This window comes from Kitasatospora sp. Ki12 (genome assembly GCF_054601375.1).
In genome coordinates this window covers 634,386-690,408 of record NZ_BAAIHT010000003.1, presented here as the reverse complement: position 1 = coordinate 690,408, position 56,023 = coordinate 634,386, and the positions used below count along the sequence as shown (strand labels likewise).

The following is a 56,023-nucleotide window of genomic DNA, read 5'->3' as shown; positions in this document are numbered from 1 at the left end:
TGGCACGTCCGCACGGCCCGTCGAGCCGGTCAACCCGCCGTCCTGTACGCCGCGTTGGCCCTGTCCGCCCCCGGTGAGTTCTCGCTCGGCGTGACGGCCGGATGGGATCCGCGCGTTGCCTGGCTGATGCCAGCCGTGCTGTCGCTCTGGGCCGCATGGTCGGCGCGTAACGCGCGAGACTGGGCGGACCTTGTGCAGACGCACAACGAGGCCGGTGACGTCGACCGCGCGAAGGTGGCGAAGCGTCAGCGCGGCAGCGCAGTCCGCGGCGCAGTTCTCGCACTCATCGTCGCAACGGCCGCGCAGATCACGGAACACGTGCTGACGACCGGCGCGACGGGCGCGAGAGCGTGGGTTGTGATCGTCGTCTCCGCCGTTCCGCCGCTCGTTGCCGCTCACGTCCTTCACCTCGACCCGCCAGGAGAGGACGTGGAAGAGCAGCCGGCGACGGTGCTCTCTGAGTCGGCTGCGGAACCCGCGCCAGCATTCAAGGCGGAAGTCAACAAGCGTCAGGTGACCGTTCGGACCGCACGCGCAGACAAGCCCATGAAGCCGACGCCGGACGCGTGGCTGCCGATCGCTGACGCCGCCAAACTGCTCGGCGTCCACGAGAGCACGCTCTATCGACGTCGGAACAGCCCGAAGTCGCGGATCCGCACCCGCGAGGAAGGCGGCCGGCAGCTTGTGCTGTGGGCCTCCCTGGACCCCGCGCTGAACGCCGCGTGACCCATGCCCCCGTCCGGTAATCCGGACGCTGTTGGTAAATGCGGGGCCTGCGTGACGTCGGCCTGTTTGACCCCGTTGGGGTTGGGCAGGCCGACGTTGTGTTTGGGGAGGGTTGCGGGTGTCGTTGCGCGGGGTGGGGCTGGGCGAGGTGCCAGAGGAGACCGCGAGGTTGGCGCGGGCGGTGTTTCCGAGGGGCTGCCTGGCGATGCGGGTACGGGACGAGTTGGGCCCGATGGTGAACGATGCCGACTTCACCGGCCTGTACTCGGCCCGGGGCCGTCCAGCGGTGTCGCCGGCACGACTGGCCGTGGTCTCGTTGCTGCAGTTCACGGAGGGGCTCACCGATCGCCAAGCGGCACACGCGGTGCGTTCGCGCCTGGACTGGAAGTACGCGCTCGGGCTTGAGCTGGCGGACACCGGGTTCGACTTCTCCGTGCTGAGCGACTTCCGGGCCCGGTTGGCGGGAGCCGGCGCGGGACAGCGGGTGTTCGACGCGATCCTGGAGGCCGTCAGGACGGCCGGGCTGCTCAGGAGCGGCGGACGTCAGCGCACGGACTCCACTCACGTGCTCGCGGTGACGCGGGACCTGACCCGCCTGGAGTTCGTGGTCGAGACGATGCGGGCCGCGTTGAACGCGATCGCTCCCGTTGCAGGTGAGTGGCTGTCCGGCCTGGGCAGGCACGAGTGGTTCGACCGGTACTGCGCGCGGCCGGAGGAGACCCGCTTCCCGACCCGGTGGGCGGCCCGCGTCGCGCGCGGGGACCAGGTCGGCACGGACGGCATGGCCCTCTGGGAGGCCATGACATCACCTGGAGCACCACTGAGCCTGCGGGACTTGCCGGCGGTGGAGATCCTGCGGCAGGTATGGGTCCAGCAGTTCCACCTGGTCGAGGGCGAAGTGCGGTGGCGCGAGCCGAAGAACGTCCCGCCCGGCCTTATCCGCTTACGCACTCCGTATGAGCCCGAGGCCCGCACCGGGACCAAAGGAGAAGTTGCCTGGAGTGGCTACAAGGCCCATCTGACCGAGACGTGCGAGCCGAACGCGCCACACGTGATCACCAATGTGGTCACTACGCCCGCCCCGGTGTCCGACATCGCCGTGACCGAGGCCATTCACCGCGCGCTGGCCGCGCGCGATCTCCTGCCGGACGTGCATCTCGTCGACTCTGCCTACCTCGACGCCGGACAGATCGAACTGGCCCGGCGGGATCACGGGATCGAACTGCTGGGTCCGCTCAGACGCGACACCGGCCGCCAGAAGACCGCCGGGACCGGCTTCGACAACACGCGCTTCACCGTCGACTGGGACAACCGGCAGGTCACCTGCCCCAACGGGCAGAGAACCGGGAACTGGCGGGAGACCACCAGCCAACACGGTGCACCGGTCGTCCGAGCCAAGTTCGCGGCCGGCAAATGCGCTCCCTGCCCGACCCGCAAGGACTGCACCAGCTCACCAAATGGCCGCTACATCACCCTGCGGCCACGCGCCGAACACGAACTCCTCCAACGCGCCCGAATCGAGCAGGAAACCGCCGAGTGGGCACGGCGCTACCGCCACCGCGCCGGTGTCGAAGGCACCATCGCCCAAGCCGTCCACGCCCTCGACATGCGCAGATCCCGCTACCGCGGACTGGCCAGGACCCGCCTCCAACACCTCTTCACCGGCGCCGCGATCAACCTCGCCCGCATCGACGCCTGGCTCACCGGCCGCCCCCTTGCCCCAACCCGCACCACGTCCTACGCGGCACTCCGCCCCACTGGATGAATCCAGTGGGGCGGAGTTAACCAACAGCGTCCGGTAATCCGGGCGGGGGCTGCGTCGGCTGCTGTGAGGCAGAATCGGCCTCCGGGGGCCCGCAATTTCGGCGGGCCATCAAGACGTCAGGAGTTGCTTTCGCACAGTGCAATTGCTTGAACTTGGACGTGTGGCCACACACCGCTGCGGACGCTGACGGCCCAGGTATTTTTCTTATCAGTTGATGGGGCATTCACTGTTACCCATTCTCGGGCAACGCCACTTTCGTTGTAGCTCGTGATTGGTATCGCGTAGCCACCACCGATTAAGTGAGTGTTAGTTGGGCATGTCGCCGTCGCGTCGTTATCGGTCACAGGTCCGGCCACTACCGTGGATGTTGCAGCCTCAGCCGCAGGAGCCGTCACAAGTCCGAACGGCATAAGGGTCAGCAGAGCACCCGTCATGACTACCCAGGTGCGAGTGCTCTTCCTGGTCGGTCGAGTCATGGGGTCAACCTTCCTGAGGACATCCCCCTCACTCGGACCAACGTAGGCCCGGCAGCGTGTGCTCGCATGTCGGGCCGATTGTCTTTACCGATGTTTCAGCAAGTGCGATCACTGCTGTTGCAGCACAACATCGGAGGCATGGCAGGAATCATCATCCTCTTCGAGCTAGACCAGGTCGAGGCAGAGAGCCCGGAGGGCGAAGAGCTGGCCGTGCTCCTGGTGCACGCCGCCGGCCAGGACCCAGAGGTCCCCGAGGACCCGCTTCCGAGGACGCTCTGCGGGGAGGACACCCGGCCCATGGAGCACTCCCACTACCAGCCAGGGAAGCCAGGGGATCCCTGGTACCCCGTCTACCTCCGCGACAGGCGCTGCCAGGAGTGCGAGGACGTCTTGAGACGGCTGTAGGGGCGGCAGGTAGCGCGCTGTCCACTTGGGCCGTATGGCGGAGGCGCGCGACGCAATGGTGAGCGGCTCTTTTCAGGCGACCTGGTCGGCGTCTTGCCGGCCGGGCTTTCGCATGTTCGGCCACTTGTGCCGTACGGCACAAGATGCCTATGATCAACACAAACCCCGGAGGTGCGCTAACACCCCCGGGGCGGGTGCTCGTCAGTGCGCTAACACTGGCGAGTTGGGCACTAGGAGTGGGGACTCCGAATGCGTATTCATCGTATCGCGCGGCACTCGCGCGGCTACACCGTCCTGGACAATGGGCACGTCATCCGAAAGCACAGTCTCTCGTGGACGGCTCGCGGCCTGCTCGCGTACCTCCTGAGCCTCCCCGACGCGTCCCGGGAGGACGTCCGGACGCTGGCTGCGAAGAGCCGCGAAGGCCGTACAGCCGTCGCCCGCGCGCTGACCGAGCTGGAGACCGCCGGCCACTACGTTCGCCGCACCGACCGCGATCCGCTGACGGGCCAGGTGCGGACCCATGTGGATGTCCACGAGGTTCCGGTGATCGACAAGGCGGCGAACACCTGGCCGCCGCTTCCCGCGTCCCCGGCCGCCGGTTGCCCTGGAGCTGGACTGCCGGACGGCGGGAAGGGGGGAACGCCCTCCCGGGTAACCACGGTGGAACGGAAGGAAGTTGAAGTACCGTCCATCCCTCCGGTCGTCGCCTACGCCGACGAGCTGGACGTGATGGAACCGCCGACCGCGGACGAGGCCGCGGAGGTCCACGCGGCGTTCTCCACCCTCCTGGGAGGGTCGGACGGGGAATCGCCCGCTGAACCTCTGAACGAGCCGCAGGCGCTCACGCAGAGCTTCGACGGACCTTGTCCGACGGTCCCGCGCCCCCGCATGTCGGAGGGCATGACGCTGCTCCTGGAGCTGGGGCGTCGTGAGCCGCGGATGGTGCTCGCGGGCAAGCCGTTGGCTGACCAGAGCGCCATGGTGGAGGGGTTGCTCGCTGGCGGGTGGCAAGCGGAGGATCTGCTGAGGATTCTCTCGGCGGCACTCCCGGAGAAGATCACGAAGTCTGTCGCCGCGATTCTCTCCGCCCGGCTCTCGAAGGTCCCGCCGGTGCCGGCGCTGAGGGCGGCTGTGTTGGCTCCGACCGTTTCGCTTCCGCCCGCGCACGAGTGCCAGGGGCAGGACGGGATGTGCGGACGGCCGGTTCCTCGTCCGGAGCAGCTGTGCACGGGATGCCGCTAGGCGTACGCTCCTGGAAGGCCTGTCAAGACCCTCGGGAGCACGCCCATGAGCGACGATGCTGCAGAACTGACAACTGGTGAGCGGATCCGTCTCCACCGCGAACGCGCCGGAATGAGTCGGCTGGTCCTGGCCGGACTCGTCGGCCGGTCGGAGGGGTGGCTGAAGAAGATCGAACAGGGCGAACGCGACCTCAAGCACATGGACATGCTTGTTCGACTTGCTCAGGTTCTTCGCTTGAGTGATGTCGGCATGCTGTCGGGAACGCCCGGCGTCGTGCCGGTCGGATCTTGGGGGAAGTTGTCGCATGCCGCCGTGCCGGCCCTCCGGGACGCGGTCCACGCCAGTATCTATCGCCGACCGGTTGACCTGCCGACAACCACGGAGGAACTGGCAGGGCGCGTCCGGCAGACGTGGGCTGTCTGGCATGCATCTCCTCATCAGCGCACTGAGGTTGGCGCACTGCTGCCCGGACTGATCTTGGCGTGCCACACGCTCGTTCGCGGCGTGGAGGGCAACGAGCGTCGGGCTGCCTACCGGGTCATGGCCGAGACGTACGCGCTCGCTCAGCAGTACGCGGCCCACACGACGGAGCCGGAACTCTACTGGCTGACCGTGGACCGGGCCCGGATGGCTGCTGAAGAGGCCGACGAGCCTGTCATGCTGGCCGTTGCAGCATGGATCGTGGGCAACGGCCTCCGTGATAGCGGCCACGCTGACGAGGCGTTGCGGCTGGCATCGGAAGCCGCGGACTCACTGCGCCCCCGGATGGAGGAAGGGTCAGCCCTCCTCCGAAGCACATTCGGTGCCCTCTGCCTCCACGCGGCCGTGACGTGTGCCAAGGAAGGCCGCGAAGGCGAAACCTGGCGGTGGTGGGACGAGGCGGACCGAACCGCGCGGCAACTCGGGAATTACGCGCACCCGTTCACGGTGTTCGGAGAGGGCAATGTGGCGGTCCACGGCGTAACGCTGGGCGCCGAGCTGCGGACTCCCGGGGCGGCGCTTCGCCGGCTCGCGGAGGTTCGACCGGAGACGATCCCGTCAACGGAGCGGCGCTCCCGCCTATTCGTTGACGCTGCCCGAAGCGAGTTCGCGCGGAAGGAACACGCGGGCGCGCTGCACTACATCAAGCGTGCGTTCGAGACGAGTCCGGAAGCGGTGCGCTACGTCCCGCCGGCGCGCGGACTCGTCGTAGAGCTGACACGCGTTGCGAAGGGGCCGCTGCGCGGTGACGCTGTTGCGCTGGCTGAAGAGGTCGGAGTAGCTGCCTGAAGATCGTTAACAAGGTGCCCCAATCTGGGGCACCTCCCTCCGTGACGGGCCCGTAACGTTTCGTGACGCTACGGGCCCCGACCGACAGGGAGCGATGATGGCTGTACGAAGCATGCCCGGGGCGGCCGACGCGCCGCCGGACACCCCGACGACCGGGGAGACCACCGCCCCGCCCAGCGCGCGGCGCGCTCTGAGGCCGCCGAGCAAGCGCGCGAGCCCGACCCTGATCCGCACGTGTCGGGCGGAGTACCGGGCGGCGCAGGCGGAGGAGGCGCGCCAGCCGACGAGCCTCTTCAAGTACGCGCCGCTGGACTGGGAGGACGCCTTCGGGGGTCCCTGTGACGCTGCGTGAGGGCGCTGCCCGCAGACCTGAACAGCCCCTGAACGGCTACGCGGTGACGCTGAGTGACCTGGCCCGGCGGTTGCCCCCGGTGCCGGCCCCGGACGCCAAGGACTGCCCCGGGTGTGAGTGGCTCGACGGCCTGGCGGACGGCGCGTTCAACGACCCGGAGGGGTGCGACCGCTCCGCCTTGACGGACGTCCGCGTCCTCCGCGCCCGGCACGAGGCGGCGGGGGAGTGCCTGGCGGTGTCGCGTGACTAATGACCTGGAGTTCAAGCCGCCGACATGGTGGGCGTTCCTCGGTGGTGCGGTGCCGTACGGCGACGACGATGCCGGCGAAACGGACGCCACGGTGACGGACCTTCGGACGTGGATGAAGGCACGTCCGCGGTCGCCGAGGCGGGCCAGCGGGCCGCCGCCCGTCCTCTCCCCGGAGGACTTCAACGACACCCCGCTGACGCCGGAGCAGCGCGAGCGCCGTGCCGACCTGCTGGCCAGGCTCCGCGAGATCAACCACCCCTGGCGCTGACGTGGACCCATACGCCGCACCCGTGTTCGGCATCGGCGGCCTCTGGGCCGGTCAACGTCGAGCGTGGGACGGTCTGCCGGCCCCGGTGCCGTGGTGGGCACAGCATCGACCCGACTGGGCCACAACAGAAATCGACTGCATGAGGATCCGACGACGTGCCTCAGGCCAGGAATCAAGCGATCAAGACCGCGGACACCGCGCCGGGGATCGAAGCGGTGAACACGCTGCTGTCCGACCCGGAAGTGTGGATTGACGGCCGCACGCTGGGCTGCCATTGCCCGCAGCGGAACAGTGGCGGGTGCGTGGCGCTACTCGACCTGCCGGCACTTCAGTGCCTGTGGACGGACCCGATGGGCCGACGGGGAATCCTGATCGGCAAGCGCCACGTGTCCGACCCGATCACGGGCGCGATCCGCTACACCGTCGTGGCGTCGCGCGCGCTGGCGGACGGCAGGGCGTGGGCGATTCGGTGCGCCGGCCCGCCGAAGGTCGAGAACCACTACGAACAGACCCGCCTGGGGCGCCCTCCCCGACAACCGTTGAACCGGGCTGGCCCGGAACGTATCGCTCCGTAACACCCCTCAGAGCCCCGCCCGGCATCCAGCCGGGCGGGCCCACGCGCACTACCAACCTGGAAGAGAGCAGAGCTTGACCACGATCCTGAGTTCGACGCTGATGGTACCCACCGACGTAGAGCTTGAGCTCACCGACAAGTGCAACATGGAGTGCGGACACTGCCTGTCTAGCTCCAGCCCGTCCGTTCCCCACGGCACCATGACCCTGGACGAGTGGACGCAGGTGATCACCGAGTGCGCCGCGCTCGGCGTTAAGCGGGTCCAGCTCATCGGCGGCGAACCCACGACGTTCCCCGGCTGGGACAAGCTGCTGAACCACGCCCTGGCCGTTGGACTCAAGGTGGAGGTGTTCTCCAACCTCTACCACGTGACTGCGAAGGGCTGGACGGTACTCTCCCAGCCCGGCGTATCGCTGGGTACGTCGTACTACTCCATCAACGCGGGGCAGCACGACCGGGTGACCAACAAGCCGGGGAGCCACGAGCGGACCCGGGCGAACATCGTGAAGGCCGTTGAACGCGGCATCCCGATCCGGGCCGGGGTCGTCCGCTGCCACGACGGACAGCGGGAGGAAGAGGCCGTTGCGGAGTTGAAGGCGCTGGGCGTCGAGCGGGTCACCCTGGACTGGGCCCGTGCGGTCGGACGGGCAGCCGGCGGGGACGAGCCGACCATGGACGCCTTGTGCGGGAAATGCGCGCTGGGGAAGCTCGCCATCCTGCCGGACGGCGCGGTGGCCCCTTGCGTGCTCGGCCGGTTTTTGCCGACGGGCAACGTCAAGGATCCGGGAGGGCTCCGGGCAGTCCTGGCCGGTCCCCAGTGGGCGAAGACCGCTGCCAGTATTCCGCGGCGACGGCAGGTGTGCGGCCCCAACGACGGAGGCTCGTGTGCCCCGACCGGATGCGCGCCCCAGGAGTTCGGGTCGCACAACCTGGGCGGGTGCCCACCGGACGACTCCAGCGACTGTAACCCGGCCAACACCGAAGCCTGCGCACCCAAGTACTTCGCGCCGCCCGCGGAGTTGGAACTTTGCGTCCCGAAGGTCACCGCCGCGAGCCCGACCCCGGTGATGCTGGGCGGGTGCCCGCCGAACGACTCCAACGACTGCTCGCCCGCCAACTCCGAAGCGTGCGCGCCGAAGTACTGAGAGGCTGAGATATGACACGCATTCAGTGGGAGGGGTGGGCGGCCGATCTCGCTGCCCGGACGACGGACCCTGATTCTCGATGGCGAATCCCCGTCGCCAGTATCCCCCGGCACGAGTTGGTGCCCCGGTGGTGGGAGCCTGCTGACGACGGAGGCTGGACGCTCCGGATCGGGGAGGAGGATCCGGACCGGTGGCTCGCCGTTGCCTACGGGAACGAGTCCATGGTCACCAGCGTGGGTGGGCTCCATGCAGACCACGCGAGGCCGGAGGACCGGCCGACCGGACTGCCCACGTCGTCCGCCACGCTCACGGCGCTCGTCGTCAAGATGCTCAGGCATGGTCGGATCAACGCGACCCATGATCTGCTGGACGTCGGCACCGGAGCCGGCGGGTTGACCGCAATCGCGGCCAGGCGGATGGGCTCCGAGCACGTGACGAGCGTGGACATCGACACCTACCTGACCGACGCCGCGAAGGATCGTCTGGACGGCATGGGGCTGCACCCGACCTTCATCGCGCAAGACGCGGTCAACACCCTCCCGGGCGACTACGACCGGATCGTCGCCACGGTGTCCGCCCGCCCGGTCCCGATGGCGTGGCTCCAAGCGCTCCGACGCGGGGGGCGGCTCGTCACCACGATCGCAGACACAGCGCTGATCCTGACCGCCTGGAAGACCCCGGACGGCGGGGCCGAAGGCGCGATCGAACGGGACTGGGCGGGATTCATGACCACCCGGCACGGGCCCGCATACCCGTCGTGGCTGGACAAGGTGTTCCAGGCCGCCCGCGAAGAAGACGGCGAGAACGTCAGCAAGACCTTCCGCTACCCGGTCACCGACGTTCGGAACTCCTGGGAAATCTGGTCGATGCTCACGATCAACACCCCGGGTATTCAGATCGACTACGAGCAGACCACCGACCGTCGTACGACCTATCTCGCCCACCCGGACGGATCGTGGGCCCGCGCGGAAGCGGTGAGGTACGAGCCGCCGACCGTCCACCAATCCGGCCCCCGCCGGCTCTGGTCGGACCTCGAATCAATCCGGAACTGGCGCGAAGTCGAAGGCGGGTTGCCGCTGTACGGATGCAAGGCCGTGATCACCCCGGAAGGCGTGATCCACCTGTCCCGCGGACGGTGGTCCGCCACGATCGACCAACCCTGAGCGCTACGAGCCCCGCCCGGGTTCGCCTGAGCGGGGCTCCGCAGCCGCACCCCTGAACGCCCCTTCCCCGCGTCGCCATGGAGGCGCGGGGAAGGGGACAGAGCAGAGCCCCCGGAGACACTTGGCGGTGTCACTCCGGGGGCTTTGTGCTGCGCGGGGGCGCGTCGCCAGCGAGCGGACCCGGAGAGATGGCACTCAGCGACTTTCAGGCCGGAGCTAGATCTATCGCCTGGCATACGTGCGGCGACTTCTAACGAATGGGATCCCGTATTTATCGTGCGCTTCATATCCCAGATATAGCGGGACCTCGCTGTCCGATTCCACCTCAAGCATCTTAGCGTTGGGGTCATCTCCGGGTGCGTACTCGTCAGAAGGGTGCTCGGAGAACGCGGCCAGGTTATGCCATTGGGCAGGGGGGTCTTTTACTGAGATCCACCATATTCCGCCCCAGTTTGCGGCATATAGCGTGGAGGCAAACTGCTGACTATTTGGATAGGGAGGGCCCGTCTCGTGTCGTACAGATTCCGTCAGGTCGGGGTCGTTAAAGTTGGCTGCTGCGGTCATGTCGTAAGCCTGGGTTTCGCGCGCTATTCGTATGACAGCGAGTCGACGCGCGGCAAGATCTTCATCTGTGACCGCCATCCCCTTGAATCTCCCAAACACCTCCAGGTAGGCGCCTTCTTCGCTCTCCGAGAGGTAGCACGTGCCTCCTGGGGGAACATCTTCCGGTATCTCGGACAGGTCGAATCGGCAGTCGCCAGCACGACAGAACCATACGGCCCGCCCTGGTCTGCCATTGACGAATTTCTGATAAAGTCGCCAGAAGCGATCAGTGGACTGAACGGTTATCGACCTGGCCCCTTCCTTCTTTCTCATTGCGTCAAGCTCCTCGCGGCAATTGCTGCAGACTTCCTAATGCGGTCGTTGAAATCCGCCTCCGCTATCACGTGGCGTGGTTCATTGCCATCGAGTTCGGGTTGCGGGGTGCAAGCCCAAGAGATTACGTATTCCGGCCTGTAGTCGAAGCGGCCGAGGGTGCTATGAAATATCTTCAGGACATCCTGCACTACTTTTTCTAGAAGTGGACCGCGCACATCCTGGAACTGCCACACCGGAAAGAATGTGTCAAACTTTCCTTCGAGGGCGAGTAGCTCGCCTCTTTCGATTAGAAATTCGAGATCGGACTTCGATGAATTGCTCTCCCTTGAGATGTGGTCGAGGCGATAGCAGTCTCCGAGGGCTAGGTGCCATCGAATATTGCTGATGGCCTCATCGGCTGCATCCCGCGCAAAATCCTCTATTGCCTCATCTTCGACTTGAAAAAAGTCTGGGTGCAATTGGAATTGCTGCGAGACGATCTCGCGGAAGTGGTGGGTGAGGATCATTAGAGCATCTGCCATATTTCCACGCTACGACCGCTCGTAGTGGGCTGCGACCGGTGGAAGAGTGGCCGACGCAACTCGACGGGCTCTGATGTTTTGGTTGTGGCGGTTGGTCACTGCAACGCATGAGTGGACTGGGCTTCGCCGCAGGCTGACTCGGTGGAGGAGGCGAGATGGGCCTGCGCTTGCGCGATGCCCCTGACGCGAAGGAGCCAGCCTGGCGGACACGCCCGTTTGATGGCGAGTAACTGCCCCTCGGCGTGGCTAGCGGCCGCTCGGACGGCTCGTGCCGGCCGTGTCGGCGGTGACGGTCGGCAGGTACCGCTCGGCGAAGACGCGTCCAGCTCGGCCATCCCCGGCGGGTCGGCGAAGTACCCGCTGCCCAGCTGGTCGCGGACCGCCTCCGTGACATCGAGGCAAAGAGACCGCCACCCCGTCGACCGGGGGCCGCCCCGCCCGATCTCCCGCGGCTGGATGGCTGCATCCATGAGCGTTCGTGGTCGCGGTATCCAGCAGGCCCCGGAGGCGTTTGGCAGTGCCATTCCGGGGCCCTGGACTGTCATCTGCGTGCGATGTCATGAGCGCTCTCGGGCGCACGGATGATAGGCACGTTTGCCGTCTCAGACGTCTTCGAGCGGGACGTTCGAGTCCGTCAGCCGGTTCACATTCACCTCGCGCTTTGACCGGATCAGTTCGCGGATCGGGTCGGTGACGTCCCAGACGTTCATGTTCATCCCCGCCAGAACCCGGCCGTCCTTGAGCCAGAACGCGATGAACTCGTTGGCCTTCACGTCCCCTCGGAACACGACCCGGTCGTAGCCGTCGGCCTCGACGTAGCCGAGGTATTCCATGCTCAGCTTGTCCCGCGAGGCCACCGGCTCGTTAGGATGCCGGGGTGTCCACTCGGCATCGGTGAAGAAGTACGGGACGCGGTCGTACACCGCGTCCGGCTGCCCGAGCATCGCCCGGGCGGCGGTCTGCGGCTGGTTGACGGCGTTGGCCCAGTGCTCGACCCGGATGTGCCGCTCGAACAGCGGGTGGTAGGCGTTGGCGACGTCGCCGGCGGCGTAGACGTCCGGGTCCGAGGTGCGCAGGTGGCGGTCGGTCTTGACGCCGTTGTCGATCTCCAGCCCGGCCGCCTCGGCGAGTCCGGTGGCGGGGGCGATGCCGATGCCGACGACGACCGCGTCCGCCGCGACCGTCGTCCCGTCGGCGAGCCTCACCCCGGTCACCGTGCCGCCGTCGCCGGTCAGTTCGGCCACCTTGACGCCGAAGCGCAGGTCGACGCCGTGCTCCCGGTGCAGGTCGGCGAAGACCTGGGCGACCTCCCGGCCGAGCACCCGCAGCAGCGGCAGTTCGAGCGTCTCCAGCACCGTCACCTCGGCGCCCGCCGTGCGGGCCGCGGCCGCCACCTCCAGGCCGATCCAGCCGGCGCCGACCACCGCGATCCGGGCGCCCGGCCGCAGCACCGCCTTGATCCGGTCGCTGTCCTCGACCCGGCGCAGGTAGAGCACGCCGTCCTGGTCCGCGCCCGGCACCGGCAGGCGGCGCGGCACCGAGCCGGTGGTCAGCAGCAGCTTGGCGTACGCGACCCGGCCGTCGTCGGTGAGCGTCACGGTGTGCCCGGCCGGGTCGATCGACTCCACCGCCGTGCCCAGCCGCAGCGTGACGTCGTGCTCGGCGTACCACTGCGGCGGGTGGACGTGGATCTTCTCCCGGGGCGTCTTGCCCAGCAGGTAGCCCTTGGACAGCGGCGGCCGCTCGTACGGGCGCTCGTGCTCGTCGCCGATCAGGACGATGCCGCCCCGGTACCCGGCCTCGCGCAGCGCCTCGGCCGCCTTCGCGCCGCCCAGCGAGGCCCCGACGATCACGATCGGGCGGTCCCGCCCGCCGTCCGCTCCGGTGGTGCCGCTGTCCGTGCCCGCCATGGCTCAACTCCTCGTTCTCCGGCCGTGGATCAGGGGTCAGCCTGCCGCCGCCCGGGTGGTGTGTCGAGGCCGTGCCGGGCGCGCCGCGCCACGCTCGCCCATACGGGTGAACGAGGGGCTGAGGGGGAGTGCCGCCCGCCGGGCCGGTGTTCACGGGGTCATGGCATCCCTGACCAGCGCGGTGTCGGTGAACTGCTCGAAGCGGACGATCCGGCCGCCGCGCACCGTGAAGTGGTGGGCGACGCGGACCGCGAGCGGCTTTCCGGTGGCCTTGTGGACGGCCGTGTAGCGGGCCAGGACCACCACGTCCTCGCCGTCCACCACGTACGTGTCGTCGTGGGCCGTCCAGTCGTCCCAGTCGGCGGCCAGCCGCTCCATCACGTGGGAGGTGACGCCCTTCGGGGTGCGGTAGGTGCCGGCCAGCGGGAAGCCGGCCATCTCCGTCCACTCGACGTCCTCGGCGAGGGTGGCGCGCAGCGCGGCCAGATCGCCCCGGGCGGAGGCCAGGTACTGGCGGCGGACCACGTCGGCGGGCGCGGTGGACTCGGCGAAGCCGGCCACGTCCCTGGGGATCTCGATCATCGTCCGGTCACCCCCACGCCATCTCGCCCATGACGACCTTGGTGCCGATGTCCACCGCGATCCGCAGCCCCAGGTCCGGGAAACGCCGCTCCAGCGCCTCCTTGGCGGCCGCCGCGTCCGCGGCCCGGCCGATCTCCGTCTCGAAGGCGCGCAGGTAGGCGCGGGTGTGGTCGACGGCGTTCAGGTCGGTCGGCGCCCCCGCGACCCGGTGGCCGGCCGCCACCCAGGCCGGGTGGAGCGCCTCGATGCCGTCCAGCAGGTCGATCCAGGCGGCCCGTTGGGCGGGGGCCGGGGTGTCCGCCGTCCACACGTGCAGGCCCTCGAAGAGCAGCACCCCGCCGAGCACGGCCCGGTGGTGGTGCTGCCACAGGTAGTGCCGGTCCGGCAGGTGGAAGTCGGCGCCGCGCACCTCGAACCGGTGGCCCTCGAAGACGATCTCGTCCCCCGCCAGCACCTCGGGCCGCACCAGCCGGGTCGGCAGCTCCGGGCCCAGGTGGGACCAGGCGCGCAGCTTGGCCTCGTACGTCTCCTGGATGTGCTCGACGGTCGAGGCGGTGGCCAGGAACCGGGCCTGCGGGAAGGCGTCCTGGACCTCCTGGGCGCCGAAGTAGAAGTCCGGGTCGCCGTGGCTGACGAACACGGTGGTCAGCCGCTTGCCGCTCTCCTTGATCCGCTCGACCAGACGGCGGCCGTCGGAGCGGGTGAACCCGGCGTCCACCAGCAGGGCGTCCTGCGGGCCGGTGACCAGGACGGAGGTCTTGTTGAGCGAGCTGTCGGGGCCGTCGACGATCTCGAAGTCGAGAGCACTCATGCGCCCACCTCACTTCGTTCGGCGGGCGCTTCGCGCAACACGCACCTCTCGATGGTTCGCTCACTTCGCTCGCTCACGTTCTGGATTCCTTCCTCGGGCCGGGCACGCCACGCCGCCAGGATCGGCGCTGGGCGTCCCGGGCGCATCCGGAGCCCGGGCGCAGCCGGAGGAGGGGCGCATCCGGAGCCCGGGCGCAGCCGGAGGAGGGGCGCAGCCGGAGGAGGGGCGCGCTACGCGCGGGTCCAGAGCGTGAGGTCGCTGCTGGTCGCCACCGCGAGGGTCCGGCCGGTGGGGGAGAAGCCCGCGGCGCGCAGGGTGGACCAACTGGAGTCGAAGAGCTGCCACCAGGTCTCGCCGTGCTCGCCCTGCCACGGCCCCCGGCCGGTCGCGAGCAGCACCCGGTGGTGCGGCCACTCCGGGGCGGCGACCTCGACGTGCCAGCCGCCGTCGGCACCGGTGTGCAGGCCGCCGCCCCACAGGCCGGCCACCGGGATCCGTACGTCCGTGACCTGGCCGAGGCCCGGGCAGCAGAGGTCCGGCCCGTGCGGGTCCTCCTCCGGATCGTGGTCGCGCGCCAGCTTGAGGCCCGTCACCGCGTCGAACAGGCCGTGGCCACTGCTCGACACGGTCAGCACCAGGTCGTGCCCGCTCTCCGGGTGCACGGCGAAGCCGATGCCGAGCAGCCCGCCGACCGCGATCATCCCCCGGCCGACCGGCCGCCACGGCTCCGGCGGGGCGGTCACCGGGGCGGCCAGGATCCGGTCGCGGAGGTGCTGCTGGTACGGGGTCAGGGCCATGAGGACGATCATCCCACCCGGCCGCAGGCGGTGCGTCGGGCCTCTTGCGACCGGCGCCCGCGGCCCGCGTCCGTGCCTACCGCGGCGGCCCCAGCCGCAGCACCGCCAGCGCCCCCAGCGCGGTGGCCGCGGCGAGCGGCACCCACAGCGCGCCGGGACCGGCGGCGAGCAGCGCCGTCAGCACGGCCGGCGCGGCCGCCCGTCCCACGCCCGTCGACAGCTCCCAGCGCGCCAGCGCCCGCCCGAGCAGGTGCGCCGGGGCGATCGCCGCCACCAGCGCCGTACCCGAGCCCGTGTAGAGGATCTCGCCCAGCGTGTACAGCACCGAGACCACCACGATGCCCACCGTCCCCGGCGTGCCGCCCAGCGCGCCGGACCCCCAGAACCCCAGGTACGAGACCGCCAGCAGCGCCCCCGAGGCCGCCAGCACGACCCGCCGCGGACGGTCCGCCAACCGCAGCACCAGCGCCAGCTGCAGGCCCATCACCAGCACCGTGTTGCCGACGAACAGGCCCGACGACCAGGCCGGGGACGCGTGCAGCCGCAGCACCAGCAGCGCGGGGAGCGCCACCTCCAGCACGTCGAAGCAGAACGCGTACGGCAGGTTGGCGAAGCTCAGCAGGGTGATCCGGCGCAGCGGCGCCCGCTGCTCCCGGGGGTTCTCGTGGGCGGACTCCGGCGGCGCCTGCGGCGTGGCCCGCACCCGCAGCGAGCCCACCAGCGCCGCCGCGACCAGGCAGGCCGCGCCGGTCACCCCGGCCAGCAGTCGGATCGCCCCCGCGCCGCCGCTCACCGCCACCGTGGCGAGCAGCGCGCCCAGGCCCAGGCCCGCGTTGCGCACCGCCCGTCCGGCGGCGAGCGCCGCGTCCCGCAGCCGTCCCTCGGTGAGCGTGCTCACCACGGCGGCGTGCGTGGCCGGCCAGGACTGGCTGCCCACCCCGAACAGCACCGCCGCCGCCGTGAACCCCGCCAGGCCGTCCGCGGACAGCAGGGCCAGCGAACCCGCCGCCCGCAGCAGCAGGGTGACGGCCGCGGGCAGGGTGCGGGCGCCACGGTCGATCCAACGGCCGGTCAGCGGCACCACCAGCAGACCCGCGACCATCCCCGCCGACAGCGCCAGCCCCACCGCCCCCGCCCCCAGGTGCAGCATCGCGACCCCGTACAGCAGCAGGAACGGCCCCAGCATGCCGCCGCCCACCGCGTCCACCGCCAGCGCGACGGCGTACCGGGGCCCGCCGGCCGCGGTCAGCAGGCCCAGCAGCGCGGACGGACCGCCCCGGCCGGGGCGGTCGGTGCGACCGGTGTGACTGGTTCGGCCGGTGTGACCGGTTCGGCCGGCGGCGACGTCGTGGTCGGACTTCTCCTTGATCAGGCTCATGGCCGGTACCGTCCGCCCGGACCGGGCAGCCCGGCACGCGGATTGACGGTTCCCGTCAATCGGTCGCGGGCGCCGGCGGAGCGGATGACAGGATCTCGCCCGTGAGTGTGACCATCGACATCACCGGCCTGCCCGACGAGCGGCTGCTCTTCACGCCCTCCCCGCTCGCCGAACCACCTCCTGGTCGTGTACGCGGCCGGCTGGCGGCCCGTCCTCCAGTACCCGGTCGCCGAGGCCGGCCTGCCCGAGCCCGTCTCGCTCGCCGTCGTCCAGCAACGCCTGGAAGCCCTCGCCCACCCCGTCCGGCTGCGCCTCGCCCGCACCACGGCCCGCGGCCCGCACACCACCGGCGAACTCGCCTCCGCCTGGCAGCTCGGCACACCCGAGGTCTCCCGCCACCCGGCCGTGCTGCGCAAGGCCGGGCTGCTGACGACGCGGCGGCGCGGGCGGTACATGCTCTACCAGCTCGACCTGGCGGGCAGCGCCCGGCTCGGCTCGGACTTCCTGGAGGCGGTGCTGCGGTGACGGGGCGCCAGGGGCGCCGGGGGGCGGCCGGGGCCGCCGGGAACAGGAGGCGGGCGGAACGCGTTCGTCCGGGCATGACCGACGACGCCAACGCCAACGCCACCGCCTCGCCCTCGCCCTCGGCCTCCACCTCGGCCTCCGCTGAGGTGCTGCGCTACGCCGCCTTCGCCACCCGCCCCGAGGGCGGCAACCCGGCCGGCGTGGTGCTCGACGCCACCGGCCTGACCGACCGGCAGATGCTCGCCGTCGCCGCCGAGGTCGGCTACTCCGAGACCGCGTTCCTGACCGCCGGGCCGGCCGAAGGCGCCTACCGGGTACGGTACTTCAGCCCGCTCGCCGAGGTCCCGTTCTGCGGGCACGCGACGGTCGCCTCCGCCGTCGCCCTCGCCGAGCACACCGCCCCCGGCCGGTACGTCTTCGCGACCGCGGCCGGGGACGTCCCGGTCGAGGTCGAGCGCGGAGCCGACGGGCTGCTGCGGGCCACCCTCACCAGCGTCGAGCCCAAGGTGGAGTCCGTCCCCGAGGCGGACGTCGCGCAGGCGCTCGACCTGCTCCGCTGGTCCGCCGCCGACCTGGACCCGGCCCTGCCGCCCCGCATCGGCTACGCCGGTGCCCGGCACCTCGTCCTCGCCGTCGGCACCCGCGAGCGGCTGGCCCGCCTCGACTACGACTTCGACGGCCTGGCGGACTTCATGCGCGCCCGCGACCTGACCACCCTCCAGCTCGTCTGGCGCGAGGCCCCCGAGGTCTTCCACGTCCGCGACCCGTTCCCCGTCGGCGGCGTGGTCGAGGACCCGGCCACCGGCGCCGCCGCGGCCGCCTTCGGCGCGTACCTGCGGGAGCTGGGCGCCGTCGCGGCCCCGACGGTGCTGACGCTGCACCAGGGCGAGGACCTGGGCCGCCCCGGCGTGCTGCGGGTCGAACTGCGGGCGGAGGACGCGCGGGTGCGCGTCTCCGGCACGGCGGTCGCGATCGGGTGAACCCGGGGCCGCCGCCAGGGCGAGGGCCGTGGCAGGACGCCCTCGCCCTACGGCACGACGCCCTCGCCCTGCGGCAGGACCCGCTCGCCCTCGCCCCGCGGCTCCTCGAACTGGGCCAGGTAGCGGCCGAACAGCTCCTCGCCGACCGTGACGGCGTTGGCGCCCTCCCGCCCGTTGCGGACGGCGAGCCGGCGCTCCAGCGTCGCCCGGTCGGCCTTCAGGTGGACCAGTTCCCACCGGCAACCGTGGCTCTCCACCAGCGCCTTGTAGTCGTCCCTGGCCGCCCGGCTCCAGAAGCTGTAGTCCACCACCACGTTCCGCCCGGACCGCATCAACTCGACCAGTTCCAGGCGCTGTTCGGCACGCACCTCGTCCTTCAGCCGGTCGAACGCGGCCTCCGACAGCACCACCCCGGCGTCCCGCCCCCCGAGCCGCCGCCAGACCGCCTCGTCGATCGACAGCCGCACGTAGCCGCGCCGAACCAGCTCCAAGGCGTACGTGGTCTTGCCCGCCCCGGGCAGCCCGCACATCAGCACCACCGTGCCGCTCGATCGCTCCGTCACACCCCGCAGGCTAGCGCCGGGCCCAACGCGGCACCTACCCGTCCTCCCGGCCCTCCAGGAGGTGTTCCAGGAACCGGCCGTGCCGGACGAGCGTGCGGCTCTCGCTCTCCGGGGCCGGGGTGTCCGTCCGCAGCACCCGGGTCCGCTGCTCCGCCCGGTCGGAGAGATCGGAGAGACCGGAGACCATGACCCCGACAGCGTCGGCGATACCGGTCATCGAGGACGCCGACCTGCCCGGCTCGACCCGCTCCACGCGGACGGCCTCCTTCGTGGGTACGGGCGTGGGCGCCGGCGCTGGCGCGGTCTCGGTCGTCGGCACCTGGGTGCGCTTCGCCCGCGCGGGCTTCCGCCCGGCCCGCGCCACCCCGGACTCCTCCCGCAGCCGGCCGACCTCCGCCTCCAACGCCGCCAGCCGTGCCCGCAGTTCGTCCAGCTCGCCCATCTTCTCCACCGCCCAGAACCCTCCCCGGCCGCCCTGCACGGCCCTTGACGTGCGGCTTCAGCCTAGCCGGGTCCCGCCCACCCCTCACGGCCGCTCGCCGCCACCGCCCTCGGCCGCACCCGTCGACCGGGCCCAGTCGGCCAGCGCCGCGAAGTCCTCCGCCGTCAGCCCGACCTTCGGATCGACCCGGTGCAGAAGCGCCGGCCCCCGGTGACGCTCCTCCACCCAGGCGCGGTCCGCGTCCGTGATCAGATCGTCGACCCAGGCGAACGGCCGGCCCCGCGCCCACGCCACGACCTCCGGCGTCTTCCAGAACACCCCGCCCCCGGGGTCCGGCCGCGGATCGGACCACGCGATCACCGGCAGCGGGGGCAACCCCAGAATCGGCGCCAGGAACTCGTTCGCGTCCTCCTCCCAGGTCGTCGCCCACACCAGATCGAACGGCAACGCCGCGAGCGCCGCCCCGTGCGCCGGGTTGAGCCAGACCCGCAACGGCTTCGGCCGCTTGTTCGGAAGCCCCCAGGCCCGCAACCGCCGCCGCTCCGCCGCCTCCCAGCGCGGAGTCATCAGCCGGTGCGTCTCGTACCCCGCAGGCCGCCGGTACGGCTTCGCCGCATCCGGGTTCAGCGGCCCATCCACATCCACCAGCAACACCGGCCGCACCAGGCACCCCCAAGATCGTCCCCGCACGCTACCGGCCCCACCCACCCGCGCCCACCGGATTTCCGCCGCCGCCACCCTCCACACCGACGCGGTACCGGACGTCCGACCCAACCGGTGTGATCCGGTCAGTAGTTCTGGTTCTCGCTCTCCGTGGTGAGCCACTGGAGGTGTTCGTGGAACTGCCGCCCGGCGGTCTGGAAGAGGCCATGCTCGCCGGTCTGCAGGCTCTCGACGCCGAACTCCGTGCTCAGGTGCTGATCCACCACCCTGATGAGCTTGAAGGGGCCGGTCGCGGCGGGGCCGACCATGTGGAGTTCGGCGGCGTCGAGGCCGGAGACGTCGGCGGACACCTGGGCGATCATCTTCTCCATCACGGCGGAGTTCTTCTGCACGGCGATGAAGTGGTTGCCGTAGCCCCCGGTGTCCAGCAGGTACCGGGCCGCGATCCGGATCTGCTCGCCGGTGGGGGCACCGGTGACGGGTTCGGCCCCGGCGTGTTCGAGGGTGCCGCTCAGGCTCTGGGCGTCGCGGATGAGCGGGCCGAGCACGGGGACGTCGTTCGCCCGGAGCCGGGGCTGCGTCCGCTGCAGGTCGATGTCGCCGGAGCCCAGGTCGACGTCGGCGTACACCCCGCCGTGCTCCTTCAGGATGCAGTAGCGGGCGATGTCCGAGGCCAGCGGGTACGCCTTGGGCGTGCCCGTGGTGGCCGTGCTGTAGACCTCCCGCACCCGGTCGTCCAGCACCTCCTCGATGGAGCGGAACTTCAGCTTCCCGGTGAACTTGACGCGCAGGGTGTGAGCGGCGGTCCAGGTGCTGTTGCGGTCCGTCCACAGGTTGATGGTCCAGCCGGAGTTCTTGGCCTTCGCCGCCCAGCTGACGACCTGGTTGAACGCGGCCTCGCTGATCGGCCCGCCGATCCAGATGAAGTGGACCTCTTGCGGGATCGTCGGACGGTCCTCGGGGTGGTTGCCGCCGATCGCCCGCCGCAGGTCGTCGAGGTAGGCGGGTGCGGGGTCGACGGCCGACAGCCGCCGCATGAGCAGTTCCACGGCCTCGTGGTTGCCCTGCGCGAGCGAGGTCAGGGCGTACTCGAAGACCTCCCCCTCCTGGTCGGAGTCCAAGGCCTGCCGCCCGGCGCCGTCCTCGCCCTCGCGGGTCAGGTTCAGCGGAGCCCGCTGCACCGCGGCGCCGTGCCGGGCCGCGCAGCCGGGGCCGTGCTCGTGGCGTTCCTGCTCCAGCATCCGGGCCACCGCGGCGTTGCCCATCGACCGTTGGAGGGCCGTCACCTCGCCCGGGCTCCTGGGGCGGCCGGGGGCCGGTGCCGTCGCCGTTGCCCTTGCCGCCGACGCGGTCGTCGTGGCGGGCCGGCGGCGCGCCGCCGCGGGCGCCGTCCGCTGCGCCCCGGTGACGTGTTCGCGCATCGCGTGCTTCCCCTCGATTCCCGTGTACCGGTGTGCCCGTGTGCCCGTGTGCCCGTCCGCCTCCGGGCAGTAGAGCAGGCCCGGCCCCGGGCCGCCAGGGCCGTACGGCTGCCGCGAGGGGCACTACCGCTTGCCCGACCGGGCACGTCCGGGGGCGGCCGCCCTGCCGCCTCGAGGGCCGGGCTCGTCGCCGAGGCCGGTGACCCGCATGGTGATGCTCAGCCGGCCGGTGGTGAGCCCGCAGGCGGGGTCGGCCGTGCCCGGACGGACCTTGGGCACCCCGTGGTGGACGTAGCGGGAAGGGCCGCCGAGGCGGTACGGCTGCCAGTGCCAGCCGATGCGGTCCGTACGGACATGACGCCGCCGCGGCAGTTTTGTGTGCCGGATCGGGACCGGGCCGGTGGCCCAGGCGCGGCAGGCGGCGACGAGCGCGCGCTGCTCGTCGGGGGTGAGCCAGTCCGGCACGTGCACCGCGCCGGGCGCGACCTCCGTGGTGGGGCGGGGAATCAGCGCGTTCACCCACTCACCCCGCTCCGGGAGGTGAGCCGGCCGTCGGCCACGTCCCAGGTGCCGCCGTCCGTGGTGGCGCCGCGCAGCCTGTCCAGGGTCCCGGGGCCGGCCACCGCGGGCAGTCGGGGGTCGGCGAGGGAGGCGAAGGCGACCGTGCGGGCCGGGTCGAAGTCGGTGGACCGGCGCAGCCGGTGGGCGAGTCGGGCGAAGCCGGGGACGGCGGCCGCGACCACCCAGGCGTCGGGGGACTGGGCGGTCAGCCGGCGGGCGGGGCGCAGCCAGGAGGCCGCGTCCTCCGGCCAGTCCACCTCGGTGAGGACCTCGCCGCCGTGATCCCGCCACGCCTCGGCGAACGCGCGGGCGGCGGCACGGGAGGCGTCGTCGCGGCTGTGGCCGATCGCGACGGTCTCGACGCGGGTCCGGGAGTCGGTCAACAGGCCGATGAGGGCGTGGAGTTCGGCGCCGGTGTGCGGAGCGGGGGCGGTGGGTGGGTCCGTACGGGTCGTGCGGGTCATGGTGTTTTCCTGGGAGGAGCGGTCACGAGGCGTCGTGGAAGACGAGGCCGAGGGCGTGCCTGCGGCCGGAGCGCACGGTGCTCACCCCGTGCCGCATCGGGGCGGCCGACCAGCCCCGCTTGGTGGGGACGGGCCGCTCGCGGGTGGTGAACACCAGGGCGTGTCCCTGCGGGAGGGTGGTGGACGAGCCGCGGGACTGGGCGCGGGCGCGCTGCTCGGTCATCAGGAATTCGCCGCCGGTGAAGTCGGTGCCCGGCGCGTGGAGCCCGATCACGACCTGGAGCGGGAAGACCAGCTCGCCGAACACGTCGCGGTGCAGCGCGTTCCAGTCACCGGGACCGTAACGCAGCAGGATCTGCGCGGACTTGACCTGCCCGGCGGCCCGGCACAGCTCCACCCACGCGTCCAGCTCGTCGGGCCACGGCGCGGGCGCCCCCAGCTTGGCGGCCCAGCCGCGCGCGACGGGCAGCAGCCGGCGGTAGAAGGCGGCCCGCAGGTCCCGCACCGGGGACGGCAGGTCGTGCGTGAAGTAGCGGTACTGGCCGGAGCCGAAGCGGTGGCGGGCCATGTCCACCGTCGTGCGGAAGCGGTCGGGCTCGTCGTAGAGCGTGCTGATCGCCCGGCACTCGGCGGGGGTGAGGAGCGGGCCGGTGAGGGCGTGGCCGTAGGCGTCGAGGTCGGCGGCCAGCGCCGCCCAGTCGGTGCGGTCGAGCCGGCCGACGGCGGGGCCGGGCGGCCGGGCGGTGTCGGTGGGCGACGTTTCGCCGACCAGCGGCAGTTCGCCCGGTGGGCGGTCCGTCGTCGTGTGGACGGTCATCGGTCCGGTGTCCTTTCGGCCTGTTGCCGGCGGCCTCGTGCCGCCCTTCACCAGGGTGTGCACCTCCGACGATGCCGTCCGCCGAGGACGGACGCCGGCGGCATTCGGACACGGCGTTGAGGGGGCGCCCGGCCGCCCCCTCGGGCTCACCGTCGGAGGACGCGGCGCAGCCAGCGGGTGCGGGCCTCGTGGGCGTCGCCGGTGAGGGCCGCCTGCGGGGCGAGGGTGTCGAAGCCGTGGCAGGCGCCGGGCCACACGTGCAGTTCGGCCTCGCCGCCCGCCTGCCAGATCGCGTTGGCGTAGCCGACGGCCTCGTCCCGGAACGTCTCGGCGGAGCCCACGTCGACGTACGCCGGCGGCAGCCCGGACAGGTCGGTGGCGCGGGCCGGGGCGGCGTACGGGGAGAGGTCGGCGGCGCCGTACCGGTCGCCGAGCAGGGCCTGCCAGGCGGTGGCGTTGGAGGTGCGGTCCCAGGTGTCGTGGCCGGCCAGCTGGTGGCTGGAGAAGGTGTCGCCGCGGTCGTCGAGCATGGGGCTCAGCAGCAGCTGTCCGATCGCCGTGGGCCCGCCGCGGTCGCGGGCCAGCAGGGCCAGGGCGGCGGCCAGCCCGCCGCCGGCGCTCTTCCCGCCGATGACCACGCGCCGGGGGTCCACGCCCAGCGCCCCCGCCTGTTCGGCCACCCGGACGAGACCGGCGTAGCAGTCCTCCACGGCACCGGGGAAGCGGGTGCCGGGTGCCAGCCGGTACTCGACGGAGACGACCGCCAACCCCAGCGGCAGCGCCCACCCGCGCAGCAGCCGGGGCAGGACGGACCACGCGTTGCCCGTCACCATCCCGCCGCCGTGCAGGTAGTAGAGCAGCGGCAGTTCCGGGCCGGCCCCGGCGGGCCGCGCGCTGACCAGCGTCACCTCGCCCGCGCCGTCGGCCCGCGGCACCCGCAGCTCCTCCACCGCGAACCGGCCGCCGTCGCGCAGCCGGTCGAGCGACGGGCGGGGCCGGGCCGCCGCGTCCCGCTCCTGCCACGCCGTCAGGCCCTCCGGGGTGAGTACCTCCCGTGCCCGCCCGCCGGCGGCCGCCAACGCGGCCCGCAGCTGCGGATCCAGCGGAGGTACCCGTCGGTCCGCCGTCCCACTCACCACTGCGCCCCCTTCGCCGAAGGACGCCCGGCAGCGCCCCGTCCGCCCCAGCCTGCCACCCGAATGCCTGCCATCCGAACCGGCGGAGGGTCTCATACCCGAGTCGTACCCGCCGTCCCGGGACCGGCCGGTGTCGGATCCACGGCGCACGCCCCGCCCGCCGGGTGGTGTGCGGGGCGCACCGGATCGCGGCCCCGCGGGCGCGGGATCCCGGCGCGGTCGAATACCGTCGCAAAGCAGGCCGATTGTGCCGCGATGGTGATCATTTAGGAGTACATGGAGAATCTCCGAATATTTCCCTGACCCCTCATCAGGTGTAAGATGCTGAACCCGCGGCTCCACGCCGGGAGCAATATCAAATGGGGGCAGGCATGGCTGCTGGATGGGAAGCCGATCCTTCCGCTTCGCTGGAGAGGCGCCTGGGGAAATCCGCGAAAGAGCTCGGGACGTCCGAAGGCCGGGACGAATGCCCGGACATCTGGCAGCTTTCGAACGGCGATATCGCCGTGATCGGCCGGGACCTCACCGAGGACTACAGCGGCCGGCTCCCGGACGGCGTCGCCCTGGGCCCGGGGGAGCGGCTCGTCGTCATCCCCGGCCTGATGCTGAGCGTGGCGAAAGCGGACATCGCGGATGCCTGATCGGCGGGCCCCCGAGCTGCGGTCCGAGTGGGGCGAGGTCCTCGCCCGCCACGACTACAAGCGGGACTTCCGTGAGCGGGACGCGCGGGTCCGCGGCCGGGACTCCTGGAAGCTGGAGCGGCGCCAGCACTTCGAGGAGCAGGGAAGTGCCAGCTGGGAAGCCGTGCGCCGGGGCGACTGGGGCGAGGCGCTGCGCCTGCTCGAGGGCCGGCGCGCGGCGCTGCTGGAGATCGGGCGGGAGGACGAGGAGCGCGGCTCCTTCTTCCACCGGGTCCGGGTGGTCGAGCGGCCGCTGTCGGCCTACCTGCAGTGGGAGCTGCACTCGTTGCGGATCCGCGCCGAATGCGGCGAGCGGATCCGCATCCTCGACGCCGGGGCGCTCGTCGACTCCGGGGCCGAGGAATTCGGGCCGCTGCCAGAAATCGTCATTCTCGGCGGCCGAACGGCCTACCAGGTCCTGTACTCGGAGACGGGGATTCCCGTCGGCGCGGTCCGCTACACCGATCCCGATCTCGTCCGCCGGTGGGAGGACTACATCAAGGATCTCCACGAGGCCGGCGAGGACGTCCTCAGCTACTTCGACCGCGAAGTGGCACCCCTGCCCCCACCCACACAGAATCGGAGCACCGTGGCGGACGAGAACGGTGGGAGCACCGGCAGCCCGGGAATGACGCATTCCGCCGTATCCGGGTCTTCGGCGCACGACGTCGTCCAGGCACGGGACGTCCGCGGCGGCATCCACTTCCACCGCCCGCCCGGCCAGGACGGCACCACCCCGAAACCGCGCCAGCTGCCCGCCGACGTCCGCGGCTTCGTCAACCGCGTCGACGAACTCCGCGCCCTGGACGCCACCCTCACCGGAGGGGCGGGGGAGGGTGCCGAAGCTTCCGTCGTCGTCATCGCCGGAACGGCCGGCGCCGGAAAGACCTCCCTCGCCCTGCACTGGGCGCACCGGGCCCGCGACCGCTTCCCCGACGGGCAGCTCTACGTCAACCTCCGCGGCTACGACCCGGGCCGTCCGGTCACCGCGCAGGAGGCCCTCCACCACTTCGTGACCTCCCTCGGCGTGCCCGCCCGGTCCGTCCCCGACGACCCCGGCGCGGCCGCCGCCCTCTACCGCTCCCTGCTCGCCGACCGCCGGGTCCTCGTGGTCCTCGACAACGCCGCGACCGCCGGCCAGGTCCGCCCCCTGCTGCCCGGCACCGCGGGCAGCCTCGTCCTCGTCACCAGCCGCAGCCGGCTGTCCGGCCTCGCCGTACGGGACGGCGCCCGCCGCCTCACCCTCGGCACCCTGCCTGAGGCCGAGGCCGTCGCGCTGCTGCGCGCCGTCACCGCCGGCCACCGGCCCCAGGACGATCCGGCCGAGCTCACCGAACTCGCCCGCCTCTGCGCCCAACTGCCCCTCGCCCTGCGGATCGCCGCCGAACGCGCCGCGAGCCTGCCGCACATGGGCCTGGCCGAGCTGATCGCCGACCTGCGCGACGAATCCGCCCTCTGGGACGCCCTCAGCGTGGGCGAGGACGAGGACATCGACGCCGTCCGCACCGTCTTCGCCTGGTCCTACCGCGCTCTGCCCGACCAGGTCGCCCGGCTGTTCCGACGCCTCGGCCTGCACCCCGGCCCGGACTTCGGACTCCACGCCGCGGCCGCCCTCGCCCACCTCACGCCCAACCGCACCCGGCAACTCCTCGACGCCCTCGTCGGCGCCCACCTCGTGGAACAGAGCGCACCCGACCGCTACCAGTTCCACGACCTCCTGCGCGCCTACGCCACCGGCCAGGCCCACCGCGAGGACACCCCCGACGATCGCCGGGCCGCCCTGCACCGCGTCCTCGACTGGTACCTGCACACCGCCGACGCCGCCCAGCAGTGGCTGCGCCCCGCCGAAGCCCGCCTGCCCCTCGACGCGCCGGCCGACGGCGTCCAGCCGGCGGCCCCCGCCGACTACAACGCCGCCGTCGACTGGGCCGAACGCGAACGCGCCAACCTCCTGCAAGCCGTCCACACGGCCGCCGCGGCGGGCGAGGACCGGCGGACCTGGCAGCTCGCCGCCGTCCTCTGGAACGCCCAAGCCCCCTCCGCCCCCGGCGCCGACTGGCCCCCGGCGGGCCAGGCCGGCCTCGCCGCCGCGGCCCGCCTCGGCGACGACCACGCCCGGGCCCTGCTGCTCACCGGCCTCGGCATGGCGTACACCCGCCTCAACGCCCTCGACGACAGCCTCGAACACCACCGCGCCGCACTCGCGCTCTGGCGCGAGCTCGGCGACCGGCCCAACGAGGCGCACGCCCTCAACCTGCTCGGCCTGGTCCACCTGCACCGGAGACAACTCGGCCCGGCCGCAGGGTACTTCGAGCAGGCGCTGGCCGCCTTCCGGCTCCTCGGCGAGGCGCACTGGGAGGCCACCACCCTCGCCAACCTCGCCAGTGCCCGCTACCGGGCCGGCCGCCTGCCCGAGGCCTCGGCGGCCGTCGACGAAGCACTGACCGTCCACCGGGCACTCAAGAACCAGCGCGGCGAAGGCAACGCCCTGCGCCTGCTCAGCGACATCCGCCGCGAGAACGGCGACCCGGCCGGTGCACTCGCCGCCGCCCACGCGGCCGTCGACATCGCCCTCAACCTGCGCGACCACCGCCTCGAAGGCTTCTGGCTCCTCACCCTCGCCGACGCCCAACGCGCCGACGGACGGCACACCGACGCCCTCGACTCCTACCAGCGCGCCGCCGTCCTCCACCGCCGCCTCGGCGACCGCAGCCGCGAAGCCCAAGCCTGGCACGGCGCCGGCGAGACCTACCGCCACCTCGACCGCCCCACCGAAGCCGCCGCCTTCCTCCGCCGGGCCGCCGCCACCCACCACGACCTCGCCGACCCCTGGCACGAGGCCCTCGCCCTCACCGCCCTGGCCGCCGCGCTGCCCCCCGACGACCTGTCCGCGGCCCGCCACCGCCAGGACGCGCTCGCCCTCCTGGCCGCCGCCGGGTACGACGACCCGCGCGCGGCGGCGATGCGGGAGCGGATCGCGCGGCAGGTGGAGGCGGGCTGACTCCGGGAGCGCCCGCGCGCGGGTCCGTTCCCGGCGCCGGGAGCCGGACGTCCGCTGCCCCGGCTACCGGTGGGCGGTGACCTGGATGACGGCGTGGTGGCCGGTGGTGCGCCAGGGGGTGCCGGTGGTGTCGAGGCGGGTGAGGGTGGCGGGGTCGAGGCCGACGACGACGTCCGACTTCAGGGTTCGCAGGGCGGCGACGGGGGACGGGAAGTGCTCCGTGGCGTCGGTGAACGGGGTGGTCGGCGGCCAGAGCCGGTCGCCGACCAGGCGGCGGTAGTTGAGGTCGCCCTTGAGGATCGTCAGTGCCGCGCCCGCGAACTCGGCCCGGAGGTCGGCGGGCAGGTCGTGGTAGGGCAGTGGCGCGCAGAAGAAGGGGTGGGTGCGGACCACGAGCGTGCCGTCGCCCATGGCCCGCCAGAGCCGTTCGCCGATGTCGGAGGCGGCTCGGGAGGGTGCGGTGCGGAGGCGGTCGAGGGCGGCGAGTACGTCGGTCATGGTCGCGTCCGACACGAAGTACGGCTGCGGCTTCACGTACAGGCCGACCTGCGAGGTGAGGCCGCGGGCGAGGAGGTGGTCGATCAGGACGAGGTCGGGCAGCAGCTCCCGGCCCGCGTTGTCGGCGACGACGCAGACCCGCCCGCCGTCGGCCCGTTCCAGCGCGGCCCACAGCAGCGCGCTGTCGTCGGCGAGCAGGTCGGACGGGGTCGTCCCGTCCGCCCGCGCCGTGATCCGGAAGCTGAGGTCCGCGCGGTTGCCCCAGAGGGCGGACGAGAGCAGGGCGTGCGCCCGCCGGTCGTGCGGCAGCGCGTCGAGTCCGTCCAGCGCGGCCAGCTCGCCGTCGACCGCCGTTCCGCCGAGTTCGGTGGCCTTGAACGGGGCGAACGGGTCGACGCCGTGCCAGGCTCCGGGCCGGAAGTAGCCGGTGGCGTCGAGCAGTCGGCGGTAGAAGTAGCTCTCCGCCCACAGGAAGGGCGCCTCGCCCCACGGCTCGCCCCACCGGCCGTCGCCCCACCGCAGCCACTGGGCGGCGTCGGGCGCGTCCGCGGGCAGCGGCTCCAGGACGCCGGTGGTGCTCTCCGCGAGCAGCCGCTCGACCGCCGCCCGTTCGGTGGGGCCGTACGGCAGGGCGTCGAGGACCTGGCGGACGAGCGCGGGGTGGCGTTCGTGGAAGACGCTCCAGGCGAAGGTCCCGGGGACGTCGCTGCGGATCACGGGCGCGTGCGGCACGGTGGGGGCTCGTTTCTCGTGCGGGCCGTCGGAAGGGGTCGTCCGGGCGGGTCCTATGCGTGGGCCGCCCGGCCGGGGTGGCGGCGGTCAGTGCGGTCGTAGTCCGGTGAAGACCACGTCGTAGACGCGTTCGCGGGCCGCGGGGTCGGCCGCGAGGTGCTCGGTCGCCGCGCCGACGCCGACGAGCAGGGCGATCAGTTCCGGCAGGCCGACCTCGGGGCGGACCGCGCCGGCCTGCTGCGCCCCGGCCAGGAGTTCGGCGAGCCGGCCGCGCATCTGGTCGCTGGATTCCCGCAGGGAGGCGTGCACGTCGACCCCGGCTTCGGCGAGGGCCCGGGTGAACTCCTGTTTGCCGGCGGACTGTTCGACCACCAGCCGGAAGCAGGCGAAGAACGCCTCGGCGGGTTCGGTCTCGGCGGCGAGCTGCGCGGCGCGGGCCGTGATGGTCTCCAGCCGGCGGACCACGACCGCCTCCAGCAGCGCCTCCTTGGTGGGGAAGTGCCGGAAGAGGGTGCCGACCCCGACCCCGGCGGCGCGGGCGATCTCCTCGGTGGGCACGCCGACGCCGCGGGTGGCGAACACCTCGGTGGCGACGTCGAGCAGCCTGGCGCGGTTGCGGGCCGCGTCCGCGCGCAGCGGTCGTGGCGAAGCGTCGTTCATGGCACCCGTTTTCCGTCCGCGGTGAGCGCGGCACTACCTGTGGACAACCGGAGTGGTCAGTCCGTATCGTTCTAAGCGGAGTCGCTGGTCCGATTCTAGCGACACGATTCTGGGGGTTGATCATGTCCGAAACGCTGTCGCCGCGCGAGGTCTTCCACGAGCTGCTGACGGGCATCAGTGAAGGACGGTTCATGGAGGTCACCCGGCTCTACGCCGAGGACACCGTCGTCGAAACCGTCTTCGAACCGGTCGGTCCGCGCCGCTACGAGGGGCGCGCCGTCCTCGCGGAGCGGTTCGCGCAGGTCGCCGAGCACTCGCCGCTGGAACTGCGGGCGGAGAACGTGGTGGTCCGGGAGACCGACGACCCGGAGGTGGTCGTCGCCGAATGGGACTACCAGGTGCGCCACCGGGAGACCGGGCGGACCTTCCAATCCGCGAACATCCAGGTCCTGCGGGTCCGCGACGGCCTGATCGTGCACAGCCGCGACTACCACGACCACCTGGCCTTCGCCGTGGCCGGCGAACGGCTGGCCGAGCTGGTGGAGGCCCTGGGCTGACCCCGCCGGGGGCGCTCGGTCGCCGGCCCCCGGCTCCCGCTCGCCGCCCGGCTCCCGCCGCCGTTCAGTGGGGGTGGACCCACTCCGGTACCCACGTCCGCGCGCCGTCGCGGCTGCCGTCGGCCGCGGCGGCGAGGTGGGCGCGGAGGGTCGGGAGGGCGGGGTGGGGGTTGTCGCGGTGCCAGAGGAGGGAGTGGGGGTAGACGGGGGTGGGGTCGGTGACGGGGATGAGGCGCAGGCCGTAGCGGGCGGGCCAGACGTGGCGGGTCCGTTCGCCCATGAAGGTGGCGAGGGCGGGGGTCTCGGCGATGGTGTCGAGGAGGGCGTCGGAGCCGAAGTTGGGGCCGGTGGCTTCGATGGTGAGGCCGAACTCGGCGACGAGGTCGTCGTAGTAGGCGCCCCATTCGGTGCCGGGGACGATCCCGGGCATCCAGATCCGGTGGCCGACGAGGTCGGCGAGGGCGACCGACTTGGCGTTGGCCAGGGCGTGGGCGGGGCCGGTGAGCAGCTGGAGCGGTTCGTCGAGGACCCGGACGGCCGCGATGTCGTCGGGGAGGGGCCGTCCGGGCGCGGTGACGGCGCGGAAGGACGCGTCGAGGGCACCGGAGCGGATGGCGGCGACGGCCGCCTCGATCTCGAACAGCATGACCACGTCGAGGTCGATGTCCGGGTGGGTGCGGTGGAAGCCGCGCATCAGGCCGGCCGCGCCGCCGCGGGAGGCGATGACGTCGACCCGCAGGGGCCGGCGGCCGGTGTGCACGGAGGCGACGGCGCGCTCGGCGACGCGCAGCAGTTCGCGCGCGTGGGGCAGGAACGCCTGTCCGTCGATGGTGAGTTCGGCGCCGCGCGGGGTGCGGATGAAGAGGCGTACCCCGAGGTCGCGTTCGAGCGCGGCGACCCGTTTGGAGACGGCCTGCTGGGTGACGGACAGGTCGACGGCGGCCTTCTGGAACTGGCCGGCTTCGGCGATGGCGGCGAAGGTGCGTACTGCTTCGAGGTCCACGCCGACCCACTGTAGTGAACAACCAGTGGTTGTGCGATGAGCGGCAGACGGTTGTTTGACCTGCCTTTGCGCCGCCCGATTAGCTCTCACCGGTCAACGTCGGTTTGTTCGAACGGGACGTCGAGGGGAGCGCACCGCGCATGAGGCGCATGAGGCGCATGAGGTCTATGAGGGGCAGGAGCCGGCTGGGCCGGCGGTTCGGCTGGCTGTGGGCGGCGTACGCGGTGAGCGCGTACGGGTCCGGGCTGGGGTTCGGGGCGTTGCCGATGATCGCCGTGCTGGTGCTGCACACCGGCCCGGCCGAGGTGTCCGCGCTGTCGGCGGTCGGGCCGGCGGTCGGGGCGCTGATCGCGGTGCCGCTCGCGCCGTGGGTGGAGTTCCGGCGCAAGCGTCCGGTGATGATCGGGATGGACCTGGCCCGGTTCGCGGCCATGGCCTCGATCCCGGCGGCCTACGCCCTCGGGTGGCTGGGCTTCGTCCAGCTGCTCGTGGTGTCGGTCGTGGTGGCGGCGGCCAAGATCGCGTTCGGGGCCGCCAGCGGCGCCTACCTCAAGGCGCTCGTCCGGCCGGACGACCTGCTGGTGGCCAACGCCCGGTTCGAATCCACGAACTGGAGCTCCATCGCGGTGGGGCCCCCGTTGGGCGGGGCGGCGATCGGCCTGTTCGGGCCGGTCGCCACGGTGCTGGCCGACGCGCTCAGCTACCTGCTGTCCGCGCTGGGCATCGCCGCGATCGGCGGCCGGGAGGAGCCCCCGCGCCCGAGCGGCGGGAGCGCGGCCCGGTCGGGCGGCGACGGCGCGGCCCGGTCGGGCGGCGACGGCGCGGCCCGGTCGGGCGGCAGGAGCCCGGCCCGGTCGGGGGCGCTGCTGGACGGCTGGCGGCACATCCTGGGCGACCCCGGCCTGCGGGCGCTCTACCTCAACAACATGCTCGTCTCCGGGCTGATCATGGCCACCGAGCCGGTGCTCGCCGTGCTCCTGCTGCGCCAACTCGGCTTCGCCCCCTGGCAGTACGGCCTCGCGTTCGCCGCGCCCTGCCTCGGTGGGCTGGTCGGCTCCCGGCTGGCCCGCCGGGTCGTCGCCCGCTACGGGCGGGACCGGGTCTTCCGGACGGTCGGCACCCTGCGCGCGGTCTGGCTGATCGGCCTGGCCTTCGTCCGTCCGGGCGTCGTCGGACTGGTCACCGTGATCGCCGTGGAGCTGGCGATCATCGTCAACATGAGCCTGTACACCCCGGTGCTCGCCACCTACCGGCTCGAACGCACCCCCGGCCACCTCGTCGCCCGCACCCTGTCGGCCTGGTCGATCGGCCAGCAGGCGGCCATCGCCACCCTCACCACGCTCGGCGGGCTGCTCGCCGCTGCCACCGGGCCGCGCACCGCCCTCACGGTCGCGGGACTGCTCATGCTGGCGACCCCGCTCCTGCTTCCCCGGCGTGACCAGGTGGCGCGGTCGGAGCAGGAACAGGAGCAGGAACAGGAGCAGGAGCAGGAACAGGAACAGGAACCAGGGCCGGAGCCTGCCGGCCGCCCCGCATGACCCACCACTGACCCGCCACCCGCCGCCTCAGGAGGCCACCCGTATGACCAGCACACCCGCCCCCGCCCACACCGCCCTCCTCGTCCTCGACTGCCAGCCCGCCGTCCTGGCCGCGTTGCCCGACGACGGTGACCGCGACGCCCTGCTCGGCTGCCTGGCGGACGCCGTCGCCGCGGTGCGCGGGTCCGGCGGCACCGTCGCCCACGTCCGCGTCGGCTTCACCGAGGCCGGCTGGGACGCCGTCCCGGACAGCAACACGTCCTTCGCCCCGCTCGCCCGGCACCGGGCCCTGCACCACGAGGACCCCGCCACCGCCGTCCACCGGCGGCTGGCCCCCCGGGAGGGCGACATCGTCGTCCGCAAGACCCGCTTCGGCGCCCTGTCCACCACCGACCTCGACCGGCGGCTGCGCGAGCGGGGCATCACCACCCTGGTCGTCGCCGGCCTCAGCACCGGCGGCGCCGTCCTGTCCACCGTCCTCGACGCGGCCGACCGCGACTACCGGCTGTACGTCCTGTCCGACGGCGTCGCCGACCCGGACCCCGAGGTCCACGCGATCCTGCTCCACCGGGTCCTGCCCACGCGGGCCCGCCTCGTCGACACCGCCGGGCTGCGCTCCCTGCTCGGGAACGCCCCCCGGCCCCGGGTCCGCTGAGACAGGCCGGGGCGCCGGACCGGGAGGCGGGCGACGGCGCTGATGTGACGCCGCTACCCGGGGTTTGCCGGTCGCGCGGGGAGGGGCAGGAACGGCTCGGGTGGGTCCGCCGCACCTGAGAGTGCTCCGAAGGCTCGGCGAAGGCGTTCGGGCCGGTGGGGCGGGGGAGGGGTTCCATGGATCCAGCCGCGCTCGCGGCCCTCGCGGGTTCGTCGCTCGTCGGGGCGATGGCCACCGACGCGTGGGAGTACGCGCGGGACGGGGTGGTCGCCGTGTGGCGCCGGTTCCGTCCGGAGCGTGCGGAGCTGGTCGACGAGGACCTGACCGAGCTGCGCCGGGAGGTGCTGGTGGCCGAGGAGCAGGACGACGAGGGCCTGCGGGAGGCGCTCGCCGCGGACTGGCGGCAGCGGCTGTCCGAGCTGCTCCGCCGACAGCCCGAGCTCGCATTGGAGTTGGAGCGGGTGCTGGACGAGGTGCTCGCTCCGACGCTGCCCGAGGAGGCGAGGACGCGGGTCTACAGGCAGACCAGCATCGCCCACGGCAACGGACGCGTCTTCGGGGTCCAGGGCGGGAACCTGATCTACCACGAGGGCGGGGAGCTGGCCGGCGGCAGCCCGGAGGGGGCTGCTGGCTGACGTCCGGGCCGGTCAGTCGGCGAGTTCCGCGCGCAGCGTGTCACGGTAGGCCTCGAAGCGCCCGAGGTCGGTCGTGAACGCCGCGGGGTTCGCCGAGGCCAGCTCCCGCTGGATCCCGACGGCTTCCTCGATCAGTGCCAACCCCTTGCGGACGAAGCCGAGTTGGGACCAGCGGTCGCCCAGGTTGGCGAGCGCTCGGGCCAGTGCGGACCGGTAGGCCGACGGGTGCTCCTCGGCCAGGGTGCGGAAGATGCCGCTCGCGGCATGGCCCCGGTAGATCCGGACGGCCTCCTCGGTGGCCGCCAGCGCCGCCGCCGGCCGGCCGAGGGCGGCGAGCCGGATCCCGAGGTTGGACAGCGCGACGGCGAGGAACTCGTGCAGGACGGGGTTGACCACGGTGCGTCGTTGGTCAGCACTGGTGCGATGTGTCGTCGGCTGCTGGTGCCGGGTGGACCAGGCGGGCGTCGTAGGCGGCGATGACGAGTTGGGCCCGGTCGCGGGCGCCGAGTTTCATGAGCAGGCGTCCGACGTGAGTCTTGGCGGTGGACAGGCTGACGTGCAGGTGGGCGGCGATCTCGGTGTTCGACAGGCCGAGGCCGACCAGGGTGAGTACCTCCCGCTCCCGTTCGGTTGTCTCCGCCAGTGCGGCGGAGGGCCGGCTGGGAGCTTCGGGGCGGCGGGTGTACTCCTCGATGAGGCGGCGGGTGACGCCCGGGGCGAGGAGGGCGTCGCCGGCCGCGATGACGCGGATCGCGGCCAGCAGGTCGGCCGGCCGGGTGTCCTTGAGCAGGAATCCGCTCGCGCCTGCATGGAGGGCGGCGAAAACGTACTCGTCGATGTCAAAGGTCGTCAGGACCAGCACTCTGACACCGGAGGTCGTCGGGTCGGCGGTGATCCGCCGGGTCGCTTCGATGCCGTCCAGGCCCGGCATCCTGATGTCCATCAGGACGACGTCGGGCTTCTCACGTCGGGCGAGGTCGACAGCCTCCTCACCCGACTCGGCCTCGCCGACGGCGGTCAGATCGGGTGCGGTGTCCACGAGGATGCGGAAGCTGCCACGGACCAGCGCCTGGTCGTCGGCCACCAGCACGCGGATCACAGGGAGTCCCCGGTCGTCGGGAACGGGAACCGGGCAGTGACCCGGAAGCCTCGCCCCGGCCTCGGCCCGGCCCGGAACTCGCCGCCGTACATGCCGACCCGCTCACGCATGCCGACGATGCCATGGCCGGCCACCGGCCGGGCGGCGCCTTGCCTGGAGCCATTTTCAGCACCGATGCCGTCGTCCGTGACCTCCACCGTCACCGCATCAGGGTGATACGTGACGGCCACCCGGCACCGTTCCACCGCCGCGTGTTTGATTACGTTGGTGACCGCCTCCTGAACGACCCTGAAGGCGGCCAGGTCCAGGCCGGGAGACAGCTCCGGACGTTCGCCGCAGACCTCCAGACCCACCTGAACACCTGCCTCGGCGGCCCGCCCCACCAACGCAGGGAGGTCCGCCAGCCCCGGTGCAGGGGCTGTGCCGGCATCACCTCGGCCCGGATGCCCACTGCCCTCCTCGCCCCTGAGAATTCCGAGCATCGCCCGCATCTCCCGCATCGCCCCGCGGCTGGTCTCCTCGATGGACGACAGCGCGCGCCGCGCCTCGTCCGGATGCTCGGCGGCGACGTGATTCGCGACCCCTGCCTGTACCGCGATCACGCTCATCGTGTGGGCTACCACGTCGTGCAACTCCCTTGCTATCCGCAGGCGTTCCTCACTGGCCGCGCGACGGGCCTCGGCCAGCTGCTCCTGGGCCCGCTGCTCGGCCTGGGCGCGCAGGCTGTCGGTGTAGAGCCTCTGCTGCTGCACCGCGTAGCCGATGGTCCACGCCACTGTGACGAGCAGTGCGCTTTCAATCACCAACGCGGCACTGTGCCGGGTGGGTGGACCGTACGGCAAGTCGAGGAAACCGGTGAGCCCGGCAGCCGGCACCATCACCATCAAGGTCGCGGCAAGCACGCGGAGCGCCCCGCGACGCGGGAACCGCTGAGGGATCACGTACGTCACGAAGGCGACCGCCACCAGCGGCACCGGCCCCCCGCGCACGAAGGTGGTCATGGCTCCGACGGTCACGACCGATACGAGTACGGCACGCGGCCAGCGCCGGCGGAACACCACCGCCACCAGCGAGAGTACGGCGATCAGGACGTCCACCAGGTTCAGCCCGCCCAGGTCGGCCGAGCTCTGCCAGAGCAGGGTGGAACCGGCCATCGCCAGCACTGCGGCGGCGCAGTCGATCACGACCCAGTGCCTCGTGCTCAGACGCTTGAGCAGGGGCGGTTGAAGAGACTCCATGATCGCAATGTAGCCACCAGGACCCGGGCCCCGCGTCGGTCTGGAGACTGACGCTCAGAGCTGTACCTGAGGCCAGTCGGCCGTGTCGAGGTCTGTTCTCAGGCCCGACGCCGTCGCCACCGCTCCGACGGCATGGTGGAAGCCGTCGCTGCGGCACGCCGCGGCGAATCGCTCACGGGCTGCCCGCGATCAGAGGAGGAGCATGACCGCCGTCATCGAGGCCCACGGATTGGGCAAGCGGTATCGGGGCCGGTGGGCCTTGACGGAGTGCACGCTGTCGATCCCGCCGGGACGGGTGGTGGGGCTGGTCGGCCCCAACGGCGCCGGCAAGTCCACACTGCTGAACCTGGTCTGTGGCCAAACCAGCCCCACCACCGGAACACTCCGCGTCCTCGGCGGCCGGCCCGGGGAGGGTCCCGGACAGCTGGCCCGGGTCGGCTTCGTCGCCCAGGACACCCCGGTCTACGCCGACTTGTCGGTCGCCGACCACCTGCACTTCGGCGCCAGCATGAACCCCGTCTGGGACCACGACGCCGCACACCGCAGGATTGAACAGCTCGGCCTCGATCCGCAGCAGAAGGCCGGCAGGCTGTCCGGCGGTCAACGCGCCCAACTGGCACTGACGCTCGCCGCCGCGAAGCAGCCCGAACTACTGCTGTTGGACGAGCCGGTGGCCGCGCTCGACCCGCTGGCCCGGCGCTCCTTCCTGCACGGCCTCACGGAGTTCGCCGGAGAACAGGAGGGCAGGACCATCGTCCTGTCCTCCCACGTGATCACTGATCTCGAACGAGTCTGCGACTACCTGCTCCTGATCTCCGGAGCCCGGGTCCAACTGGCCGGACCGTGCGAAGACCTGATCGCCGAGCACTACCGGATCGTCGGCCGGCGCCGTGCGGCCTCCACACTTCCCGCGTCGCTCTCGATCGTGCAAGAGAGCCACACCGACCATCAGAGCGCATTCGTCGTCAGGGCCACCACGCCGCTCCCCGAGGGCGACTGGCAAGCCGAGCGCCTCGACCTCGAAGACCTGGTCCTCGCCTACCTGGCCCGCGACCGGCGGGCGCACAACTCGCATGACCTGGAGGGCCTCCGATGATCTGGATGACCTGGCGCCAGTTCCGTACGCAGGCGATCGCCGGCGCGATCGCTCTCGCCGCAGCCGCGATCTACCTCCTGGTGCTCGGCCTGAACATCCGCGGTGACTACGACCGCAGCCTGGCGGGGTGCATCGCCACGGGCTGCGCGCCCGGCCTCGTCACGGGCTTCACGGACAAGTACTCCACCGTCGTGATGCTCACGGACCTGGCCCTGATGACCGTCCCCGGCCTGCTCGGCGTCTTCTGGGGAGCGCCGTTGATCAGCGGGGAACTGGCAGCCGGAACCCATCGGCTGGCCTGGCACCAGAGCGTCACCCGGACCCGCTGGCTGACAGTGAAGCTGCTGGTCGTCGGTCTCGGTGCAGTGGCCCTGACGGGACTGCTCGACCTGCTGATGTCCTGGGGCGCGGGCCAGTACGACACGGTCAAGGCCGCCCGGTTCTCCGCGCTGGTCTTCGGTGCGCGTGGCGTCGTTCCGCTCTCCTACGCGGCCTTCGCCTTCGCCCTGGGAGCCGCCACCGGCGTACTACTGCGCCGACCGGTCGCCGCCATGGGTCTGACCCTGGCCGTGTTCACGGCCGTGCAGTTCGCCGTGCCGACCGCCCTTCGCACGGACTACCTCCCGCCGCGCACCGCGGATGTCCGGCTCGACGCGACGACGCTGAGCCACGCCGACGGCATCATCCAGAACGGCTCGTCGCTCGTCATCAGCGGCATCTCCCTTCCCGACGCCTGGGTCGTTTCCGCCGGCCACGCGCTCGACTCGGCCGGACAACCGCCCACGGCGGAGAAGATCGATCGCTGTCTGAGGCCGGGGCAGCTCGAAGGGACGATCGACTGCCTGGCCGGGCAGGACCTCCACGTGACCGCCACCTTCCAGCCGAACACCCGCTACTGGCCCTTTCAGCTGATCGAGGCAGCGCTCTACACCACCATGGCTGCGGTGCTGTCGGGCTTCTGCTTCCTCTGGATCCGGCGCCGCACGACCTGATTCAGCTCCGCTCGGTCTCGGGCCGGATACGGGTCCGAGACCGAGCTCATGCCCTCTCGACACATGCGGAGCGCACGACGCTGTCCGGCGCGCTGCGTCCCGGGGATCCGCAGCGTCGTCACGGCAGAAGCGTCCAGCAGCCGGTTCCGATGAAGATGCAGCCGGTCACCGCGAGCAGTACGCCGAGAACGCTCTGGACACGGCCTGGCGTGGGGGCGGGGGACAGGCGCCGAACGTGAGACGGAAGGTTGGCCCTGTCAGCGGCCTGACGTGCGGTGAAGCGGGTCGCGATGCCGCGGAAGTCGGTTGCCCAGAGGACTCCGAGCGTCAGCGCCGGAAGGCCGAGTAGCAGGAGGGTGATTGCGGAGTACGTCACGGTTGGGGTCCTCGGTGAGGTGCCGCTGCCGACCCGAGGCCAAAGCAAGAGAACGGGCAAGGCGCTTCATCGGTTCCTCGGCTCTCTTCCGGAAGGTGACGGGAACGCCAACAGCTTTTACCTGCAAGAGATTTGTATCCGCCTCCATCGGCGTGGCCTCCGATTCTGTGTGCCGCCGGGCGGAGGTTCAAGGTCTCCGGGGTCACTTGACTGTGCGCGCCGGCGACGGAATGGTGTTGACCAGATGCCGCTCATGACTGCTGACGCCCTCCCAGGAGGCGCCTTCGCGTCGCGGCGCCGGCTGGTGCGCGCAGGCGGCCGGTTGGAGAAGTCCGCGGCGGTGATCGTCCTCATCGCGCCAGGGCGGCGGTTCATCGCCGGCAGAACCCCGTTGATAGCGGTTTCGAGCAGCCGGACGGCAAGCGATGGTCCGAAATCGCATTTCAGTGCCCGGTGGAGCTGTCCAAGTGCTGCTCGGACGCAGTTGAACAGTCATCGGAATTCTTATTCCCAGTGGACGGCCTGAAGTATTGATCGGGCGAACCGGATTGGGTCATCCTGATTCCGGAGAGCGCCTGGCGGGTGATGAGTCGGAAGTTTTGCCCCCCAGGTTCCTGATCGGGCTGCCCGGATTCGGGTGAATCGCGCACGTCCCGATCCTCCGATCAATTTTTCGAGCCTTTTCGGGTGGAGGGATGCAGATGGCTGACGAACAACTCTTTCTGCGGTCAAAGGTCATCATCGAGCCGCTGATCGACAGGTTCTTCGCGTGGCCGTACACCATGGCGCCGGTGCAGTCGGCGATGAACCTCGCGTTCCTCCAGGTGCCGCTGCTCGAGTCGTACCTGCAGTCCCCGCAGGTGCACGTCGCGGCGAGCAACAACCCCGAGCTGCGCGGCGGGTACTTCATCAACATTCCGGAGGAGCGGGCCGACGAGGTCCGTGACCTGCTGGACTCGATCAAGCGGGACCGCGCCGGGATCCTCCGGTTCGCCGAAGCGATCGCAGCCGGCCAGGAGCTGTTGCGGGCGAATGCAACGGGTTTCGACCTCACTCCGCTGTATCCGAAGCTGCCGCCCGAGCTGGGCGGTCTGGTCGAGCTCGCCTACGATACCGACAACCACGCGCAGATGCGCTTCATGGAGCCGGTGGTCTACAAGAGCGGCGTCTACCAGGAGTCGCGCCAGTCCGTGCAGCTGTCCTTCGAGACCGGGATCGAGCGTCCCTTCGTCCTGAGTACGCCGCGGTTGCCGTCGCCGGACGTGCTGGAGCTCGACATCCCGTTCCGGCACGCGGGTCTCGAGGAGCTCTTCAAGAGCCGGGTGAAGGCCACCACGCTCGGGCACCTGCGCGAGGCGCTGGAGCTGAACGATGCCCAGGCGGCGCAGCTCGCCGGGATGCTGAGCGACCGGCCCAGCCTGGCGGAGGACCGGCACATCGAGTCGGGCGGCCGGATCCGCTATTTCGGCCATGCCTGTCTGGTGCTCCAGACGCCCGAGGCCGCCGTCGTCACCGACCCGTTCATCAGCGCGGACAGCACCGCCGGTGACCGGTACTCCCTGGACGACCTCCCCGACTTCATCGACCTCGTGGTGATCACCCACGGCCACCAGGACCACATCGTCCTGGAGACGCTGCTCCAGCTCCGCGGCCGGGTCGGGGCGATCGTGGTGCCGCGTTCGTCGCGTGGCAACCTCGCGGACCCGTCGATGGGTCTGATGCTGAAGCACCAGGGCTTCCCGGTGATCGAGGTCGACGACTTCGACGAGGTGGAGTTCCCGGGCGGGAAGGTGGTGGCGACCCCGTTCCTGGGCGAGCACTGCGACCTGGACATCCGTGCCAAGTCGACCTACTGGGTCGAGCTCGCGGGCAAGAAGGTCTTCGTGGGCGCCGACTCCTCGGGCATCGACCCGATGCTGTACCGCTACGTCAAGGGCCACCTGGGGACCGCCGACATCGCCTTCCTGGGCATGGAGTGCGACGGCGCTCCCCTGACCTGGCTGTACCAGGCGCTGCTGACCATCCCGGTCACCAAGAAGATGAGCAACTCGCGCAAGCTGTCGGGGTCGAACGCCGAGCAGGCGGCGGCCATCATGACCGAACTGGGGGCCACCGAGGCGTACGTCTACGCCATGGGCGAGGAGGACTGGCTGGGCCACGTCATGGCCACCACCTACACGCCGGACACCTACCAGATCAAGCAGATCGATGAGTTCATGACCTGGTGCAAGGAGCGCAACATCAAGGCCGGGCACCTCTTCAAGCAGCAGGAGTGGCGCTGGTAGCTCCCAGGGCCGCGGCAGCCGGCGTGGCAGGGGATCCGCAGGCGATCGAGGACCGCGATCCTCCGATCACGTGATCCCTGCCCCGCCGGAATTGCCGACCCGCCCCGTCCGTCCGTTGGCTTTTGGATATTCTTGGGGGCCGATCTTGGCTGTGCACGCGATTGCCTACGTCGAGCTGTATACGCGGGACAAGATGCCCGTCGTCGATCACCTGGTATCGGGCCCGGGGTTCGTGCGGGCTGCGGATCCGGTCGACGGCGTGGGGCGGGCGGAGCTCTCTCCGAGCGTTCCGGAGTCCAGCCGCGAGCTCGCGCCGGCAGTGGCCCGATGACTGGGCTGACGCCGGAGCCAGGTGCTCTGCCCACTGCGAACCTGCACGCGAGTGTCGGTGACCCGGTGCTCGACACCATGAACTTCCTCAACGAGATCACCTACCGCTATCCGGAGGCAGTCTCCTTCGCGCCCGGTCGCCCCCACGACGGGTTCTTCGAGACGGAGCAGATCTTCGACCACCTTCGTCGCTACCTGGACCACCTGGAGGCCAATGGCGCCTCGCCGGACCAGATCCGCTCCTCGCTGTTCCAGTACGGGCCGACCAGCGGACAGATTCGGGAGCTGATCGCGGACTCGTTGCGGAAGGACGAGGGCATCGACGTCCCACCGGAGTCCGTGGTGGTCACGGTGGGGTGCCAGGAGGCCATGTTCCTCACCGTGCGAGCGCTGATCCGGGACCCGCAGGACGTCCTCCTGGTGTCCAGCCCGTGCTACGTGGGAATCGTCGGTGTCGCGGCTCTGCTGGACGCCAATCTCACCCCGGTCGAGGAGGGCGACGACGGGTTCCGCTGTGCGGACCTGGAGGCGGCCATCCTCGCTGAGCGGGAACGCGGTCGTCGACCCCGGGCGTTCTACGTGACCCCCGACCACTCGAACCCCTCGGGAACCACCATCCCGCTGGAGACCCGGCAGGAACTGCTCGACCTGGCGGCCCGGCACGACCTCCTGATCCTGGAGGACAGCCCGTACCGGCTGGTCAGCCCGGGGCAGCAACTTCCCACCCTCAAGTCCCTGGACCGGGCGCGGCGGGTGGTCCACCTGGGTTCTCTCTCCAAGACACTGTTCCCTGGCGCCCGGGTGGGGTACGCCGTCGCGGACCAAGCGGTCGTGGACGACGCGGGGCGGTCGGGCCTGCTGGCGGCCGAGCTCACCAAGATCAAGAGCATGGTGACGGTCAACACCTCGTCCCTCAGTCAGGCTGTTGTCGCCGGCATGCTGCTTTCCGCCGGTGGGCGGGCCGCCGACCTGAACGTCGAGACCGCCGCCTACTACGGCGACGCGATGCGGACCACGTTGGCCCGACTCGCCGAGGCGTTCCCCGAGCAGGAACGGGCGGCGCTGGGTGTGCGCTGGAACGAGCCGAGCGGCGGGTTCTTCCTGGCGCTGACCGTCCCGTTCCACGCCGACAACGCAGCGCTGGAGCGCTCGGCGGAGCAGTTCGGGGTGATCTGGACCCCGATGTCCTATTTCTACCCGCGTGGCGGTGGGGAGCGGGTCATCCGGCTCTCCGTCAGTTACCTGACCCACGCGGAGATCGCCGACGGCGTCGAGCGGTTGGCGTGTTTCATCAAAGACCAGGCGGCCGGGACCTGAGGCCGCCGCCCTGGCCGTGCTACCGGCCGGGGCAGGGCGACACCGGGCCCGCGGCGAACCGTCGCGGGCCCCTTCACGTACGGAAAGGGTTCAGCACGTGTCGGCAGTAGTACGACTTGTTCGCAGCAAAACCCGGATGTGGGGGTGGACGTTCCGATGACCACGAGCCTGAGCCTTCCGGCCACCAGTACCGGCCTCCTGGACCTGGCCGGGCCCGATCCCAAGAACGGTGCGGGCGTCGCCCGCATCACAGGTGTCGGAACGGCGACCACCGAGACCTCGTACACGCAGCGCGAGTTGCTCGACATCTTCGGGATCACTGATCCCAAGGTCCGCTCGGTCTTCCTCAACAGCGCCATCGAGCGCCGCTTCCTCTCCATCCCTCCCCGTGACGCCGACGGCGCCATCCTCCCGGAGACACAAGGCGCACTGCTCGACAAGCACAAGCGGCTCGCTCTGGAGATGGGAGCCCGGGCAGTCCGGTCCTGCCTCGACGACGCGGGTATCGAGCTGTCCGACATCGACTACCTCTGCTGCACGACCACCACGGGATTCCTCACTCCCGGGTTGAGTGCCCTGCTGATCCGTGACATGGGGATCCTTCCCAGGACCAGCCGGGTGGACGTGGTGGGAATGGGCTGCAATGCGGGCCTCAACGCCCTCAACGCAACAGCGAGTTGGGCCCACGCCAACCCGGGCAAGGTTGCCGTGCTGCTGTGCGCGGAGGCCTGCTCCGCCGCGTACGTGATCGACGGCACCATGCGCACTTCGGTCGTCAACAGCCTCTTCGGTGACGGCGCGGCCGCGATAGCCCTGGTTGCCGACGGCCCGGACACGGCCTACGCGTCAGCCGACGTTCCGCCGGCATCCGGCAGCCCCCGCATCCTGGGCTTCGCGAGCCATCTGATCACGGAGGCGGTCGAGGCGATGCGCTACGACTGGGACGACGACCAGGGGAAGTTCAGCTTCTACCTGGACCCGCACGTTCCTTACGTGGTGGGCGCCAACGCGGAGCAGGTCGTCGACCGCCTGCTCGGGAACGCCGGACTGCGCCGCAGCGACATCAGTCACTGGCTGGTGCACTCCGGTGGCAAGAAGGTGATCGACGCCGTTCGGGTGAACCTGGGGCTCACCCGCCACGACGTGCGGCACACGACCGGCGTTCTGCGCGACTTCGGAAACGTGTCGAGCGGTTCGTTCCTGTTCTCCTACGAGCGGTTGCTGCGGGAGGGGGTCACCCGGGCCGGCGATTACGGCGTCCTGATGACCATGGGACCCGGTTCGACGATCGAGACCGCACTGGTGCAATGGTGATGGGGAAGCAGATGAAGAACAGCGTCATGACCACCTCGCCGGAGCAGGCCCACCGGACGGATCCGGGCGTCCTGCTGCTGCGGATCGACGGTCGCCGGCCCATCTCGGCCGAGTCGGTCTCCGCGGTGAACGGCGTCTGTGGCGCCGCCGAGGACGACACCGGGCGAGCCCGGGTGGTGGTAGAGGTGTCGGGCAGCCCCGAGGGACCGTGGCCCGAGGGCCTGACGGTCGCGACGGTGAGCAAGTGGGAGCGCGCACTCCGCCGCCTCGAACGACTCCCCGCCCCGACCGTCGCCGTCGTCGACGGCGACTGCGGCGGGATCGCCCTGGACGCCCTGCTGGCCACCGACTACCGCATCGCGACCGGCGATGTGCGCCTCGTGGTGCCGGTCGACGGCGGAGCCACCTGGCCGGGAATGGCCATCTACCGGCTGGCTCAGCGCGGCGCCGGCGCCTCCGCGATCCGCAGGGCGGTGCTCTTCGGCACGCCGGTCGAGCTCGCCGAGGCGCTCGAACTCCAGCTGCTCGACGAGGTGGCGGCCGACCGGGTGAACGCCCACGCCCTGGCCGCTACGCGCGCCGGTGCCGTCTCCGGGAGCGAGCTGGACATTCGCCGCCGGCTGCTGGACGACGCCGTCGCGACCAGCTTCGACGAGGCGCTCGGCGTCCACCTCGCAGCGTGCGACAGGGCGCTGCGCAGAGCAGCCGCCGGGGTCGCGTCGTGATCGGTGACAAGGCCGGGGACGGCGTGATGGATGCCGTCCGGGCGGCGGGTGGTGTCCTGCCCGCCGCCCGGACGGCCCTGGCCGGGACCGCCCGGCGCACCGACGAGCTGCTGGCCGCCCTGCCCGATCCCGAACGGCGCTCGGCGGAGCAGCGGGCAGCTGCCCTGAAGGCGGTCGAGGCCGCGCGCACCGTGCGTGCCGCCTTCCTCGACGCGCACACGGACGCGGTCTACGACGAGCTGACCGAGGGCCGCAGCAGCCACCTCAGGATCGAGGAACTGGTTCGGGTCGCCGCCGCGGTCTTTCCCGGGCTGGTGCCCACGGAGGCGCGGCTGGCCGCCGAGCGTGACCGGCCGCAGGCGGCCAAGGAGGGGCACGAGATCGACCAAGGGCTCTTCCTCGGCCGCATCTTGGGCTCGCCCACGTCCGGCCCCCATCTGATCGACGCGATGCTGCGCCCGACACCGCGGGCTCTGGCCCTGCTGCCGGACTTCCGGGCGAATGGGAGGGCGGACCTCGGTTCCGTGCGGCTCGAGCGTGTGGACGGGGTGGCTCGGCTGACGATGTGCCGGGAGGACTGTCTGAACGCGGAGGACGACCGGCAGATCGACGACATGGAGACTGCGGTCGACCTCGCGCTGCTCGACCCCGGCGTCGAGGTGGGGCTTCTGCGTGGGGGCGTCATGACCCATCCGCGATACCGCGGCCGACGGGTCTTCAGTGCCGGCATCAACCTGAAGTCGCTGCACGGTGGTGGTATCTCGCTCGTCGACTTCCTGCTGCGCCGGGAACTCGGCTACATCCACAAGATCTGGCGGGGCCTGTTGGACGACTCCGGTGCGCACTGGTCGTCCCGGACTGTCGAGAAGCCCTGGGTGGCCGCTGTGGACACCTTCGCCATCGGAGGTGGCACCCAGCTCCTGTTGGTCTTCGACCGGGTGTTGGCGGCCTCGGATGCGTTCCTGAGCCTCCCAGCGGCCAAGGAGGGGATCGTCCCAGGGGCTTCCAACTTTCGGCTGGCCCGTCGGGCCGGCAGCCGGCTGGCCCGGCAGGTGATCCTGGACGGCCGTCGGATCTGGGCGCGCGAGCCGGACGCCCGGCTCCTGGTCGACGAGGTGCACGAGCCGGAGGACCTCGACGACGCGGTCGAGCGGACGCTCGACCGTCTGCGCGGACCGGCAGTGCTGGCGAACCGGCGGATGCTGAACCTGGTGGAGGAGCCAGTCGACGAATTCCGCCGCTACATGGCCGAATTCGCCGTCCAGCAGGCACTGAGACTGTACAGCTCCGACGTGCTGGACAAGGTCGGCCGCTTCACGCTCTCAGGCCCGCCGCGAGGTGCGGAGTGAGCGGGGACGAGAGCCCTCGTGTCCGGTACGAGAAGAAGGACCACGTCGCGCGGGTGACACTCGACCGTCCCGCCGTCCTCAACGCGATGGACCTGCGGATGCACGAGGAACTCGCGGCCGTATGGGACGACGTCGAGGCTGACGACGAGATCCGGGTCGCGGTGCTGACCGGTGCCGGTGACCGAGCGTTCTCGGTCGGCCAGGACCTGCGCGAGCGGGCTCGGCTGGACGAGCAGGGCGTGCCGCGGACGAGCTTCGGCAGTCGCGGCCAGCCCGGCTGGCCGCGACTGACCGAGCGGTTCCGGCTGTCCAAGCCCGTGCTGGCCCGGGTCGACGGCTACGCGTTGGGCGGAGGGTTCGAACTCGCCCTCGCCTGCGACCTGATCGTTGCCTCCGACCGGGCGGTCTTCGCCCTGCCGGAGGCCCAGCTCGGCCTCGTGCCGGGTGCGGGCGGGGCCTTCCGGCTCGCCCGGCAGGTGCCGCTCAAGGCCGCGATGGGTCACCTGTTGACGGGCCGGCGGATGACCGCGGCCGAGGCGCTGCGTTTCGGCCTGGTCAACCAGGTCGTACCGGCCGAAGGACTTGAGGACTGCGTTGCCGAGTGGACCGCGGACCTGCTGCGCAGTGCGCCGCTGGCGGTGCGGGCGATCAAGGAGGCGGTGATGCGCTCGGTCGACATGCCGCTGGAGGAGGCGTTCTCCGCGTCGTACGGGTGGGAGCTGCGGCGCCGGCACAGCGAGGACGCGGTCGAGGGACCGCGGGCGTTCGCCGAAGGGCGCCCGCCGCGCTGGCGGGGCCGCTGAGGTCGCCGGGCCCGGCCGTGCGAACGGGTCCGCGGCGTCGCTCGATCGGAGCGGCGCCGCGGACTCTCTCGTTTTCCGCTGGGCGGACAAGGCGCCGGCCGCCCCTCGGGGGAATGGGGCGGCCGGCGGAAGAGGGGTGGGTCTCGGGGGAATCAGACCCGCCCCAACCCGGCAGAGCCGGGGGCTTGTTCGGCGAACTGCGTCCGATAGAGATCGGCGTAGAGGCCGCAGGCACTGAGTAGCTCGTCGTGGGTACCGCTTTCACGGATCCGACCGCCCTCGACCACGAGGATCTGGTCGGCCTCGCGGATCGTCGATAGCCGGTGCGCGATCACGAGTGACGTCCGGCCGGCCAGGGCGGTGGCGAGGGCGCGCTGGATGGCGGCCTCGGATTCGGAATCCAGGTGGGCGGTGGCCTCGTCAAGAACGACGATCGGCGGTGCCTTGAGCAGCAGCCGGGCGAGCGACAGACGCTGCTTCTCACCGCCGGAGAGGCGGTGACCGCGGTCTCCCACCACGGTGTCCAGAGCGTCCGGCAGCGCGACGATGGTGTCCCAGATCAGGGCGGCCCGGCAGGCCTCGATCAGGTCCTGCTCGGAGGCGCCGGGGCGGGCGTACTCGAGGTTGGCACGGAGGGTGTCGTGGAACAGGTGGGCATCTTGGGTGACGACTCCGACGGTGTCGGCCAGGGACTGCAGGGTGAGATCCCGGATGTCGTGCCCGCCGATCCGCACGGTGCCCTGGCCGGGGTCGTAGAGACGGGGGACCAGCTGGGTGATGGTCGTCTTGCCGGCGCCCGAAGGGCCGACCAGTGCGGTCAGCTTGCCCGCAGGGGCCCGGAAACTGAGCCCGTGCAGGGCCCATGTGTCGTTCGCCGTCTCGGGACGGCGCAGGCCGATCGACTCCAGGGAGGCGAGGGAGACGTCGGCAGCGGCCGGGTAGCGGAAGTACACGCCGTCGAACTCGATCTCCGGGGCCGGGGCACCGGGGGAGGCGGGGGCGGGTAGAGGGCGGGCGTCGGGCCGTTCCGTGATGAGCGGTTCGAGGTCCAGGATCTCGAAGACCCGGTCGAAGCTGACCAGCGTGGTCATGACGGTGACCTGCATGCTGGCGAGCTGGTTGACCGGCCCGTAGAGGCGCAGCAGCAACGTCACCATGGCGACCAGCGTGCCGAAGGCGAGGGTTCCGTCGATGGTGAGGCTGCCGCCCAGGCCGTAGACCAGGGCCGTGGTGAGGCCAGTGATCAGCCCCAGGATGATGAACAGCATTCGCGAGTACACGACCGCGGCCACCGTGATGTCCCGGACCCGGCCGGCCTTGGCCGCGAAGAGGTCCGAGTCCTCCCTGCTCCGGCCGTACAGCTTGGCGAGCAGGGCCCCCGAGACGTTGAAGCGCTCGTTCATCATCGATCCCAACTCGGCGTCCAGCTGCATGGTTTCGCGAGTCAGTCGTTGCAACCGACGGGCGATCAGGCGGACCGGAAGCAGGAACACCGCGATCATCACCAGCGCTGCGGCGGTGATCTCCCAAGAGAGCACGAACATGGTGACCAACACCAGGACGAGCGTAAGCAGGGCCGAGACCGTCTGGGTGAGGAGCGTCGTCACCGCCTGCCGGGCGCCTATCACGTCGGAGTTGAGGCGGCTGACCAGGGAACCGGTCTGAGCCCGGGTGAAGAACGCCAGCGGTTGACGTTGGACATGTGCGAAGACCTCGGTCCGCAGGTCATAGACCAGGCCCTCGCCGACCCGGCCCGAGCACCACGTCTGCACGTGGACTGCCAGGGCGTCGAGCAGGGCGAGGCCGGCCACTACGAGGCAGAGCCGGACGACCGTACCGGAGTGCCCGGGCAGGATGCCGTCGTCGATGATCCCCTTGAGGAGGAGCGGATTGGCCGCCGCGATGGCCGCGTCGCCGACGGTGGCCAGCACCAGAAGGGCCAGCGGCCATCGGTATCGACCGAGGTAGGGCAGGATCCGCCGGGAGGTGCCCGCTCTGACCTTCTGCCGGGTGATCGAGTCATCGTCGAACCGGACCCGCTTCGGGGGTACCGCCCGGTCGCCCACGGTCGCCATGGATGATCCTGCCTCACATGTGTCTGATGGCATGTCAGTTCTTGTCGAAAAACTCGATGATGGAGGTGTTGACGGCGTCGGGGCGTTCCAGGTTGCCGAGATGGCCGCATCGGGGGATCTCCACGAGGTCGCAGTCCGGGATGGCGTCCGCCACCTCGGCGACCAGGTGCGGCGGGCAGATCAAGTCATCGGTGAACGCGATCGCGCGGCAGGGTGCCGCAATGTCGCGGAGCGCCTGGCGGCGGTCGGTGATGAGGTCCTTGTCGACCCAGTGCTGGCCCGCGGCGACACCCTCGCCACCGCTCAGTTCGAGAATGTCGAGCCAGCCGGAGACCGCGGCGTCGTCGTTCAGGGTGGCCGGGGAGAGCATCTCGATGGCTGTTCGAACGGCGTCGTACCGGGGCGGTAGTCGTAGGCCGGCGGTGTGGAGCGCGAATCCCGACTCGGTCTGCGCGCGGCGGAACACGTCCGACCGTGCCCGGGTGGCGATGAGTACGGCGGAGCGCACCAGGTGTGGGTGGGCGATGGCGAGCTCCTGGGCGATCGCGGCACCGAGGGACGTCCCGACGAGACGGCATGGTCCGAGGTCCAGGGCCTCGACCAGGCCTTTGGTGTCGGCGACCAGGTCGGCGAGCGAGTACCTTCCGGGCGGGGCGTCCGATGGGGAGATGCCGCGGTTGTCGAACGTGACCGTCCGATAGCCGGCCCGGTTCAAGGCGGGCGTCTGATGCAGCGTCCAGACCCGCCCGGCGGAGCCTGTGCCGGAGATCAGGAGTACGGGATCTCCATGACCAGAAGACTGGTAGGACAGTCGGATCCCGTTGGTGGTCACATAAGGCATGGCGCAACCTCGCAGGCGGCTTGTGTAGCCAGGAGAGTCCCTGGTCCGGGGGAGGAGCACGGTCTCGGGCGTGCGCAGGGGTCTCTGTCGTCGGACCCTCATGAACGGGTGTCGCTGTGCTTGCCGACCGATGGTCGGGATCTGCGCACCGCTTGCTCGCCTCCGCTCTGCCCACCATCGCATCGGCTTGACGCTTCGATCAAGGGTCGACCGGTTTCCTCGTCGCCGACATCGGTCGTCGGCCCCGGTTCTTGAAGTCGTGATGTCACAGAACCGTGAGGGGTGGCAGATCGGCGCGCCATAAAGCGGGTTGTGAGGTATGCGCAGGAGACGGAGTGTCGGACGGGCGTCGGGCATTCCGCGAGCGGATTCGACGGCCGGCCGCAGAGGGATTGGCGCGAGGTGAGAGCAAATGCCGCTATTGCCAAGAGTTTACCTGCGCGTGAGAGCTCGATGCGGCACTGATGGGAGGGCGGAGCGCGGGTGCCGGCCCCGAAGGGTCCGGTCTCGGGCCCGCTTCCGACCGAGGAGATGCCCGTCCGGACTGAGGTCGATCTGGCCAAGGGCGCGGCCGCGCAGGCCAGTCAGGGACTCGTCCTGCCTGTCCGAGCGGCCGGCTCACAGCCGGACGGGCCAAGGTGCGCGAAAAGCGACTGATCGTCAGAAACCGCCGGTGAACGCAGGTTCACTGTGAAGGGCTGAGGCATCGTGCTTTTAGGAGTTCTTACCATTCTCTTGAACTGGCGCCTCGACACGCATCGTTGGCAGGGTGACCATTGGGGCCAGTGGTGCACGGGGTGCCATCGTGCCCGCCTCTCTCGGGCCTGGGTCCAGCGGCTACATAGCAGCCGCTTGTCGGGCTCATGCCCATACTCCGGGGGGAGGCGGAGGCGGGGGGAAGGAATTTTGATGTGATCAAGAGGTTATCGAGGCAGGCGGCTCTGCATGCCGCCGGTACGTCAAGGTTCGGCTGTCGCATGGTCAGACACAGGGGGGCCTGGTAATGGGCCAGGGGATTGAACTGGCTGGATCGGCCAACGAAGGGATTTCGGACAGCTCGGACGAGTGCGAGGTACGGCAAGTGGTGGCCGTGCCGATCGCGCTGCTCGGGTTGGGGGACTCGCCTCGTTCCGGCGGCCGGGACAGGGAACACGTGTCCCGGCTGGCGGAGTTGGACGGACCGCTCCCGCCGATCCTGGTGGAGCGGAACTCCATGCGGGTCGTGGACGGGATACATCGTCTGATGGCCGCGTTGCTGCGCGGCCAGGAGACGATCGAGGTGGAGTTCTTCGAAGGCAGCGCGGAGGACGCGTTCCTGCGGGCTGTCGAGGCGAACGTCTCCCACGGCCTGCCGTTGTCGCACGCGGACCGGCGCGCGGCGGCGTCGCGGATCATGGCGTCACATCCAGCGATGTCGGACCGGGCCATCGCGCGGGCGGCAGGGCTCGGCGCGCGGACGGTGGCGACGATCCGGAGGAGTTCAACCGCGGGGGTCCCGCAGTTGAACGCCCGCGTGGGCCGCGACGGACGGGTCCGACCGCTGAATGGCGCGGAGGGTCGTCGGCGTGCAGCCGAACTGATCGCGCAGCGGCCCGAGGCGTCGCTACGGGAAGTGGCCCGGCTGGCGGGAGTTTCGCCGGCCACGGTGATCGACGTGCGTCGTCGCCTGGAGTCGGGGGAGGACCCGGTCGGGGCTCAGCCGTCGCAGCAGAACGCGGACTCCGAAGATCTGCTGCAGGTGGGCGGATCACCGGGGGAGGAGGCGTCCGAGGCGTCTGCCCAGGTGCAGCCCGCCCGTAGCGTTCGGTTGGTGAAGCCGGAAGCCGACCCGGCAGAGGTCCTGGAGAAGCTGCTGCGGGACCCGTCGTTGCGGCACAAGGAGGAAGGCCGGCAACTGCTGCGTCTGCTCCAGCAGAACGCGATCGGAGCACGGGAGTGCGCCGATCTGATCTCTGTCGTTCCGCCGCACTGCGGTGCTCTCGTGGTGAACCTGGCACGTCAGTGCGCCGAGACCTGGATGCAGTTCGCGCAGGAACTGGATCAGCGCGTGGTCCAGGTGTTGCCTGAACGTCGGCGGGCGATCGTGTCCTGATCCTTGCCGTCCGTTCCTCGTCCGGCTCCTTCACGGCGGCCGGCGGGCCGATCGTCTGACCGTCATGGACGACCTCCGAGCCCTTCATCCCCGCGCCGGTCCACTCGGCGGAGTGGGGAAGAAGGGCTCGGGGCGTTTCCGGGGTGGGTCTGGCGACGCCACCGGGCGGGCTCCGTTTGGTACGCAGCCCGCCCAGTACCAGCGCGGATCAGAAGGCCCGGCGGCGGACCCACCAGAAGCTGAAGGCCGCGAGGAGCGCAGTGGCCAGCAGGTAGATCCCCGCCTCGATCGACTGGAACGCCCAGTACCGAGTGTTGGGGTGGTAGGTGGCCTCGACGTGCAGGTTCAGCTTTGCCAGGCAGTCGATGGTCTGCTCGTGCTGCCCCGGGGCCGTGCACTGGGCGAGTCGCTCGGCGTTCGGGGACTGTCCGCTCGAGTCCAGCGCCTTGCCGGCGGAGACCACCCACGCATTGGGTAGCGTGATGCCGCCGATGGACAGCGAGGAGTCGTTGAGGATGATGCCCTCGGCGTGGCTCAGGGTCGTCGCGTCCAGCTGGACGTTCGAGGTGAGCGGGGTCTGGAAGTTCGGTCGCAGCATGGTCGGTACGGCGAACTGGGCGGCGGCGAAGACGGCGAGGGTCAGGGCCATCGCGGCGACCGGGCGTCGTAGCAGCAGACCTGCCGTGACACCGAGGGTGAAGGCGAAGGCCGCATAGGCGAAGGGCACGATGCCTCGGGCGCCGAAGATCAGCGAGGAGAACTTCGCCGCCTTGATGATGTCGTACCGGCCCGCGCCCCAGGTCAGCAGCATGCCGAGCAGTCCGGTGATGGCCATCGAGGTCAGACCGACGACGAGGAGCTTCACGGCCAGCCACCGGGTGCGGGTGACACTTTGGTGCCAGGCCAGCCGGTGCGTGCCGGCCGCGAGTTCGGAGCTGATCAGCGGGGCGCCCCAGAAGACGCCGAGGATGCCGGGAAGGGCCATGAGGAACAGGTCCGTGACGGCGATGACGGTGTCGTACTGCCCCTCGAAGCCCGAGATGATGCCGGGGGCGCAGCCGTTCGCGAGGCAACCGGCCACGGTGCTGTCGTAGCTGCTGTGGATGTTCAGCCCGAGCACCACGAGGTAGACCGCGGCGACCACGAACGCGGCCGCGCCGAAGACCGCCTGGGTGCGGAACTGCCGCCAGGTCATCCAGATCATCAGAGGCTCTCCAGATCCTGCGAGTCCGCGAAGGAGGTGCCCTCGCTCGATGCGTTCTTCGGCGTGCCGGTCTGTCGCTGTCGGCCGGGCTTCGGGCGATCTCGGGCCATGTACACCAGCACCAGGTCCTCGAGGTCGAGGTGCTCGGCGCGCCAGTCGCCGTTCGGCAGCGGGGAGTTCGTCCGGACGATGAAGGTGCTCTGGCGCCCGGTGTGGTCCTCCTGGATCACCTCGAGGCTCGAGGGCAGGGCGGACGCCTCGCGGGGCGGGCCGACGATCCGGAAGTGCTCGGCGATCAGGTCATCGCTCGGACCAGCCAGCTGGACACGGGACTTGGAGAGCAGGATCAGGTAGTCGCAGACGCGTTCGAGGTCGGCGATGACATGCGAGGAGAGGATGATGCTGCGTCCCTCGCGCTCACCGGCGAACTCCATCATCCCCTGCAGGAACGAGCGCCGGGCGAGCGGATCGAGTGCCGCGACCGGCTCGTCCAGGAGGAGCAGTTCGGGCTGCTTCGCCGCAGCCAGGGTGAGTGCGAGCTGGGCGCGCTGACCGCCGGACAGTCGCCCCGCCTTCTGGTTCATGTCGAGACCGAGCTGTTCGATGCGGCGCTCGGCTGCGCTCTGGTCCCACGCGGGGTTCATCTTCGCGCCGAAACGCAGGTGGTCGGCGACGGACAGCGCAGCGTAGACCGGGGTGTCCTGGGCGACGAACCCGACCTGGGCGAGCTGGTGCGGGCCGGAGCCCGGGCGCTCACCCAGGACGCGGATGGTGCCGGCGGACGGCGTTAACTGGCCGCAGGCCAGGTTGAGAAGGGTGGACTTGCCGGCCCCGTTGGGCCCGACCAGCCCGACGACGTGCCCCGGGGGAACGCTCAGGGTGCAGTCGCCCAGGGCGGTACGGCTGCCGTAGCGCTTCGTCAGCCCCTCGGCCTCGAGAACTGGTGTGGTCATTGCTCCTCGTCATCTGTGAGGAAGGTCGTGAGGAAGAGGGCCTTGATGCTCTCTTCGTCTATGCCTGCGGCTCGGGCCCTGGCGAGCCAGAGGCGCAGTTCCTTGCGTAGCGGCTCATGGGCGGCGATGGATTCGTCACTCAGGGTTCGGGTCACGAATGTGCCCACGCCCGGCTTCGGCGCGACGAGGCCTTCGTGTTCGAGCTCGCGGTAGGCCTTGAGAACGGTGTTCGGGTTGATTGCGACGCTCGCCGCGACGTCCTTCACCGTGGGCAGTCGGTCACCCTCGTGGAGCACGCCGAGCCGGAGGGCCTGGCGCACCTGCTGGACCAACTGCATGTATGGCGGGACGCCGGAACGGGAGTCCAAATGGAACTCGATCACCAAAGCTCAATTCATCTAGGATACTAGCACTATAGAATCCTGTGCCAAGCAATGATGTCAAGGACCACCTGACCTGGGGTGTTTCCCTGCGGCAGGTGCCTCGGGGGTGGGGTAGGACGGTGGACGCGGGGCGGACATGGCACTGCCCCGCCTGGCCGCAGGGCCGGGCGAGGCAGTGAACGGTGCGGGAGCCTGGTCTAGGTCAGCGCGCCCAGGAGCTTGCCCGCGATCACCTCGGGGGCGGTGTCGGGAGTGACCGTCCATGCGTTCGGTGGCTCTCCGCCCTGCTCGGCGCGCAGGCGCCGCCGGCCGCCGCCGGTGATGTTCAGCAGGATCCGGGCATCCCGGGGGATCGTCCCGTCCTCGGCGGCCTGCTTCAGGCAGGCCACGGCGACCGCGGCGGCCGGCTCGATGTCGATGCCCTCGACCGCCTCGAACAGGGCGGCCGCCGCCGCGGCCTCCTGCCGGTCGGCGACCAGGACGTCGCCCGCACTGTGCGTGAGGAGGTCCCGGACGCCGCCGGTGACTTCGAACGGCGGTGTGGCGTTGAGGAGTTCCGGGGCGTGGGCCCGGTGTTCGGCGGAGTCGGCGGGGCTCCACCGACCGTTTCGCCAGGCCGCGTGGAGCGGGGCGAACTCCGCGTTCTGACAGAGCACCGGGCGTGGTACCGGCTGTAGGGTCCCGTCGGCCGCGGCGATCCGTCGGGCGGCGCGGTCGGCGGCCAATGCGCCCGCGCCGCTGCCCACCGCCTGGACGTAGAAGTCGGGAAGGGTGCCCATGGTCTCGAATGCCGCGAGCATGACCACCGCCAGCCCGTCCCTACGGGCGACGTTGCGCACGCCGCCCTCGGCGAAGAACTCCGAGGCGGAGGAGGTGAGGGCCCGGCCGAAGGCGAGCACGTCGTTGTAGGTGCTGTCCTGGAGTGCGAGGACGGCGACCCTTTCGCTCGACCCGCCCGGGACTGCGAGGGCCGGCAGCGCCTGCTCCGGCACGATGAGCACACATGGGAGGTCGAGGTGTCGCGACGCGGCCGCGAACGATGCGGCGGTGTTCCCGGCGGAGGAGACCACCATGACGCCGGCGTCGCCCGGTGTTCTGCCGAGCACCGTGAAGGCCTCCAGTTCCTTGAAGGTGCCGGAGGTCATGCGACAGTCACGTTCGGGCCAGTACCCGCTGAACGCGATCCAGAGCCGATCCAGCCCGAGGGCCGCGGCAAGGCCGTGACATCGGTAGACGGCCGGCCGGCCCGAGCCGGGAACCTCCCGGCGGACCGGAAGCCACTCGCGATACCGGAAGACTCCGGGGGAGTCCGGCGACACCGTGAGCGGGCCGGGGCGGTACTCGGTGTCGAGCAGTGACTTCTCGCCGCATCGGGGACAGAGGGTGATCAGGCCGTCGTCCACGGTCCGCAGTGCGCATCGGTGACAGGCGATCGAGTGAGGGGTGCCGTGCATCGTCGGAGAATCCCTTGCAGTCACCGCCGTGTCAGCACCCGAGAATTCCT

General features: G+C 71.0%; 55 protein-coding genes and 1 pseudogene (1 of these 56 running past the window's edge). 28 read left to right on the top strand and 28 right to left on the bottom strand.

Features of this window, described 5'->3' with window-relative positions; genetic code table 11:
- The 11 genes from ACYP53_RS33505 to ACYP53_RS33455 form a co-directional block, all read left to right on the top strand.
- Positions 1 to 726: the 3' portion of a helix-turn-helix transcriptional regulator gene (locus tag ACYP53_RS33505; protein WP_459650218.1), read on the top strand. 15 nt of this gene lie to the left of the window's left edge; 726 of the gene's 741 nt are visible here — the last part of the coding sequence; its start codon lies off the left edge, out of view; it ends in the stop codon at positions 724 to 726.
- Positions 727 to 844: 118 nt separating this feature from the next.
- On the top strand, positions 845 to 2,491 hold the full coding sequence (locus tag ACYP53_RS33500; protein ID WP_459650217.1) for an IS1182 family transposase: 1,647 nt from the start codon (positions 845 to 847) through the stop codon (positions 2,489 to 2,491).
- Positions 2,492 to 3,105: 614 nt separating this feature from the next.
- A complete protein-coding gene (locus ACYP53_RS33495; protein ID WP_459650216.1) occupies positions 3,106 to 3,372 on the top strand; it encodes a hypothetical protein in 267 nt (88 codons plus the stop codon).
- A gap of 249 nt (positions 3,373 to 3,621) precedes the next feature.
- The gene (locus ACYP53_RS33490; RefSeq protein WP_459650215.1) at positions 3,622 to 4,617 is read left to right on the top strand and encodes a helix-turn-helix domain-containing protein; all 996 of its coding nucleotides are present in this window, start codon (positions 3,622 to 3,624) and stop codon (positions 4,615 to 4,617) included.
- Positions 4,618 to 4,662: 45 nt separating this feature from the next.
- A complete protein-coding gene (locus tag ACYP53_RS33485; protein ID WP_459650214.1) occupies positions 4,663 to 5,886 on the top strand; it encodes a helix-turn-helix domain-containing protein in 1,224 nt (407 codons plus the stop codon).
- Positions 5,887 to 5,980: 94 nt separating this feature from the next.
- The gene (locus tag ACYP53_RS33480) at positions 5,981 to 6,238 is read left to right on the top strand and encodes a hypothetical protein (protein WP_459650213.1); all 258 of its coding nucleotides are present in this window, start codon (positions 5,981 to 5,983) and stop codon (positions 6,236 to 6,238) included.
- A 43-nt stretch (positions 6,239 to 6,281) separates the two neighbouring features.
- The gene (locus ACYP53_RS33475; protein ID WP_459650212.1) at positions 6,282 to 6,488 is read left to right on the top strand and encodes a hypothetical protein; all 207 of its coding nucleotides are present in this window, start codon (positions 6,282 to 6,284) and stop codon (positions 6,486 to 6,488) included.
- The gene (locus ACYP53_RS33470) at positions 6,481 to 6,756 is read left to right on the top strand and encodes a hypothetical protein (protein ID WP_459650211.1); all 276 of its coding nucleotides are present in this window, start codon (positions 6,481 to 6,483) and stop codon (positions 6,754 to 6,756) included. The genes ACYP53_RS33475 and ACYP53_RS33470 overlap by 8 nt, the downstream gene beginning before the upstream one ends.
- Before the next feature lie 155 nt (positions 6,757 to 6,911).
- Positions 6,912 to 7,331: a hypothetical protein gene (locus ACYP53_RS33465; RefSeq protein WP_459650210.1), complete on the top strand. Its 420-nt coding sequence runs from the start codon at positions 6,912 to 6,914 to the stop codon at positions 7,329 to 7,331.
- 73 nt (positions 7,332 to 7,404) lie between these two features.
- Entirely contained in the window at positions 7,405 to 8,475 is a 1,071-nt protein-coding gene (locus tag ACYP53_RS33460) for a radical SAM protein (RefSeq protein ID WP_459650209.1), read from the top strand.
- A gap of 221 nt (positions 8,476 to 8,696) precedes the next feature.
- Complete coding sequence (locus ACYP53_RS33455) at positions 8,697 to 9,638, top strand: methyltransferase domain-containing protein (protein ID WP_459650208.1); 942 nt, start codon at positions 8,697 to 8,699, stop codon at positions 9,636 to 9,638.
- Positions 9,639 to 9,860: 222 nt separating this feature from the next.
- On the opposite strand, the gene ACYP53_RS33450 is transcribed toward ACYP53_RS33455, so the two are convergent.
- The 7 genes from ACYP53_RS33450 to ACYP53_RS33420 form a co-directional block, all read right to left on the bottom strand.
- Positions 9,861 to 10,514, bottom strand: coding sequence for an RES family NAD+ phosphorylase (locus ACYP53_RS33450; RefSeq protein WP_459650207.1), 654 nt, complete (start codon positions 10,512 to 10,514; stop codon positions 9,861 to 9,863).
- On the bottom strand, positions 10,511 to 11,038 hold the full coding sequence (locus tag ACYP53_RS33445) for a hypothetical protein (protein WP_459650206.1): 528 nt from the start codon (positions 11,036 to 11,038) through the stop codon (positions 10,511 to 10,513). Before ACYP53_RS33445 ends, ACYP53_RS33450 begins: the two co-directional genes overlap by 4 nt.
- 602 nt (positions 11,039 to 11,640) lie before the next feature.
- Positions 11,641 to 12,948, bottom strand: a complete 1,308-nt coding sequence (locus ACYP53_RS33440; RefSeq protein ID WP_459650205.1) for an NAD(P)/FAD-dependent oxidoreductase — start codon at positions 12,946 to 12,948, stop codon at positions 11,641 to 11,643.
- A 150-nt stretch (positions 12,949 to 13,098) separates the two neighbouring features.
- Positions 13,099 to 13,530: a nuclear transport factor 2 family protein gene (locus tag ACYP53_RS33435; protein WP_459650204.1), complete on the bottom strand. Its 432-nt coding sequence runs from the start codon at positions 13,528 to 13,530 to the stop codon at positions 13,099 to 13,101.
- 7 nt (positions 13,531 to 13,537) lie between these two features.
- Positions 13,538 to 14,341, bottom strand: a complete 804-nt coding sequence (locus tag ACYP53_RS33430; RefSeq protein ID WP_189919512.1) for an MBL fold metallo-hydrolase — start codon at positions 14,339 to 14,341, stop codon at positions 13,538 to 13,540.
- 230 nt (positions 14,342 to 14,571) lie between these two features.
- Complete coding sequence (locus tag ACYP53_RS33425) at positions 14,572 to 15,138, bottom strand: hypothetical protein (RefSeq protein ID WP_308437596.1); 567 nt, start codon at positions 15,136 to 15,138, stop codon at positions 14,572 to 14,574.
- A 76-nt stretch (positions 15,139 to 15,214) separates the two neighbouring features.
- Positions 15,215 to 16,516 (bottom strand): MFS transporter, encoded by a 1,302-nt coding sequence (locus ACYP53_RS33420; RefSeq protein ID WP_459650203.1) that lies wholly within the window; start codon positions 16,514 to 16,516, stop codon positions 15,215 to 15,217.
- 174 nt (positions 16,517 to 16,690) lie between these two features.
- Between ACYP53_RS33420 and ACYP53_RS33415 the strand changes: the two are divergent.
- Both ACYP53_RS33415 and ACYP53_RS33410 read left to right on the top strand, forming a co-directional pair.
- Positions 16,691 to 17,041, top strand: a pseudogene (locus tag ACYP53_RS33415) (ArsR/SmtB family transcription factor); the annotation flags it as partial.
- A 74-nt stretch (positions 17,042 to 17,115) separates the two neighbouring features.
- Positions 17,116 to 18,021 carry a PhzF family phenazine biosynthesis protein gene (locus ACYP53_RS33410; RefSeq protein WP_459650202.1) on the top strand — a complete coding sequence of 302 codons (906 nt, stop codon included), beginning with the start codon at positions 17,116 to 17,118 and terminating at the stop codon, positions 18,019 to 18,021.
- Positions 18,022 to 18,068: 47 nt separating this feature from the next.
- Here the strand turns inward: ACYP53_RS33410 and ACYP53_RS33405 are convergent, their stop codons facing one another.
- The 8 genes from ACYP53_RS33405 to ACYP53_RS33370 form a co-directional block, all read right to left on the bottom strand.
- Positions 18,069 to 18,584, bottom strand: a complete 516-nt coding sequence (locus ACYP53_RS33405; RefSeq protein WP_459650201.1) for an AAA family ATPase — start codon at positions 18,582 to 18,584, stop codon at positions 18,069 to 18,071.
- A 34-nt stretch (positions 18,585 to 18,618) separates the two neighbouring features.
- Positions 18,619 to 19,035, bottom strand: coding sequence for a hypothetical protein (locus tag ACYP53_RS33400; protein ID WP_189919521.1), 417 nt, complete (start codon positions 19,033 to 19,035; stop codon positions 18,619 to 18,621).
- Positions 19,036 to 19,110: 75 nt separating this feature from the next.
- Positions 19,111 to 19,692: an HAD domain-containing protein gene (locus tag ACYP53_RS33395; RefSeq protein WP_459650946.1), complete on the bottom strand. Its 582-nt coding sequence runs from the start codon at positions 19,690 to 19,692 to the stop codon at positions 19,111 to 19,113.
- Between the two features lie 122 nt (positions 19,693 to 19,814).
- On the bottom strand, positions 19,815 to 20,975 hold the full coding sequence (locus ACYP53_RS33390; RefSeq protein WP_459650200.1) for a TcdA/TcdB catalytic glycosyltransferase domain-containing protein: 1,161 nt from the start codon (positions 20,973 to 20,975) through the stop codon (positions 19,815 to 19,817).
- Between the two features lie 258 nt (positions 20,976 to 21,233).
- Entirely contained in the window at positions 21,234 to 21,629 is a 396-nt protein-coding gene (locus tag ACYP53_RS33385; protein WP_459650199.1) for a hypothetical protein, read from the bottom strand.
- The gene (locus ACYP53_RS33380; protein WP_459650198.1) at positions 21,626 to 22,135 is read right to left on the bottom strand and encodes an ABC transporter substrate-binding protein; all 510 of its coding nucleotides are present in this window, start codon (positions 22,133 to 22,135) and stop codon (positions 21,626 to 21,628) included. The genes ACYP53_RS33385 and ACYP53_RS33380 overlap by 4 nt, the downstream gene beginning before the upstream one ends.
- 22 nt (positions 22,136 to 22,157) lie before the next feature.
- Complete coding sequence (locus ACYP53_RS33375; protein WP_459650197.1) at positions 22,158 to 22,952, bottom strand: 2OG-Fe(II) oxygenase; 795 nt, start codon at positions 22,950 to 22,952, stop codon at positions 22,158 to 22,160.
- 146 nt (positions 22,953 to 23,098) lie between these two features.
- Positions 23,099 to 24,088, bottom strand: coding sequence for an alpha/beta hydrolase (locus ACYP53_RS33370; protein WP_459650196.1), 990 nt, complete (start codon positions 24,086 to 24,088; stop codon positions 23,099 to 23,101).
- Positions 24,089 to 24,459: 371 nt separating this feature from the next.
- Between ACYP53_RS33370 and ACYP53_RS33365 the strand changes: the two genes are divergently transcribed.
- Complete coding sequence (locus ACYP53_RS33365) at positions 24,460 to 24,729, top strand: hypothetical protein (RefSeq protein WP_189919543.1); 270 nt, start codon at positions 24,460 to 24,462, stop codon at positions 24,727 to 24,729.
- On the top strand, positions 24,722 to 27,769 hold the full coding sequence (locus tag ACYP53_RS33360) for an ATP-binding protein (RefSeq protein WP_459650195.1): 3,048 nt from the start codon (positions 24,722 to 24,724) through the stop codon (positions 27,767 to 27,769). Before ACYP53_RS33365 ends, ACYP53_RS33360 begins: the two co-directional genes overlap by 8 nt.
- Before the next feature lie 63 nt (positions 27,770 to 27,832).
- Here ACYP53_RS33360 and ACYP53_RS33355 read toward each other — a convergent pair whose 3' ends face one another.
- Both ACYP53_RS33355 and ACYP53_RS33350 read right to left on the bottom strand, forming a co-directional pair.
- On the bottom strand, positions 27,833 to 28,999 hold the full coding sequence (locus tag ACYP53_RS33355) for a damage-control phosphatase ARMT1 family protein (protein ID WP_459650194.1): 1,167 nt from the start codon (positions 28,997 to 28,999) through the stop codon (positions 27,833 to 27,835).
- Between the two features lie 87 nt (positions 29,000 to 29,086).
- The gene (locus ACYP53_RS33350; RefSeq protein WP_459650193.1) at positions 29,087 to 29,659 is read right to left on the bottom strand and encodes a TetR/AcrR family transcriptional regulator; all 573 of its coding nucleotides are present in this window, start codon (positions 29,657 to 29,659) and stop codon (positions 29,087 to 29,089) included.
- Positions 29,660 to 29,781: 122 nt separating this feature from the next.
- Between ACYP53_RS33350 and ACYP53_RS33345 the strand changes: the two genes are divergently transcribed.
- Positions 29,782 to 30,216, top strand: coding sequence for a nuclear transport factor 2 family protein (locus ACYP53_RS33345; protein ID WP_189919548.1), 435 nt, complete (start codon positions 29,782 to 29,784; stop codon positions 30,214 to 30,216).
- Positions 30,217 to 30,280: 64 nt separating this feature from the next.
- Here ACYP53_RS33345 and ACYP53_RS33340 read toward each other — a convergent pair whose 3' ends face one another.
- Entirely contained in the window at positions 30,281 to 31,219 is a 939-nt protein-coding gene (locus ACYP53_RS33340) for a LysR family transcriptional regulator (protein ID WP_459650192.1), read from the bottom strand.
- A 167-nt stretch (positions 31,220 to 31,386) separates the two neighbouring features.
- Between ACYP53_RS33340 and ACYP53_RS33335 the strand changes: the two genes are divergently transcribed.
- From ACYP53_RS33335 to ACYP53_RS33325, 3 genes are all read left to right on the top strand, one after another.
- The gene (locus ACYP53_RS33335) at positions 31,387 to 32,757 is read left to right on the top strand and encodes an MFS transporter (RefSeq protein WP_459650191.1); all 1,371 of its coding nucleotides are present in this window, start codon (positions 31,387 to 31,389) and stop codon (positions 32,755 to 32,757) included.
- A 43-nt stretch (positions 32,758 to 32,800) separates the two neighbouring features.
- A complete protein-coding gene (locus ACYP53_RS33330; protein WP_459650190.1) occupies positions 32,801 to 33,412 on the top strand; it encodes a cysteine hydrolase family protein in 612 nt (203 codons plus the stop codon).
- Between the two features lie 176 nt (positions 33,413 to 33,588).
- Positions 33,589 to 34,047, top strand: coding sequence for a hypothetical protein (locus ACYP53_RS33325; RefSeq protein WP_459650189.1), 459 nt, complete (start codon positions 33,589 to 33,591; stop codon positions 34,045 to 34,047).
- A 12-nt stretch (positions 34,048 to 34,059) separates the two neighbouring features.
- On the opposite strand, the gene ACYP53_RS33320 is transcribed toward ACYP53_RS33325, so the two are convergent.
- The 3 genes from ACYP53_RS33320 to ACYP53_RS33310 are packed head-to-tail and all read right to left on the bottom strand — an operon-like array spanning position 34,060 to position 36,384.
- Positions 34,060 to 34,443, bottom strand: a complete 384-nt coding sequence (locus ACYP53_RS33320) for a tetratricopeptide repeat protein (protein WP_459650188.1) — start codon at positions 34,441 to 34,443, stop codon at positions 34,060 to 34,062.
- A 13-nt stretch (positions 34,444 to 34,456) separates the two neighbouring features.
- Positions 34,457 to 35,146, bottom strand: a complete 690-nt coding sequence (locus ACYP53_RS33315) for a response regulator (protein WP_459650187.1) — start codon at positions 35,144 to 35,146, stop codon at positions 34,457 to 34,459.
- Entirely contained in the window at positions 35,143 to 36,384 is a 1,242-nt protein-coding gene (locus ACYP53_RS33310; protein ID WP_459650186.1) for a sensor histidine kinase, read from the bottom strand. Before ACYP53_RS33310 ends, ACYP53_RS33315 begins: the two co-directional genes overlap by 4 nt.
- Positions 36,385 to 36,586: 202 nt before the next feature.
- Between ACYP53_RS33310 and ACYP53_RS33305 the strand changes: the two genes are divergently transcribed.
- Both ACYP53_RS33305 and ACYP53_RS33300 read left to right on the top strand, forming a co-directional pair.
- Entirely contained in the window at positions 36,587 to 37,480 is an 894-nt protein-coding gene (locus ACYP53_RS33305; protein WP_459650185.1) for an ABC transporter ATP-binding protein, read from the top strand.
- Positions 37,477 to 38,472: a transporter gene (locus ACYP53_RS33300; protein WP_459650184.1), complete on the top strand. Its 996-nt coding sequence runs from the start codon at positions 37,477 to 37,479 to the stop codon at positions 38,470 to 38,472. The genes ACYP53_RS33305 and ACYP53_RS33300 overlap by 4 nt, the downstream gene beginning before the upstream one ends.
- Positions 38,473 to 38,590: 118 nt before the next feature.
- Here the strand turns inward: ACYP53_RS33300 and ACYP53_RS33295 are convergent, their stop codons facing one another.
- Positions 38,591 to 38,848 (bottom strand): hypothetical protein, encoded by a 258-nt coding sequence (locus tag ACYP53_RS33295; RefSeq protein ID WP_459650183.1) that lies wholly within the window; start codon positions 38,846 to 38,848, stop codon positions 38,591 to 38,593.
- A gap of 701 nt (positions 38,849 to 39,549) precedes the next feature.
- Between ACYP53_RS33295 and ACYP53_RS33290 the strand changes: the two genes are divergently transcribed.
- The 6 genes from ACYP53_RS33290 (at position 39,550) to dpgD (ending at position 46,971) form a co-directional block, all read left to right on the top strand.
- The gene (locus ACYP53_RS33290; RefSeq protein WP_459650182.1) at positions 39,550 to 41,133 is read left to right on the top strand and encodes an MBL fold metallo-hydrolase; all 1,584 of its coding nucleotides are present in this window, start codon (positions 39,550 to 39,552) and stop codon (positions 41,131 to 41,133) included.
- Between the two features lie 327 nt (positions 41,134 to 41,460).
- Entirely contained in the window at positions 41,461 to 42,780 is a 1,320-nt protein-coding gene (locus ACYP53_RS33285) for an aminotransferase-like domain-containing protein (protein ID WP_459650181.1), read from the top strand.
- A gap of 156 nt (positions 42,781 to 42,936) precedes the next feature.
- Positions 42,937 to 44,094 carry a 3,5-dihydroxyphenylacetyl-CoA synthase DpgA gene (gene dpgA / locus ACYP53_RS33280; RefSeq protein WP_459650180.1) on the top strand — a complete coding sequence of 386 codons (1,158 nt, stop codon included), beginning with the start codon at positions 42,937 to 42,939 and terminating at the stop codon, positions 44,092 to 44,094.
- 11 nt (positions 44,095 to 44,105) lie between these two features.
- Positions 44,106 to 44,819: an enoyl-CoA-hydratase DpgB gene (gene dpgB, locus ACYP53_RS33275; protein WP_459650179.1), complete on the top strand. Its 714-nt coding sequence runs from the start codon at positions 44,106 to 44,108 to the stop codon at positions 44,817 to 44,819.
- 26 nt (positions 44,820 to 44,845) lie between these two features.
- On the top strand, positions 44,846 to 46,168 hold the full coding sequence (gene dpgC, locus ACYP53_RS33270; RefSeq protein ID WP_459650945.1) for a (3,5-dihydroxyphenyl)acetyl-CoA 1,2-dioxygenase DpgC: 1,323 nt from the start codon (positions 44,846 to 44,848) through the stop codon (positions 46,166 to 46,168).
- The gene (dpgD, locus tag ACYP53_RS33265) at positions 46,165 to 46,971 is read left to right on the top strand and encodes an enoyl-CoA-hydratase DpgD (protein ID WP_459650178.1); all 807 of its coding nucleotides are present in this window, start codon (positions 46,165 to 46,167) and stop codon (positions 46,969 to 46,971) included. Before dpgC ends, dpgD begins: the two co-directional genes overlap by 4 nt.
- A 152-nt stretch (positions 46,972 to 47,123) precedes the next feature.
- Here the strand turns inward: dpgD and ACYP53_RS33260 are convergent, their stop codons facing one another.
- On the bottom strand, positions 47,124 to 49,046 hold the full coding sequence (locus ACYP53_RS33260) for an ABC transporter ATP-binding protein (RefSeq protein ID WP_459650177.1): 1,923 nt from the start codon (positions 49,044 to 49,046) through the stop codon (positions 47,124 to 47,126).
- A 34-nt stretch (positions 49,047 to 49,080) separates the two neighbouring features.
- The gene (locus tag ACYP53_RS33255; protein WP_459650176.1) at positions 49,081 to 49,887 is read right to left on the bottom strand and encodes an alpha/beta fold hydrolase; all 807 of its coding nucleotides are present in this window, start codon (positions 49,885 to 49,887) and stop codon (positions 49,081 to 49,083) included.
- Positions 49,888 to 50,890: 1,003 nt separating this feature from the next.
- Between ACYP53_RS33255 and ACYP53_RS33250 the strand changes: the two genes are divergently transcribed.
- The gene (locus tag ACYP53_RS33250) at positions 50,891 to 51,979 is read left to right on the top strand and encodes a transcriptional regulator (protein WP_459650175.1); all 1,089 of its coding nucleotides are present in this window, start codon (positions 50,891 to 50,893) and stop codon (positions 51,977 to 51,979) included.
- Positions 51,980 to 52,187: 208 nt separating this feature from the next.
- Here the strand turns inward: ACYP53_RS33250 and ACYP53_RS33245 are convergent, their stop codons facing one another.
- From ACYP53_RS33245 to ACYP53_RS33230, 4 genes are all read right to left on the bottom strand, one after another.
- The gene (locus ACYP53_RS33245) at positions 52,188 to 53,183 is read right to left on the bottom strand and encodes a transporter (protein ID WP_459650174.1); all 996 of its coding nucleotides are present in this window, start codon (positions 53,181 to 53,183) and stop codon (positions 52,188 to 52,190) included.
- Positions 53,183 to 54,136: an ABC transporter ATP-binding protein gene (locus ACYP53_RS33240; RefSeq protein ID WP_459650173.1), complete on the bottom strand. Its 954-nt coding sequence runs from the start codon at positions 54,134 to 54,136 to the stop codon at positions 53,183 to 53,185. Before ACYP53_RS33240 ends, ACYP53_RS33245 begins: the two co-directional genes overlap by 1 nt.
- Positions 54,133 to 54,519, bottom strand: a complete 387-nt coding sequence (locus tag ACYP53_RS33235) for a GntR family transcriptional regulator (RefSeq protein ID WP_459650172.1) — start codon at positions 54,517 to 54,519, stop codon at positions 54,133 to 54,135. The genes ACYP53_RS33240 and ACYP53_RS33235 overlap by 4 nt, the downstream gene beginning before the upstream one ends.
- A 197-nt stretch (positions 54,520 to 54,716) precedes the next feature.
- Entirely contained in the window at positions 54,717 to 55,973 is a 1,257-nt protein-coding gene (locus tag ACYP53_RS33230) for a cysteate synthase (protein WP_459650171.1), read from the bottom strand.
- Positions 55,974 to 56,023 lie beyond the last annotated feature (50 nt).

Bases quoted from the DNA above. Each gene is read 5' to 3' on its own strand.
- ACYP53_RS33495 (WP_459650216.1), top strand. From the start codon at position 3,106: ATGGCAGGAATCATCATCCTCTTCGAGCTAGACCAGGTCGAGGCAGAG.
- ACYP53_RS33490 (WP_459650215.1), top strand. From the start codon at position 3,622: ATGCGTATTCATCGTATCGCGCGGCACTCGCGCGGCTACACCGTCCTG.
- ACYP53_RS33485 (WP_459650214.1), top strand. From the start codon at position 4,663: ATGAGCGACGATGCTGCAGAACTGACAACTGGTGAGCGGATCCGTCTC.
- ACYP53_RS33480 (WP_459650213.1), top strand. From the start codon at position 5,981: ATGATGGCTGTACGAAGCATGCCCGGGGCGGCCGACGCGCCGCCGGAC.
- ACYP53_RS33455 (WP_459650208.1), top strand. From the start codon at position 8,697: ATGGTCACCAGCGTGGGTGGGCTCCATGCAGACCACGCGAGGCCGGAG.
- ACYP53_RS33450 (WP_459650207.1), bottom strand. From the start codon at position 10,514: ATGAGAAAGAAGGAAGGGGCCAGGTCGATAACCGTTCAGTCCACTGAT.
- ACYP53_RS33445 (WP_459650206.1), bottom strand. From the start codon at position 11,038: ATGGCAGATGCTCTAATGATCCTCACCCACCACTTCCGCGAGATCGTC.
- ACYP53_RS33440 (WP_459650205.1), bottom strand. From the start codon at position 12,948: ATGGCGGGCACGGACAGCGGCACCACCGGAGCGGACGGCGGGCGGGAC.
- ACYP53_RS33435 (WP_459650204.1), bottom strand. From the start codon at position 13,530: ATGATCGAGATCCCCAGGGACGTGGCCGGCTTCGCCGAGTCCACCGCG.
- ACYP53_RS33430 (WP_189919512.1), bottom strand. From the start codon at position 14,341: ATGAGTGCTCTCGACTTCGAGATCGTCGACGGCCCCGACAGCTCGCTC.
- ACYP53_RS33425 (WP_308437596.1), bottom strand. From the start codon at position 15,138: ATGGCCCTGACCCCGTACCAGCAGCACCTCCGCGACCGGATCCTGGCC.
- ACYP53_RS33420 (WP_459650203.1), bottom strand. From the start codon at position 16,516: ATGAGCCTGATCAAGGAGAAGTCCGACCACGACGTCGCCGCCGGCCGA.
- ACYP53_RS33410 (WP_459650202.1), top strand. From the start codon at position 17,116: ATGACCGACGACGCCAACGCCAACGCCACCGCCTCGCCCTCGCCCTCG.
- ACYP53_RS33380 (WP_459650198.1), bottom strand. From the start codon at position 22,135: ATGACCCGCACGACCCGTACGGACCCACCCACCGCCCCCGCTCCGCAC.
- ACYP53_RS33375 (WP_459650197.1), bottom strand. From the start codon at position 22,952: ATGACCGTCCACACGACGACGGACCGCCCACCGGGCGAACTGCCGCTG.
- ACYP53_RS33365 (WP_189919543.1), top strand. From the start codon at position 24,460: ATGGCTGCTGGATGGGAAGCCGATCCTTCCGCTTCGCTGGAGAGGCGC.
- ACYP53_RS33360 (WP_459650195.1), top strand. From the start codon at position 24,722: ATGCCTGATCGGCGGGCCCCCGAGCTGCGGTCCGAGTGGGGCGAGGTC.
- ACYP53_RS33350 (WP_459650193.1), bottom strand. From the start codon at position 29,659: ATGAACGACGCTTCGCCACGACCGCTGCGCGCGGACGCGGCCCGCAAC.
- ACYP53_RS33345 (WP_189919548.1), top strand. From the start codon at position 29,782: ATGTCCGAAACGCTGTCGCCGCGCGAGGTCTTCCACGAGCTGCTGACG.
- ACYP53_RS33335 (WP_459650191.1), top strand. From the start codon at position 31,387: ATGAGGGGCAGGAGCCGGCTGGGCCGGCGGTTCGGCTGGCTGTGGGCG.
- ACYP53_RS33330 (WP_459650190.1), top strand. From the start codon at position 32,801: ATGACCAGCACACCCGCCCCCGCCCACACCGCCCTCCTCGTCCTCGAC.
- ACYP53_RS33325 (WP_459650189.1), top strand. From the start codon at position 33,589: ATGGATCCAGCCGCGCTCGCGGCCCTCGCGGGTTCGTCGCTCGTCGGG.
- ACYP53_RS33310 (WP_459650186.1), bottom strand. From the start codon at position 36,384: ATGGAGTCTCTTCAACCGCCCCTGCTCAAGCGTCTGAGCACGAGGCAC.
- ACYP53_RS33305 (WP_459650185.1), top strand. From the start codon at position 36,587: ATGACCGCCGTCATCGAGGCCCACGGATTGGGCAAGCGGTATCGGGGC.
- ACYP53_RS33300 (WP_459650184.1), top strand. From the start codon at position 37,477: ATGATCTGGATGACCTGGCGCCAGTTCCGTACGCAGGCGATCGCCGGC.
- ACYP53_RS33290 (WP_459650182.1), top strand. From the start codon at position 39,550: ATGGCTGACGAACAACTCTTTCTGCGGTCAAAGGTCATCATCGAGCCG.
- ACYP53_RS33285 (WP_459650181.1), top strand. From the start codon at position 41,461: ATGACTGGGCTGACGCCGGAGCCAGGTGCTCTGCCCACTGCGAACCTG.
- dpgA (WP_459650180.1), top strand. From the start codon at position 42,937: ATGACCACGAGCCTGAGCCTTCCGGCCACCAGTACCGGCCTCCTGGAC.
- dpgB (WP_459650179.1), top strand. From the start codon at position 44,106: ATGAAGAACAGCGTCATGACCACCTCGCCGGAGCAGGCCCACCGGACG.
- dpgC (WP_459650945.1), top strand. From the start codon at position 44,846: ATGGATGCCGTCCGGGCGGCGGGTGGTGTCCTGCCCGCCGCCCGGACG.
- ACYP53_RS33260 (WP_459650177.1), bottom strand. From the start codon at position 49,046: ATGGCGACCGTGGGCGACCGGGCGGTACCCCCGAAGCGGGTCCGGTTC.
- ACYP53_RS33255 (WP_459650176.1), bottom strand. From the start codon at position 49,887: ATGCCTTATGTGACCACCAACGGGATCCGACTGTCCTACCAGTCTTCT.
- ACYP53_RS33250 (WP_459650175.1), top strand. From the start codon at position 50,891: ATGGGCCAGGGGATTGAACTGGCTGGATCGGCCAACGAAGGGATTTCG.
- ACYP53_RS33245 (WP_459650174.1), bottom strand. From the start codon at position 53,183: ATGATCTGGATGACCTGGCGGCAGTTCCGCACCCAGGCGGTCTTCGGC.
- ACYP53_RS33240 (WP_459650173.1), bottom strand. From the start codon at position 54,136: ATGACCACACCAGTTCTCGAGGCCGAGGGGCTGACGAAGCGCTACGGC.
- ACYP53_RS33230 (WP_459650171.1), bottom strand. From the start codon at position 55,973: ATGCACGGCACCCCTCACTCGATCGCCTGTCACCGATGCGCACTGCGG.